We start from the raw sequence: 57671 nt of genomic DNA on the forward strand, positions 1-57671 counted from the left end.
AGCGGAAGCTGGTGCGGGGCGGCGCTGGGGGCGGAGAGGCTGTCGAGGGGTTCCGGCGGGGAGGGAGCCGACGCGGGGAGCGCACCGGAACGCGCGTCAGGCGCCCGAACAGCATGGGGCCCGGCCGTCGACGCAGGTAGGCGACAGCAGGTGAAACCTTGGCTCCGGAGCGGGAAACGAACGGTGCGGCCGACACGCCGGTGTCCGTAACGGACGATGCGGACGAACCGGTTCACGTTGCCTTCGACTGTCCGGCCGGTGATAGTGATCTTCGATTGACGCGGTCCGACGCCGCGTCAGCTGACGAGAGAACCGAGGAACATGGCGAAGACCAGCCTTCTGCGCCCCCTCGCGGTGGCCGCCGCCGCTGCCGTCCTGGTGGCGACCGGCGCCGCGCACGCCGTGGCCGCAGACCGGGGCCCCGCCGACGCGCCCGCCTCCGACATCCCCGGCGTGCTCGCCGCCCTCCAGGCCACCACCGGCGCCGGCGCCCCGGGCGCCTTCGCGGTGATCCGCGACCACGGCGGCAAGGAGAGCACCCGCTCGGTGTCGGTCGGCCAGGCGAACCTGGACGGGACCCCGATGAACTCCTCGTGGAGGTTCCGGGTCGGCAGCAACAGCAAGATGTTCACCGCCGTTCTCGTGATGCAGCTGGCGGAGGAAGGCCGGATCGACCTCGACAAGCCGCTGCGCGACTACCTGCCCGAGGGCACCCTCCCGGAGGGCTGGACCATGACCGGCCGTCAGGTGATGGAGCACCGGGCAGGCATCTACGACCACACCAACGACCTGCTGGAGCAGGCCGGCGAGGAGACCACCAGCGCGTTCGAGGCGCGCATCCGCACCAAGGAGTACGACCCGCGCGAGCTGGTGGCGATGTCGGTCAAGCACGGCGTGCAGTACACCCCCGACAGCCGCTACTCCTACTCCAACACCGACTTCGTGCTGATGGGCCTGGCGGTCGAGCACCTCACCGGGCAGCCGTACGCCGAGGTGCTGAACGAGCGGATCATCCAGCCGCTCGGCCTGCGCAAGACCTCCTTCGTGGTGCCCGACCAGCGGATCCGGGGCGCCCACGTCACCGGCTACCTCACCAACGACGACCGCAGCAAGCCGCTGCTGGACTCCACCGAGCAGACCGGCTCCTGGGTGTGGAGCGCCGGCGCCGTCATCTCGGACGCCGAGGACCTCGACCGCTTCCTGACCGCGCTGCTGGCCGGTGGCCGGGGCGGACTGGTCTCGGACGACTCGCTGCACGGGATGACCGCCGCCCTGCCGACGCCCACCGCGAAGATCTCCTACGGCCTGGGGCTGCGCCGCATCTCGCTGTCCTGCGGGGACGTGTACGGCCACGGCGGCATCGTGCAGGGGTTCCAGACCCAGTCCTTCGTGACCCAGGACGGGCGGCGCAGCGTGGTGGTCTTCGCCAACGCCTCCAACAACGGGGCGGTGACGCAGGGGCTGATGAACACGCTGGAGCCGGCCTTCTGCGGCAAGAAGCCCGCGGTCGCACCGCGGACGGCCTTCGCGCCGAGCGCCGACCTCCCGGACGCCGACCTCCCCGGCGCCGGTGCTCCGGGCACCGCCCCGGTGGCGCAGCTGCCCGTGGTGGAGGACACCCGGATCTGACCGCCCGGGCGCCCGTTCCCTCCGGCTGCGGCGAGGGAACGGGCGCCGGTGGTCAGTGCCGGGGCGGCGCCGGCCGGGGGCCGTCCGCGCTCAGGTCGGTGAGCGCCTCGGTGAGCAGTTCCCTGGCCTCCTCGGCGCGTCCCTGCTCGATCAGCGCGGTGCCGAGCTCGGTCAGCGTCTTGGTCATGCTGTCCGGCCGGCCGACCGCCTCGTAGTGCACCAGGGCCTGCCGGTAGGCCTTCTCGGCGGCCGGCCAACGCTTCAACGCCGCGCGGTCCAGGCCCAGTTCGTGCGCAGTCATGGCCGCCAGCAGGTTCATCAGCGGCGAGGACCAGCGCTCCACCAGCTCCAGCGCACCGGCCAGCGCCCGCCTGCGGAAGTCCACGGCCTCCTCGGCCCGGCCGGACTCCCGCAGGCAGTTGGCGGCGCCGCGCAGGGTGACCAGCCGGCCGATCATCGCCGAGCGGCTGTCGAGCTCGGCGAAGGCGTCCGCCGCCCGGTGGAAGGCGTCGGTCGCCTCACGGTGCCGCCGTAGGTAGCGCAGGCCGGAGGCGAGATAGGTGAGCGCCCAGCCCTGCTGCTCGCGGTCACCCGACTCCTGGGCCAACTCCAGTCCCTCGGCGGCCAGTTCGATACCGCGCTGGTAGCGGTGCAGACAGGTGACGTACGTCCAGGCCAGGTAGTTGACGTGCACCGGCTCGGCCCGCCGGTCGCCGAGCGCGCGGGCGGCGTCCACCGAGAGGTGGAACACCTCCGCCCAGATGCCCCAGCTGAGCAGCCGGTCGGAGAACCAGTGCATGGCCTCGGCGGTGTCGATCACCTCCCGGTACCGGCCGGCCTGCTGCGCCTGGTACATCGCGGCCAGCCACTCCGCGTGCTCGTCCTCCAGCCAGCGGGCCGCCTCCGTCAGGTGCGCGGAGCCGGTCGTCCCGGCTCCGTCCTCGGTGTGCTCCGGGTCGAAGCGCAGCCCGTAGCCGGCGGCCCGGTCGAGGATCCAGCGCCCGGCCCGGGTGCGGGCCTCGGCCAGCTCCTCGGCCGTCTCGTCGACGGCCAGCCGCTCGCCCGCGTAGAGCCGCACCAGGTCGTGCAGGCGGTAGCGGTCCGGGGTGGCCGGCTGCACGAGTCCGGCGTCGACCAGCTGTTCCAGGATCAGCTCGGTGCGCGCCGCCGACCGGCCGGCGTAGGCGGCGGCGACCACCGCCGTGAAGTCCGGGCCGGCGGTCAACGCGCAGCGCCGGAGGACCAGCCGGGACTCGGCGGGCAGGCGGCGGTAGGACAGCTCGAAGGCCGGCCGGACCGCCAGGTCGCCGGTCTCCAGCAGGTCCAGGCGGTTCTCCTCGACGGCCAGCTGGCGCGCCAGGTGGGCGACCGGCTGCTGCGGCCGGGCGACCAGCCGCTGCCCGGCGATCCGCAGCGCCAGCGGCAGGTAGCCGCAGAGCCGGGCCAGTTCGGCGGTCGCGTCGGGCGCCGCCTCGATCCGCTCCCGGCCGGCGATCCGGGCCAGCAGGCCGGCCGCCTCGGCCGGGGCGAGCACGTCCAGGCCGAGGCGGTGCACCGACTCCAGGCCGGGCAGCGCGTTGCGGCTGGTCACGATGGTCACGGCCGGTCCGGCGCCGGGCAGCAGCGGGCGCACCTGGCTCTCGTCGGCCGCGTCGTCCAGCACCAGGACCAGCCGCCGCTCCCGCACCAGGGCCCGGTAGAGGCCGGCCCGCTCCTCCGCCCCGGCGGGCACCGCCGCGTCCTCGACCCCCAGGGCGCGCAGCACCTGACCGAGGGCGTCGCGGGCGGACAGCGGCTGCCCGGACATGCCGCCGAGGTCGAGGGAGAGCTGGCCGTCCGGGAAGCGTCCGGCCAGGGCGTGGGCGGCGTGCAGGGCGAAGGCCGTCTTGCCGAGGCCGGGCTGACCGCTGACCAGCACCACCCGGGGGTGGGCGGGCCGGTCGTCCGAGGCGAGGCCGACGAGGGCGGCGAGGGCGCCCTCGCGGGCGGTGAAGTCGGCGATGTCACGGGGCAGGGCGAGGGCGCTCTGGCGCACGCTGCCGGGCGACGCGCGGCGGACCGGCTCGCGGGGCGCGGCCTGGGCCGGGACGCCGATCGCCGCCCCACCGGGCCGGACACCGCGCGGGCGCCCGGACTGCGCGGCCCGGTCCAACGCCTGCGCCTGCCCGCCGTCCAGCCCCAGGGCGACGGCCAGGGCCTGCACGGTGCGCCGCTGCGGCCCGCGGGTGCGGCCGCGCTCCATGTCCCCGAGGGCGCGCAGGCTGACCCCGGCGGTCGCGGCCAGCTCCTCCTGGGTCAGCCCGGCCGCCACCCGGTGCCCGGCCAGCAGGCGGCTGAACTCGCCCACGTCGGTGCCCGTCCCGTCGACCCCAGCCACCATGCGCCGCCACCCTCACTCACTCGGTCCTGCCGGTTCCGCACGTCCGCACGGCCCCACGTCGCCAATTCCGCCTGGCCCCGCGCCCGACGGTCGCCGCCAGGCAGAAGTACGGCCCGGCGGCGGAACGCCTCGCACCCGATCGTTCGTCGGCGCTGCATGCCTGGCCGGGCACCCTGCGCGGGTGCCGGACGGCCCGGTGCGAGGGCGGCTCCACCCGCCGGAACTGCCGGTAGTTCCGCCTGTGGTTCCGCTCTCTGGACAACGGCTCGACGGCGGGGCGCGGTTCACACCGGCTTCTCCCGGCCCCGGCCCGGCGGCGCAGCGCCGGTCGGCGGCTCGCGGTGGGCCGGCAGCGCAGCGCCGGCCCGACGGCTCGTGGTGGGCAGACGGTCAGGCCACCTGCCGAGCCCGCCGTCAGCAGCTGCCCGCCGTCGGCGTCCCGGCGCGGCGCCGGGCCTCGGCCCCCTCCGCGGTGCGGCCCAGTTCGTCCAGCAGGTCCGCGAGCAGGCCGTACGAGCGCGCCTCCAGCGCGGGATCGTCCACGGTACGGCCGAGGGCGACGGCGAGCCGGGCCGAGGAGAGCGCGGCGTCGCGACGGCCGAGGGCGTGCAGGGCGCGGGCACGGCTGTGGGTGGCGAGGACGGCCGAGGCGCCGCCCGAGCGGGCGGTGGCCTCCCGGACGGCCTCGTCGGCGTGGGCGAGGGCCGGGCCCGGGGCGCCGGCCAGGACCAGGGCGTCGGCGAGGCCGGTGAGCGAGGGGACCAGCAGGTGGCCGGTGGCGGGTGTACGGGCGGCGGACACCAGGTCCGTGAGCATGGGCAGCGCCCGCTCGTAGCGGCCCGCCCGCAGCAGCGCGCCGGCCACCCGGCTGCGGCAGTGGTGGCGCAGCGCCGGGTCGCCGGCCCGGCCGGCCGCAGCGACGGCGAGGTCCAGCTGCTCGGCGGCCGTGCGGTGGGCGGCGCGGACGATGTGCAGGACGGCGAGGTCGGTGCCGAGCCGGGCGACGGCCGACTCGTCCCCGTCGGCGTGCGCGGCGCTCAGCCCGGCCTCGACGACGGCCCGCCAGTGCCGCGGTTCGTGCCCGGTGGCCTCGTACAACAGCGAGATCCGGTGGGCGAGTTGCCAGGAGCCGGTGGTCCGCCCGTACTGCTCGGCGCTGACCACGACGGCGCGCAGGGCGCTCTCCTCGCGGCGGAACCAGGCCGCTGCCCGCGCGCCGGCGCCGGCCGTCGTACTCCCGGTCGCCGTACTCCCGGTCGCCGTGCATCCGGCCGCCGTGCTCCCCGCCGTCCAGCCTGCGGTGACGTCCAGGTAGTGGGCGATCAGCCGGTCGAGCGCCACGAACCGTTCGTCGCAGGTGAGTTCGGCAGCCTGTCGGGCGGCGTGGCGGCGCACCAGCTCGCGCCGGGCGTAGCGGCCGGGGGTCGTCTCCTCCAGCAGGTGGACGGCGTCCAACCCGGCCAGCAGGGTGTGAGTGGTGGCGGGCGGGAGGTCGGCAAGGGCGGCGGCGGTGTCGGTGTCGATCACCGCGCCGGGGTGCAGGCCGAGCAGGGTGAACAGCCGGGCGGCGTCGGGCGGCAGGGTCCGGTACGTCCGGTCCAGGGCGGTGGTGAGGCCGATCGGGCCGCGCGCGGTGAGGGCGCCGGTACCCGAGAGGGCGGCCAACCCGGTTTCCTCGTCAGCGAGTTCACGGGCGAGGTCGCCCGGGGACCAGTCGGGTCGGGCGGCCAGCCGCGCGGCGGCCAGGCGCAGTGCGAGCGGCAGGCGGTCGCAGCAGTCGGCGAGTTCGGCGAGTTCGGCGACGGTGTCCGGGTCGTCCCCGGTCCGGTCGGGTCCGAGTGTGCGGGCGAGCAGTGCGGCGGCGTCCTCGCGGGTGAGTGGGCCCAGCGGGAGCGGAAGGCCGCCCTCGCGGACGAGCAGCCGGCGCAGGCGGCTACGGCTGGTGACGACGGCGACAGGGGCCGGCGGCTCCCCGCTGTCGGGCCCCGGCTGCCCGCTCCCGGGGTCCGTCGGCGGTGGCGGGTCGGGCAGCAGCGGGGCGAGCTGCTCGTAGCAGGCGGCGTCGTCCAGCAGGATCGCCATCCGCCGGCCCGCGACCAACTCGCGGTACCGGCGGGAGCGTTCGGCGGTCGAGGCGGGGAGGGCGGCCGGGGCGACACCGAGGGCCGTGAGGAACTCGCCGAGGACGTCGGCGGGTTCGCGCGGCCCGTCCGGGTCGAAGCCGCGCAGCTCGGCGCGCAGGACGCCGTCCGGGAAGTGCCCGGCGCCGTGCCGCGCCACCCACTGCTGGACCAGGGCGGTCTTGCCGACCCCGGCCGGGCCGGTGACCAAGAGCAGGCGGCCCGCCCGGGCGGCGGGCAAGGCCCCGTCCAGCCGGGCGAGTTCGACGCTCCGACCGACGAAGCGGCGGTCGGCCGGGGCCGGTCGGGCTCCGAACGGCTCACCGGCGCGGCGCAGTTCCGGTCCGGGCGGGCCGGAGAGCCGGGCCAGCGCGCGCTCGTACAGCTCACGGGCCTCCGCGCGCCGACCGTCCTGCTCCAGGCACTGGATCAGCCGGGCGGTCAGCGTCTGCCGGGACGGGTGGGCGTCGGCCGCCTCGGCCAGTTCGGCGGCCGACTCGCCGCCGCGGCCCGCCCGCAGGCGCCCCTCGGCCAGTCGCTCCAGGGCGCGCAGCCGCAGGTCGGTGAGGTGCGGGAGGGCCCGCTCGCGCAGCCGGACGGAGCCGCAGTCGGCGAGCGCCGGGCCGCGCCACAGGTCCAGGGCGGCGCGCAGCAGCGGCAGCGCGGGGTCCTTCGGGGCCGGATCCCCCGGGGTGTCGGGCCCGGGCAGCAGCACACCGGCCTCCTCGCAGAGGCGCGCGAAGCGCAGCGCGTCGACCCGCTCGGGATCACCGGCCAGCAGGTACCCGGAGCCCCGGGTGTCCAGCACCAGCGCCGGGTCGTCCAGCAGTTGGCGCAGCGCCGCGACGTGCCCCTGCAGCGCGGCCCGCGCGGTGGGCGGCGCCGCGCCGTCCCAGACCAGCTCGATCAGCTCCTCGGTGGCCACCGTCTGGTTCAGCCGTACGGCGAGCGCGCTCAGCAGCGCCCGCCGTTTGGGGGCCGAGGGCGTCACCGTCGCCCCGTCCTCCCGCCGCACGACCAGCGGCCCGAGCAGATCGATGTGCACGTGCCCCTCCCCTCCCCCACCTGCGGACTCCGGTCCGAGCATAGGCCCGACGCCTGCCCCGGCCGTTCATGTTCCCGTGGACCGGTCCACCCCGGCGGGCGGGACCCGGTGCTCCGACCAGGCGGGCCCGCCGAACGACTCCGGGCCCGGCGCCCTCCCACCCCCGGGCCGGTGCGTGCCCCCCGGGGGGCACGCCCCTCGACGACCGACGCAACCGGCTCCGGCCCCGACCGCGTCAACCGGGGGCAGGGGCGACGACCTGCCGCGGACCGGACCGGTTCGCGCACTACACTGCTCCACCCCGGGGCCACCCCGGGTGTGGTGAGCGGCGAGCGTGGGGGTACCAGGTGCGGATTCGGCTGCTCGGCCCGGTGGAGTTGCGGGCCGGAGCGGACGGCTTCGCCACGTTGGCCGGGGCGCAGCGCCGGGCGGTCCTCGCGCTGTTGGCGCTGGGGCTCGGGCGCGTCGTCACCGTGGACCGGTTCTGCGAGGCGCTGTGGGGTGAGCGGCCGCCGGCCAGCGCCCGGGCGGCAGTGCAGGGGCACGTCGCCGCGCTGCGCAAGGTGCTCGCCGGCACGCCGTTCGAGCTGCACACCCGGGCGTCCGGCTACCTGCTGACCGGGCCGGCCGACGAGGTGGACGCGCTGCGCTTCGAGGCGCTGACCGCCCGGGCCGCCGAGCACGCCGATGCCACCGACAGCACGGGCCCCGCAGGCAGCGTCGACACGGCGGGCCGCGCCGGCGTCGCCGAGGCGATCGCCCTGCTGGAGGAGGCGCTGCGGCTGTGGCGCGGTGAGGCGCTGGCCGACCTGCCCGACACCCCGCTGCGCACCGCCGCCGTGGACCACCTGAAGCAGTCCCGAACGGCCGCCCTGCTGCGCTGGGCCTCGCTGCGGCTGCGCCAGGGCACCGGTGCGGCGGCGGTGCCGGTGCTGGAGCAGAACGTCCGGACGAACGAACTGCGCGAGGAGCTGGTGGCGCTGCTGATGCGCTGCCTGCGCCAGGCCGGACGGCCCGCGGACGCGCTGACCGCCTACCACCAGGCCCGGCTGCGGCTCGACCGCGAGTTGGGGATCCGGCCGGGCCCGGCCCTGCAGGCGGCCCTCGCCGAGGTGCTGGCCGACGACGGGGCGGCCCCGGCGCCCCTGCCGACGACGGCTGTCGCCGCCCGCGTCCCGGAGCAACTCCCCCGCCGAATGGTGGACTTCGTCGGACGGCAGGCCGAGCTCGACCGGCTCGACCAGGTCTGCGCCCCGGACCGCGCCGCGGACGGCCCGGTCCTGGTGGTCGGCCCCGCCGGCGTCGGAAAGAGCGCGCTGGTCACCGCCTGGGCCCACCGGGCCGCCGACCGCTTCCCCGACGGCCGGCTGTACGCCGACCTGCGCGGGCTCGCCCCGGCCGGCCCGGCGTGCCCCGACGCCGTCCTCGCCGACTTCCTGCACGCGCTCGGCGTCCCCGCCGACGCCCTGCCCACCGAGCGCGCCGGACGGGCCGCGCTCTTCCGCGAACGCACCAGGGGCCGACGACTGTTGGTGGTCCTGGACGACGCCGCCGACCCGGACCAAGTCGCCGACCTGCTGCCCGAGGGGACCGGCTGCGCCGCCGTCGTCACCAGCCGGGGACCGCTGGAGGACCTGGTCGCCCTCGACGGGGCCGCCCTGCTGCGCCTGGCCGCACTGCCCGAGGACGACGCCCTGCACCTCCTGGAACTCGCTCTGACGCCCGAACGGGTGCGCGCCGAACCGGAGGCCGCCGCCCGTCTCGTCCGCCGCTGCGACCGGCTGCCGCTCGCCCTGCGGATCGCCGCCGCCCGCCTGGCCGCCCAGCCCGACTGGACGGTCGCCGAGCTGGCCACCGAACTCGACGACGAGCAGCGCCGGCTGGCCGTCCTGGATGCCGGCGACGGCCTCGGCATCGGCCCGCACCTCTATCTGACGTATCGTCAACTCTCCTCATCCGCAGCAGAACTGCTCACCGCCCTGGCCGTCCACCCGGGCGGCGAGGTGGACACCCTGGCGAGCGCCGCCCTGCTCCGCACCGACCCCGCCACCGCCCACCGGGCGCTCGGCGAACTGGCCGCCCGTCACCTGCTCACCGGCACCGCCCCCGGCCGCTACGGCCGCACCGACCTGGTCCGCCTGTACAGCGCCGAACGGCTCCTCGAACTGCCCGAGGCACGTCGACGCCTGCTCCGGGAACGCCTCGCGGACTACTACCTCGCCGCCCTCCGGCGCTGCGGCCTCCTCCTCGACCCCGGCCAGGAGGACGACGAGCCGCCCGCCCACCCGCCGCAGGCCCTCCCGCCCGTCGGCGACATCCGGACCGCGCTCGACTGGTTCCGCACCGAGGAGCCCGCCGTCCGCGGGCTGGTCGACGCCACCGCCGTCGCCGACCCCGCACGCGCCTGGCGGCTCGCCCTGACCAGCGGCTCGCTCTACTACGGCGCCAGCCGCTTCTCCGACTGGCTGGCCCGCGCCGTCGTGGGCCAGGAGGCGGCCGAACGGTGCGGCGACCCGGTCGCGGTCGCGCTGCTGCACAACTGCCGGGCGCAGGCCCTCGTCTCGCTCGAACGGCGGCACGAGTCGGCCGAGGCGGCCCGGAAGGCGGTGGCCGCCACCGACTCCACCGACGGGCCGCGGGCCGCGTCCGCCCGCGTCCGGTCGCTCGCCACCCTCGCGCTGGTCACCGCCATGCTCGGCAACGCCGCCGAGGCCGAACGGCTGGCCGCCTCCGCCACTTCCCTCGCCCTCGCCTCGGGCAACCGCCGACGGCTCGTCGACGCCAAGGTCCACCAGGGCTGGGTGAGCCTGGCGACCGGCGACCGGGACGGCGCGCAGCGGCACTCCCGGGAGGCCCGCGAGCTGCTGCCGCCGACCCCCGTCACCGAGGTCCACCTCTGGTCGCTGCTGACCGAGGCGCAGGCCCTCCCGCCGACCGTCCGCGACGAGGCCGCCGACCTCGCCTGGCACCGGCTGCTCGCCGCCTGCGAGGAGGCCGGCCTGCTCTACCTGCACGCGCTCGCCGAACAGTCCTACGCCGCCCACCTGTTGGCCCGCGGCCGGCAGCCGGAGGTTCGCGGCCGAATGCGCACCGCGCTCGACCGCTTCCGCTCCCACGACCGGCAGGCGGGCTACCGGAGCGAGTTCACCGCCGCTCTGGAGGAGCTCAACCTCCGCTCGGCGGACTGGTCACCGGGGCGCTGAGGCGCCCACCGGTCACCGGTCCGCCGAGGAAGCCGAGGTAGCCGCCGTAGCCGAGGTTGCCGAGCGCCGCCGGGGCACCGGACACCCTGGCGTCACCGGGCCGCCGAGGCGGCCCCGCTCTCCGCGGCCGCCGACGACGGGCGCCCGGTCGGGGCGTACCCGTGCTCCGCCGCCAGGACCGGGCGCAGCGCCCGGATCGCGTAGAAGTTGCGCGACTTGACCGTGCCCGGCGGCACCCCCAGCCGGGCCGACGCCTCCAGTACCGACCGGTCCTTCAGGTGGAGCTCGACCAGCACCTCGCGGTGGTGCTTCTGCACCCGGCGAAGCGCCAGCGCGATGTCCCGCGCGGCCACGACCTGCTCGTACGGGTCCTCGGCGAGCGGGCGGTCCTCCAGCGGCTCGCCGATCACCTCCTTGGCGCGGGCGGCGGCCATCCGGTAGTGGTCGATCGCGATCCGCCGGGCCACCGTGAACAGCCAGGGCCGGCTCTGCTCCGGCCCCTTGCTCAGCGCCTCCGGGTGCTGCCAGGCCCGCAGCATGGTCTCCTGCAGGATGTCCTCGGCCTTGCCGCGGTCCCCACCCGTGGCCCGCAGCAGCGCCCGCAGCAGGTAGCTGCCGTGCAGCCGGTGGATCTCGGCGAGCATCTCCGGGTCGAGGGTCGGACGGTCCTGGCGGTCTTGGCGGGCCTGGTCTGTGGCAGCCGCCGCCGCGTCCGACGGTCCCTCGGAGGACTCGGTGACGGGCATGGGCTGAGCAACGAACGGCTTCGACACGCGCTACCTCTCAGGTCGGGCAGGGGGCACGGCACGGGAGGGCACCGCTGGCGCCGACCGGACATCCCCGGCGGCGACTCGACAGCACACTGCCGGACCCCGCCAAGTCCTCGCCAACGATCCGCCAACGCCCTGCCCACGGCACCCGGCCCGCCCGCCGGTGCCGCGTGGGACGGGAGCCGGACCGCCGTCGGAGCCGCGCCGGACCGCCGTCGGAGCGCGCGTCCGTCAGACGAGGCCGCCGATCCGCTCGGTCGGGATGTCCGGTGGCAGCAGGCGGCTGAGCTCGTCCAGGTCCACCACGTCCACGCGGGAGAGCCGGCCGGCCTGCCGGGTGATCATCGCTTCCAGCACCTGCCGGGCGAACCGGCCGTTGCCGAAGGAGCGGTCGCGCGGGACGCCCCGGAACAGCGTGCCGAGAGCCGTGAGGGTCTCCGGGGTGCAGCCGTAGCCGGCCGCCTCGGCCTGCAGCCGGACGATGGTGACGAGTTCGTCGTCCGTGTAGTGGTCGAAGGTGATCTCGCGGGAGAACCGGGAGCCCAGGCCGGGGTTGGAGGCGAGGAAGCCGCGCATCTCCTCCTGGTAGCCGGCCGCGATCACCACGACCTCGTCGCGGTGGTCCTCCATCAGCTTCACAAGGGTGTCGACGGCCTCCTGGCCGAAGTCGCCGGCGGCGCCGTGGCGGGGTGTCAGAGTGTGGGCCTCGTCGATGAACAGCACGCCGCCGCGGGCGCGTTCGAAGATGTCCCGGGTGAGCTGCGCGGTGTGGCCGATGTAGCGGCCGACGAGGTCGGCGCGGGCGGCCTCCACGAGCCGGCCGCCGGGCAGGACACCGAGTTCGGCGAGGAGTTCGCCGTACAGCCGGGCGACGGTGGTCTTGCCGGTGCCGGGCGGGCCGGAGAAGACCAGGTGGTGGCCGATGGTGGCGGCGGGCAGCCCGGCGTCGGTGCGGCGGCGGGTCTGCCGGGTGAGGTTGACCAGGTCCTCGACCTGCTCCTTGGCGGCGGCGAGGCCGACCATGGCGCGCAGCCGGTCGAGCAGGCCGGGCTCCCCGATCCCGGCCGCGGCGGCCCGCCCGCCGACGTCGGCGGGCAGCAGGCGGGTGAGTGCGGCGTCGTCGACGTGCTCCAGTCCGGCGAGCCGGGACGCCTGCCGGTCGACCATCTCCTCGAACACCCTGCGGGCCGCCCGGCCGTTGCCGAAGGCGGCGCCCCTGGGCATCCGCTCGAAGCGGACGGCGAGCGCCGCGCGGGTGCCCTCGACGAGTTCGTAGCCGTGGGCGGCGGCGGCGTGCTCGACGATCGTGGTGAGCTCGTCGGCGCTGTAGTTGCGGAATTCGACGGTGCGGCTGAACCGGGAGGCCAGGCCGGGGTTGGAGGCGAGGAACCCGCGGATGCCGGCCTCGTACCCGGCGACGATCACCACCAGGTCCTCGCGGTGGTCCTCCATCAGTTTGACCAGGGTGTCGACGGCCTCTCGGCCGAAGTCCGGGCCGGAGCCGGAGCCGGAGCCGGAGCCGGACGACAGGGTGTACGCCTCGTCGACGAACAGCACGCCGCCGAGGGCCGCCCTGACCACCTCGGTGGTCTTCAGGGCGGTCCCGCCGATGACCGGGGCGACCAGGTCGGCGCGGGCGACCTCGACCAGGTGGCCGCTGCGCAGCACGCCGAGTTCGGCGAGGATGGCGCCGTAGAGCCGGGCGACGGTGGTCTTGCCGGTGCCGGGCGGCCCGGCGAAGACCAGGTGCCGGCTCATCGGGAGGGCAGGCAGCCCGGCCTGTTCACGGCGCCGGGTCAGCTTGTTGAGGTTGACCAGGGTGGCGACCTGCTCCTTGACGCCTTCCAACCCGACCAGGGCCTGCAGGACGGCCTGCGCCCCCTGCGCGCTCCGCGCCGACTGCGCTCCCTGCGGACCCTGCGGCGACTGCGCTCCCTGCGCTTCCCGCGGGCCCGGGTCGGCGGGGACGGGCCGCCTGGTCCCGTCGACGGCCTCGGTCCGTCCCCCGGCGGCGCCGGCGGCCCCAGCGGCCTCGGCGACCCCGGCGGCACCCGGCGCGACGCCGGCGACCGCCACCGGACCGACGGCGTCGGGCGAGCGGTTGTCCCGGCTGTCGAGGTTCTCGATCGCGAGCCGGCCGGTCGGCTCGGTCTGCCGCAGGCCCGCGCCCTGGTTCCCGGCGGCCAGGCAGGCGGTGAGCCGGACGGGCTCCGCGGAGTCGGAGCGCAGCCCGTCCACGGTGTTGCCGGTGAGCCGGCAGGACGTCAGCGTGGCGCGGGCGCCGACCGCCAGGTGCAGCCCGTGGCGGCGGTTGGTCCGCAGCACGGTGCCGGTGGCGGTCAGTTCGCCGCCGCGTTCGACGCTCGCGCCGTCGAAGGCGTTCTCGGCGGTCTCGACGTCGCGCAGGGTGGCGACGCCGTCGGCGCCGACCGAGATGCCGCAGGACCCGCTGCCGTGCACCCGGCCGCCGTCGAGGTGGGTGTCGGCGCCGTCGGCGATGCGGACGCCGTGCTTGCCGGAGTCGAGCACGAGGGCGTCCTCGATCCGGCCCCGCCCGTCGCGCAGCACCTCGATCCCGTGGCCGCCCGCGGCGGTGACGGCGGTGCGGCGCAGCAGCGGGTCGGCGCCGTCCCGCACCACGATGCCGGTGCCGGCCGCGTCGCGGACCTCCAGCCGGTCGAACTCGGCGGCGCTCTCCCCGGTGAGTTCGACGCCGTCGGCCTCGGCGTTGCGCACCACCGCCCGGACCAGGACCGGGCAGGCCGACTCGCCGACGTGGATGCCGACCCCGGCGGGGGCGCTGACCTCGCAGTCCTCGAAGGTGCCCCGGGAGCGGCCCGCGATGTGCAGGCCGTGGCCCTGGGGCCGTACGGCGCGGCAGCGGCGCAGCAGCGGGTCGGTGCCGTCGGCGAGCACGTAGCCGTGGCCGCGGACGGCGGTGACGGTGCAGTCCTCCAGCACGACCCGGGCGGTGGAGCCGACGAACACGCCCAGGGCGCTGTCGCGGATCCCGGTGCGCAGCAGGCGGGTGGTGCTCCGCTCCTCCAGGGCCACGGCGGGCCGGTCGGTGGCGGAGATCTCGCAGTCCTCGACCACGCCGCGGGACTCGCCGTTGGCGCACACGCCGTTGCCCCGGGCGTCGCGCAGCACGCAGCGCCGTACGGTCGGGTCGGCCCGCTCGCCGATCACCAGGGCGGAGGTGCCCAGGTGTTCGATGACGCTGTCCTCGATGACGCTGGCGCCGGTGGACGTCTCGACGAGCCCGGCGCCGGCCGGGTTGACCACGCGGCAGTCGCGCATGGCGAGTTCGCCCTGCTCGCGGGTGAGCACGGCGGTCCAGGCGTTGCCGGCCACCTCGCAGTCCTGCAGGGAGAGTCGGCCGCGTGGGACGTCCACGGCGGGCAGCTCGTCGTCCTGCCCCTGCAGTACCAGTCCGGTCAACCGGACGGCGTCGGTGAGCACATGGACCACCGAGCCGCGCCGCGGGCTGATCCGCACACTGCCCCGGGCGCCCTCGGCGGTGATGGCGACCGCCTTGGTGAGCACCAGGTTCTCGTCGTACCGGCCGGGGCGTACCGAGATCACCGCGCCGCTGCGGGCGGCCTGGAGGGCTTCGCCGATCGTGCGGTAGGAGCCGGGCTCCCGCCGCTCCGCGCAGACCGTCAGCACCGGGCGCGACATGCCTGGGGTTCCCTTCGTCGTCGGGCGTGGTGGTCCTTCGCCGGTCGGCTGCCCGGCCGGACGGGTCGGCCGGGGTCGGGGGCGGCCCGGCCGGGGCGCCGGCTGCGGGACGGGCGGGTGCCGCGGACCGCGCCGGGCGTGGTGGGCCCCGGTCCGGGGACGCACCGGCCGCGCCTCCTCTCCGGTGCTACGGCCGACCGGGCCGGGCAGGTTCACGGGGGGGTGTCCGCGCGGCCCGGCACCCGGGCCGCTGACGGCCGCCCTCGCTCCTCTCCGCCCGTCAGGCGCTCTCGGACGACACCCAGTGCTCTCGGCGGCAACCGTCCGCACACCACCGGTCCTAGCGTGTGTCTCCCGGCGCAGCCCGCGTGCCGCGCCGGGAGACATCGGTACGAAGAGCACGAAGTGCACGAAGAGAGAAGGACCCCATGCCGTTCATCACCGTCGGCCAGGAGAACTCCGCCCCCGTCGACCTCTACTACGAGGACCACGGCACCGGTCAGCCCGTCGTGCTGATCCACGGGTTCCCGCTGGACGGGCGCTCCTGGGAGCGGCAGAGCGCCGCGCTGCTCGACGCCGGCTACCGGGTGATCACCTACGACCGCCGCGGCTTCGGCCAGTCCTCGCACCCGACCGCCGGCTATGACTACGACACCTTCGCCGCCGACCTGAACACCGTGCTGGAGACCCTGGACCTGCGGGACGCCGTGCTGGTCGGCTTCTCGATGGGCACCGGCGAGGTCGCCCGCTACGTGTCCTCGTACGGCTCGGAGCGGGTCGCCAAGGTCGCCTTCCTGGCCTCCCTGGAGCCGTTCCTGCTCAAGACCGACGACAACCCGGACGGCGCCGCCCCGCAGGAGTTCTTCGACGGCATCGTCGCCGCGGTGAAGGCCGACCGGTTCGCCTTCTACACCGGTTTCTTCAACGACTTCTACAACCTGGACGAGAACCTCGGCACCCGGATCAGCGAGGAGGCCGTCCGCAACAGCTGGAACACCGCGGCTTCCGGCGGCTCCTTCGCCGCCTCGGCCGCACCGACCACCTGGTACACCGACTTCCGCGCCGACATCCCCCGCATCGACGTGCCCGCCCTGATCCTGCACGGCACCGGCGACCGCACCCTGCCCGTCGACAACACCGCCCGCGTCTTCCACCGGGCCCTGCCCTCCGCCGAGTACGTGGAGATCGAGGGTGCGCCGCACGGCCTGCTGTGGACCCACGCCGAGGAGGTGAACGCGGCGCTGCTGGCCTTCCTCGCGAAGTGACCGACGTGTCGTGACCCAGGGGCGGCCCGTCCGCCCCGGCACCGAGCCCCGGGCCTCCCCCCGTCCCACCGGACGGGGGGAGGCCCGGGGCTCTTCCGTCGTCCCCACGACCCCGCTCCACCCGGCCCGGACCGGCTCCCGCCCGGCCAGTTCGCTGGCGGACCGGAGACGGTGCACTGAGCGCCAACTACCGCCCCCACCTGCGACTTAACGTTCTTTCAGGCGCTCGGAGCGGAGCCGGGCCGGTCAGTCCCGGCCCCGCTCGGACGCCCCTCCGCCGCCCGATCCGGGGCGGTGGTCCGAACCGTCACAGGAGGCTGGAGCGGTGCCTGCAATGCCGGTCGGCGGGCTGGTCCCCCGCGCCGTCGAGAACGCTGCCGACGTCGTCGTCCGCAACGCGAAGATCCACACCGGGGACGCCCGCCGCCCACAGGCCGGGGCCCTCGCCATCCGCGACGGCCTGATCACGGCCGTGGGGGACGACGCGGACGTCGCCCCGCTCATCGGGCCTGCCACCACCGTGGTGGACGCCCTCGGCCGGCGGGTGGTGCCCGGCCTCAACGACTCGCACCTGCACGTGATCCGGGGCGGTCTCAACTACGTCCTGGAGCTGCGCTGGGACGGCGTGACCTCGCTGCGCGAGGGCCTGGCGATGCTGCGGGAGCAGGCCGCCCGCACCCCCGAGGGGCAGTGGGTGCGGGTCGTCGGCGGCTGGTCGGCGGAGCAGTTCGCCGAGCGGCGGCTGCCGACGCCCGCCGAACTGAACGAGGCCGCGCCGGACACCCCGGTGTTCGTGCTCCACCTCTACCAGTCGGCGATCCTCAACCGCGCCGCGCTGAAGGCCGTCGGCTACACCCGGGACACCCCCGACCCGAAGGGCGGCCAGATCGTCCGGGGCCGGGGCGGGGAGCCCAACGGCATGCTGCTGGCCGCGCCCAGCGCGCTGATCCTCTACTCGACCCTCGCCAAGGCGCCGACCCTGGCCCCCGAGGAGCGCAAGTCGTCCACCCGGCACTTCCTGCGCGAGCTGAACCGCTTCGGGCTGACCTCCGCGATCGACGCCGCCGGCGGGTTCCAGAACTTCCCCGAGAACTACGCCACGGTGACCGAGCTCGCCCGGGAGGGCCTGCTCTCCCTGCGCATCGCCTACCACCTGTTCCCGCAGACCCCGGGCCAGGAGCTCGACGACCTCGCCCGCTGGATCGAGACGGTCCGCCCCGGGGACGGCGACGAGTGGCTGCGGCTGAACGGCGCCGGCGAGAACCTCACCTGGGCCGCCGCCGACTTCGAGAACTTCGCCGAGCCGCGTCCGGAACTCGGCGGCTACGAGGGCGAGTTCGAGAAGGCCGTCCGGATGCTCACGGAGCACGGCTGGGGCTTCCGGCTGCACGCGACGTACGACGAGACGATCCGGCGGGACCTCGCGGTGTTCGAAAAGCTCGCCGCCGAAGGGCTCTTCCCGGCCGGGAACCGGTGGCTCTTCGACCACGCGGAGACCGTCTCCCGGGACAGCCTCGACCGGATCGCGGCGCTCGGCGGCTCGCTGTCGGTGCAGAACCGGCTCTCCTTCCAGGGCGAGGTGTTCACCCGCCGGTACGGCGTCGGCGCCGCCGCCGAGGCGCCGCCGATCCGCGCGATGCTGGACCGCGGGCTGACCGTGGCCGCCGGTACCGACGCCACCCGGGTGTCCTCGTACAACCCGTGGGTCGCGCTGCACTGGCTGGTCTCCGGCCGGACGGTCGGCGGGTCGGCGATCCGGCCGCCGCAGAACCGGGTGGACCGGGCCACCGCGCTCGCGATGTACACCACGGCGGGCGCCGCGCTCACCGGCGAGCAGGACGTCAAGGGCGTGCTGCGGACGGGCTGTTACGGCGACCTCGCGGTGCTGTCCGACGACTTCTTCACGGTGCCCGAGCACGAGATCCCGCACATCGAGTCCCTGCTGACCGTGGTCGGCGGCCGGATCGTGCACGCCGCGGCGGAGTACGAGGGCCTGGACGAGGAGCTGCCGGCGGTCAGCCCGGCGTGGAGCCCGGTCGCCCGCTTCGGCGGCTACCGCTCCCACCGGAGCCAGGGCACCGGCGCCCGCCAGGCCGAGCTGCTCGGCGAGGTCGTCGCCGAGTCCGAGCTGCACCGCAGTTGGCGCGTCGGGCGCGGCCTGGCGACGGAGCAGGCCCAGCCGTTCGACCCCTGCTTCCTCCTCTGACGCGCCCGACCCGACGCCCCACCCGGCGCCCCACCGGCCGAACCGCCGGACCGCCTGCCGAGCCGCCCACCGGACCCCCGGGCGGCCCGGCAGGGCGCCCACCGCACCACCCACCCGACTTCCTCCGCGGATCACCGCGCGACGGATCCACCGAAAGAACCCGAAGGGAACCCTCATGGTCGACATCACCCAGGTCAGCGCCACCCCCAGCCCGGACCTGCTGACCCCCGACAACGCCGTGGTCCTGTTCGTCGACCACCAGCCGCAGATGTTCTTCGGCACCGGCAGCGGCGACCGCACCGCCATCATCAACGCCACCGTCGGCCTCGCCAAGGCCGCCAAGGCCTTCGACGTCCCGGCCGTGCTGACCACCGTCGCCGCCGAGTCCTTCTCCGGCCCGCTGCTGCCGCAGCTGGCGGCGGTCTTCCCGAAGGCCGAGGTCCTCGACCGCACCTCGATGAACGCCTGGGAGGACGAGGCGGTCGTCGAGGCCGTCAAGGCCACCGGTCGCGGCAAGGTCGTCATCGCCGGTCTGTGGACCGAGGTCTGCCTGGTCCTGCCCGTGCTGTCCATGATCGACCAGGGCTACGAGGTCTACGTCGTCACCGACGCCTCCGGCGGCGTCTCCCCGCAGGCCCACGAGCACGCCATCCAGCGGATGACGCAGGCCGGCGCGGTGCCGGTCACCTGGGTCCAGGTGCTGCTGGAGCTCCAGCGCGACTGGGCGCGCCAGGAGACCTACGGCGCCGTCATGGAGATCGTCAAGGAGCACGCCGGTGCGTACGGCCTCGGGGTCGTCTACGCGCAGGCCGTCATCGGCGAGCACGCCGCCGGCTGAGTCGGCGCACACCGACTCGGCACCAGCAACAGCGACCAGGGACAGGAACAGGAACGATGGACACCGGACTGCTGATCCTCCGTGTGGTGGTGGGCCTGCTCGTCGCCGCACACGGCGTACAGAAGGTGAGTTTCCGGCTGGGCGGCAACGGCCTCGCGGGCGGGACGGAGGAGTTCCGGCACGACGGCTTCCGCGGCGGGACGCTCACCGCGCTCGCGGCGGGCGCCGGGCAGGTCGGTTCGGGCCTGTTCCTGGCCCTGGGCGCGCTCACCCCGCTCGCGGCCATGGTCGCGATGGGGGTGATGACGGTGGCACTGACCGTCAAGCTGCCGCACGGGCTCTGGGTGCAGAACGACGGCTACGAGTACCCGCTGGTGCTGGTCGTCGTCTCGGGGGCGCTCGCCCTCACCGGCCCGGGCCGGTGGTCCGCGGACCACGCCGTCGGCCTGACCGACTGGCCGCTCTGGCTGTCGGTCGCGGCGCTGGTGCTCGGCCCGGCGAGCGGCCTGCTCACCCGGGCGGTCCTGCACCGCGCGCCCGCGCCGCAGGAGGAGGCGGCCGGTGCGCACCCTGCTGGCTGACGCCAGACGGACGCTGGTCCCGCCGCGTGCGGACCGGCACGGCCCGCTGCCGCCGCTGATGCTCCTGCTGACGGTGGCCACGGGCCTGGTGGACGCGGTGAGCTACCTCGGCCTCGGCCACGTGTTCGTGGCGAACATGACCGGCAACGTGGTCTTCCTGGGGTTCGCCCTGGCAGGGGCCCCGGGGCTGTCGGCCGCGGCCTCGCTCGTCTCGCTGGCGTCGTTCCTGGCCGGCGCACTCGTCGGCGGACGGCTCGGCAGCCGGACGCCGGCCCACCGCGGGCGCCTGCTGACCCTGGCGGCCGGCGCCCAGACCGTCCTGACGGCCGCGGCGGCCGCCACCGCCGCGGCCGGCGGGGCCGACCGCGCCCTGATCGTCCTGCTGGGGCTGGGCATGGGCCTGCAGAACGCGGCGGCCCGGCGGCTCGGCGTGCCCGACCTGACCACCACCGTGCTGACCCTCACCCTGACCGGCCTGGCCGCCGACTCCACGGCGGCCGGGGGCGCGGCACCGCGCCCGGGGCGACGGATCCTCTCCGCCCTGGCGATGCTGCTCGGCGGCCTCGCGGGCGCGGCACTCGTCCTGCACGGGCGGACCGCCGCCGCCCTGGCCCTGGCCGCCCTGCTGCTCCTGGCCACGGCGGTGACCGCCCACCGGATCTCGGCCCCGGACGCGCACTGGGCCCCGCCGGTCGCCTGATCCGCGCTCCTCCGCCCACTCCATCGACATCACCACCCGCACGCGCCCGGCGCCCGCTCAGCGGGCGCCGGGCGCCTCGACGACCGGGAGATCCCCGATGAACCGACGCTTCCTGCGACGCGTGGTCCCGCTGGTGACGGCGATCGCCGCGCTGACCGCGATCCCCACCGCCTCGGTGGCCCAGACCACCCAGGCCACCCAGACCGCACAGGCCACACAGACCGGCCAGACCGGCCCGACGACCACGCACCGGCAGTTCGCCGTCGGCCCGCAGTACGACTCCACCCACGTCTACGTCGAACCGGGCACCGAGCAGGCGTTCGTCGCCGGCTGGGTGGCCACCTTCGGCGGGACGACGCTCGGGCCGAACGCCACCCAGGTGACGCCCACGCCGAGCCGCACGCTGTCCGAGCTGGTGCTCTCCCCGGTCGGCACCCTGTCGGTGTTCGACTACACCACGCCCGTCCCGTCCCCGTTCGGCACCGAGCGCACCGGCTGGCTGGTGACCGACCTCGACCAGGCGGTCCGCGCCGCCCGGGCCGACGGCGCGGCCGTGACGGTCGCGCCGTTCGCCGACCCGATCGGGCGCGACGCCGTCGTGCAGTTCCCCGGCGGGATCAGCGCCCAGCTCTACGTGCACACCACCCCGCCGTCCTACCCCGCCCTGGCGAGCGTGCCGGAGAACCGGCTCTACCTCTCCCCCGACGCGGTCGGCGGCTTCCTGCGCAGCTCCCTCGCCTTCACGCAGGGTCGGATCGTCTCCGACGACCGGCGGGCCGACGGCGCCGCGATCGGCCTGCCCGGCACGACCTACCGGCTGCTGAAGCTCACCTCCGGCTTCGGCACCACCACCGTCGCCGTGACGGACGGCCACCTGCCGTACCCCTACGGCCGGGAGCTCACCGGCTACGGCGTGCCGGACCTCGGCGCGACCCTGGAACGGGCGAAGGCCGCCGGCGCGTCGGTGCTGTCCGGTCCGGTCACGGCGGGCGGGCGGGACAGCGCGATGGTGCGCTTCCCCGGCGGCTACGTCGCGGAGGTCCACACGGCCCGGTGAGCGACGGCCGGCGGACGCGTCACCGGTGACCCGTGACCCGGAACCGATGGCCGACGACCGATGGCCGACGACCGGTGACCGGTGACCGGTGACCGGTGACCGACGACCGGCCGCCCTGGTCGACCCTCAGGCGGGCCGCCGGGCGCACCCACCGCGCCCGGCGGCCCGCCGTTTCGGGCGCGGCCCGTCGACTCAGACCGCGATGCCGTACCCGGACGCGCGGGCGCCCTGCGCGGCGTCGGTGACGGCGCCCGACCCGGCGTAGGCCTGCCACTCGCGCGGGGAGATCCCGTACACGGCCCGGAACGCCCGGCTGAAGTGACTGGCGCTCACGAAGCCCCAGCGGCCCGCCACCGCCGCCACGGTGGCCCGGCCCGCCGTCCGGCGGGCGAGGTCACGTCGGCACATGTCCAGCCGCTGGCGCTGGATCCAGCGGGCCACCGTCACCCCCTCGAAGCGGAAGAGCTTGTGCAGGTACCGCACCGACACGTGGTGGGCGGCCGCGATCCGCTCCGGGGAGAGGCCCGGGTCCCCGAGGTGGCGCAGGATGTGGTCCTTCACCCGGGCCAGGGTGGCCAGGGCCGCGTCGGGTGCCTCCGCCAGGGACAGGCCGCGGCGCTCGTGGGCGAGCACGGCGAGCAGGTCGAGCGCCGTGGTGGCGAGCCAGGACGCCGGCTGCGGCTCCATCGAACCGGCCGACCGTGAGAGGCACTCCAGGTACGCGGCCACCAGCCGGGCGGTGCCGTCGGTGCTGTCGAAGACCGTCGTGGTCAGCACCCGCAGGTCCTCCTCCGAGACGCCCACGGCCGAGCGCGGCCAGTGCAGGGCCGTGAAGGCGAAGGCGTCCGGCAGCTCCTTGGCGAACGGCCGTCCGGCGTCGGTGACCGCGAAGGTGCCGGGCCGCAGCACGACCCGGTGGCCGTCCTGTTCCAGGCGGGCGGTGCCGCGGTGCTGGAGCGCCAGGGTGAGGTGGTCCTCCCCGCCGCGGGCGATCAACCCGGCGCTGCGCTCGACCCGCTGCGGACCGGCCTCCACCAGGGAGAGCTGCACGTCGCCCACGCAGTGGCTGGTGATCGTGGCGGGTGCGGGCGCGCGGTCGAGCAGGGCCACGTCGAGCGGGATGAAGGTGCGGGAGACGGCCTCGTGCCAGTATTCGGCGCGGTCGGCGGACGGTACTGCGGTGGTGTCGAGAACGACGGGCATCAGTGCTCCTCGGAGGGGGTCTCTCGGTGGGGGGTCTCTTCGGTGGCGACGGCCGGGACGCGGGGCTCACCAGGAACGGCTGTGCAGGGCCATGTGCACGGTGTCGACGACCTGGATCAGCGCGGCCCGGGCGGTGCCGGTGGGGCAGTGCCCGGCGAGCAGCAGGAAGCCGTGCACCACGCCCTGGTAGCGGGTGGCCACCACCGGGACGCCCGCCGCGCGGAGCCGGGCCGCGTAGGCCTCGCCCTCGTCGCGCAGCACGTCGGCCTCGGCGGTGACCACGAGTGCCGGGGGGAGCCCGGCGAGCCGGTCCAGCGGGGCGCGCAGTGGCGCGGCGGTCGGCTCGGCCCGCCGCCGCGGGTCGGGCAGGTAGTCGTCCCAGAACCGGCGCATGTGGTCGCGGTGCAGGAAGTAGCCCGTCGCGTACCGGTGGTAGGACGGGGTGTCGAAGTCGGCGTCGGTCACGGGGTACAGCAGCACCTGGTGGAGCAGCGGGACGTCGCCGTGCTGCCGGGCCAGCAGGGTCAGCGCCGCCACCAGGTTGGCGCCCGCGGACTCGCCGACGGCGGCGATGCGGCGCCCGTCCAGCCCGATCCCGTCGCCGTGCTCGTGGATCCACCGGGCGACCGCGAGGCACTGCTCGACGGCCACCGGGTAGCGGGCCGCGGGTGCCCGGGCGTAGTCCACGTACACCACGGCGGCGTCGGTGCCCAGGGCGAACTCCCGGACCAGCCGGGCGTAGCAGGCCGCGTCGCCGAGCGACCAGCCGAGACCGGGCAGGAAGAGCACGACGGGGCTCGGCCCGACGGTGCCGGCGGGTCTGGTCACCTGGACGTTCACCCGCCCGGTCGGTCCGCAGGGCAGGGCGAGCCACTCCGTCGAGGTGCCGTGGGGGTCGTCCGGGTCCGGTTCCCCGTCCGGGCTCCAGTCGAGCACGTCGTACGGCCCGCCGTACGGCCCGCCGCCCGGTACGCCCGTCAGGCCCGTCAGGCCCGCCGGCCCGACCGGCCCGTCCGGGGTGAGGAAGGCGAGGTCCGGCAGCGGTTCCGTCGCGGAGCGGGCGGCCCGGCCGTCCAGGAACTCCTGGAGCGCCCGGTCGAGCACCGGGCGCCGGTCGGGCAGGGGGGTGGGGTCGGACAACGTCTTCGCTCCTGGCTTCGTTCAGTGGGGCCGCACGGCATCGCGTGCGCCGCGGCGGGTGCCCGGGTGCGTCGGGCGGGCGGCCCGGCGCACCTCCCCGGGGCGCGGCGGCGCCGCTCGACCGTACTGCCGGGGCGGCGGCCGCGGTGGGACCGGGTGTGGCGGCCGGCCGGCGGCTCGTCAACCGGCGGCGCCGCCCGGTACGTCCCGCAGCTCGCGCCACTCCCGGGGGGAGACGCCGTACGCGGCGCGGAAGCTCCGGCTGAAGTGCGCCGGATTGACGAAGCCCCAGCGCTGGGCCACCGCCGAGACCGTGGGCGCGGTCCGGCCCCTTCGGGCGAGCTCGCGGGCGCACGCCTCCAGTCGGCGCTGCTGGATGAGCCGGCTCACCGTGACCCCCTCGCCCTCGAAGATCCGGTGCAGGTAGCGCACCGAGATGTGGTGGGCGTGCGCGATCCGCTCGGGCGCCAGCTCCGGCTCGGCCAGGTGCTGCTCGATGTACTCCCGCACCCGGCGGACCAGGTGCGCGTTCGGGGTGTCCGCCTCGCCGGCCGGCCGGCCGTCGGCCAGCTGGGCGACGAGGGTGCTCAGCAGGTCGGCGACGCTGCCGGCCAGCCGGTCGCCGACCGTGGCCGGGTAGGAGTGCGCGGAGGCGGCGAGGACGCCGAGGAACGGCAGGAGCACCGGTCCGCAGCCCTCCGTGGGGCCGAGGGCCGTCGCCGCCGCCTGGCGCAGGTCCCGCTCCGGCACGCCCAGCAGCCGGCGCGGCAGGTGGAACAGGTGGGTGCGGAAGCGTTCCGGGTAGTCGACGGCGTACGGGCGCGCCGTGTCGTACACCACGAGCCCGCCCGGCGACACCTCCGCCCGGCGCCCGTCCTGTTCCAGGACGGCCCGGCCCTCCTCCTGCACGCCCACCCCGATCTGCGGCTCGCCGCCCGGGGCCCGCTCGATCAGCGCCGCCGTGCGCGAGAACCGGGCGGCGTCCGCCTCCAGCGTGGAGACCCGCACGTAGCCGAGCCGGTGGGAGACCAGCAGCCCGTCGAACGGCCGCGGGGTGAGCGGGCGCACCTCGACCGGGACGACCGTCCGCGACACCGCCCCGTTCCAGTACGCCGCCTTGTCCTCGTCCGCGACCGAAGCAGTCGTCACCCGCACGCCCATCTGACACCGCCCCTTCCGCCGAATCCTCGCGATCCCAGCCTGGGGCGCGTGGGCGGCGGACGGTTAGGTCATCTGACTGCTCTTTCCGGCAGTACCCCGCGGGGCCCGCCCCGGCACCGGGGAAGGCGCCGGGACGGGACCGGACGGGCGGACGTCGGCGCAGCTCAGATGCCGTCGAACGCGCCGCCGGGTGCGCTGCCGGGCGCGGTGTCGAGCGCGTGGGCGAGCGCGGCCCGCGAGGTGATCCCGAGCTTCGGGAAGATCTTGTAGAGGTGGGCCGCGACGGTACGGGGTGACAGCTGGAGCCGGCGGCCGATCTCCTTGTTGGTCAGACCGGTCGCCGCGAGCCGGGCTATCCGCAGCTCCTGGCCGGTGAGGCCGGACGGCTCCGCGGTCGACGCGCCGGGCGGCGGCGCCACCGGGTCGCCGGCGGCACGCAGCTCCTCCTCGCAGCGCTGCGCCCAGGGCCCCGCCTGGAGGCGGCGGAACACGTGGTGGGCGGCGCGCAGCGGCTCCCGGGCGCCGGGCCGGTGCCGGCGGCGCAGCCACGAGCCGTGGGCGAGCCGCAGCCGCGCGAGGTCGAACACCCACCGCTCCGCGCCGGGGACGGCGTACGCGGCGCGGTAGGCGGCGTCGGCCTCGTCGTCCTCGGCGGCCACGGCGGCGGCGGCCGAGCACAGGAAGGCGTGGCGGTCGGAGATCTCCGCGGAGCGGGCCGCCCGTCCGGCCTCCAGGTGGGCCCGGGCCTCCTCGTGCCGGCCGGTGTGCACGGCGGCGGTGACCAGGTCGAGGACCAGCGCGTGGTGCCAGGGCGGGCCGCCGGGCAGCCGCCCGGGCGGGGTGATCTCGCAGAAGTGCGCGTACGCCTCCTCGTGGCGGCCGTGGGCGAGCGCGGCCAGTCCGCGCAGGTGGGTCAGGCGGTCGAGGACGTAGCGCATCCGGGCCCGGGTGGCGGTGGGCCGGATGCTCCGTTCGACCTCCCGGAGTCCGGCCTCGTCGCCGCGGCCGGCCAGGTAGTGGGCGTAGTACTGGCGGAACATCAACGCGTTGGTGTGGTAGCCGAGTTCGTCGGCGATCTCGGCCTCGCCCAGGCAGACGGCGGCCTGGTCCCAGTGGCCGAACAGGTAGTCCTGGTGGCACTTGGCCTTGGCGATCGAGCCCTGGGTGGCGTAGCCGTGCAGCCCGGTGAAGCGCTGCCACAGGTCGGCCTCGGGGCAGTCGAGCGCCGAGGCGGTCCACAGCAGCAGCCAGGCCGCGCCGGCCTCCTGTTCCTGCGTCATCCCCTCGGCGACGGCCCGCAGGGTGGCGGTGGTGTCCGGACCCGGGTCGGTCCAGGCCCGCAGGCACAGCCGGCCCGCCTCCGAGACCTCGCCGCGGTGTCGTTCCAGGGCCCGCCAGGCCCAGGGATCGTCCGTGTAGGTGGCGGCCAGGAGCAGCTTGAAGTAGACCTGTTCGGTCAGGCCGCCGAAGGTGTCGGCGCCGGGTGCGGTGAGCGCGTCCAGGGCGGCGGGCAGCAGGGCGGCGGCGGACTCGAAGTCCACGTGGTGGCTCTGGTCGGCGTAGACCACCGCGTAGGCGAACAGCGGGGCGGCGTCCGGCGGCACGCTGCTGCTCTTCAACTCCTCGACCAGGGCGGCGGTGTGGCGCAGTTGTCCGCCGCGGGCCGACATCACCGCGGCCCAGGTGAGTCTGCGGACACGGTCGCAGGAGCTGGGGCTGAGCACGGCGGCGCGTTCGAGCAGCAGCGCGCCCTCCGCGTCGCCGCCGCGTCGGGCGAGGTCGCTGCCGGCCTCCTGCAGGCGGTGCGCGAGGCCTTCGTCGGGCAGCAGCGCGGCGGCCGCCTCGTGGACCAGCCGCCGGGGGTCGTCCGGTGCGAGGGCTTCGGACAGGGCGCGGTGGGCCTCGCGGCGCGCGGTGTCGGAGGCCGCGGCGACGACGGCGGTCCGCACCAGGGGGTGGCGGAACACCAGCTGCCCGGCCGGGTCGAGCCGGGCCAGGCCGCTCGCCTCGATCCCGTCCAGGATCTCCCCCGCGTCGCCGGCCGCGGCGGCACGCAGCCAGCCGCCGCTGCTGAAGTCCGGGCCGGTGGCGAGGGCGCCGAGCAGCAGGAAGCGACCGACCTCCGGGGTCAGTGTGCCCAGCCGGTCGGCGAAGATCCGTTCCAGCCTCCGCCCGAGCGGCAGGCGTTCGGGCAGTGGGGCGGTCCCCCGCTGCTGGGCGGCCTCCAGCTGGCGCGGCAGCTCCACCAGGGCCAGCGGGTTGCCGGCCGCCTCCGCCAGGACGCGGTCGCGGGCGGCGGCCGCGAGTTCGGGGTGGCAGGTGCCCAGCAGCAGGGCCGCGTCCGTCCGGGGCAGGGCGCGGACCTCGACGGTCTCGGCCGACCAGGTCTGGGCGGCCGGGCCGTCCGTCCGGGTGGCGCCGACGATTACGACGGGCAGGTCGGCGGAGCGCCGGTGGAGGAAGGCGAAGACGGTCGCGCTCGACGAGTCGATCCAGTGCAGGTCGTCCAGGAGCAGCAGCACGGGGGCGGTCCGGACCGCCTCCTCCAGCAGTGCCAGGGCGGCGGCGCCGACGGCGAAGCCGCTCGGGGTCCCGGAGCGGATGCCGAGCGCGCTCTCCAGGGCCTCCCGCTGGTGGGCGGAGAGCGCGCCGGAGCGCTGGAGCAGTGACCGGAAGGCCTGGTGGAGGGCGCCGAAGGCGAGGTCCGTCTCGGCTTCCGCGCCGACGGCCCGCAGGACGGTGAAGCCGCGCTCGCGCGCGGCGTGCTCCACCCAGGACAGCAGGGTGGACTTGCCGACGCCGGGGTCGCCGCGCAGCAGCACGGTGCACCCGCTGGCACCGTCCTCGGCCTGCACCAGGGCGGCGGTGAGGAGCTCCGTCTCCCGCTGCCGCCCGACCACGGTCGGTCCGCGGCTGTCGTGCACCACTCTTCTGTTCCCCTCGTGTCGGTCCCCCCGCCACCGGGAACCCAAGGTTAACGCCCGTCAGGACCAGCCTTCACCACGCTGGGTGTGGCCCCGACCACATGCGGCGACGCGCTCGCGGAGGCGGGTGGCGGCCCGGCCGGCGACCCGCTGGGTGGCAGAAGGTGTCCAGCCAACTCAAGGCGTTCGTCCGCCGTACAGCGGGCAGTCATGAGTGGTCCGCCGGGTGGTACCCCGCAGCCGCTGTCCTTGGGGTGCCGTCCTCCGCCCCCGTCCTACGAGGTCTCCCACCCATGGCAGAGCTGAACCGCCGTCGCTTCCTTCAACTCGCGGGCGCCACCGCCGCGTTCTCCACGCTGTCGCAGAGCATCGCGCGCGCTGCGGCGATCGCCCCGCAGGGCGCCACCGGCACCCTCCAGGACGTCGAGCACATCGTCGTCCTGATGCAGGAGAATCGTTCCTTCGACCACTACTTCGGCGCGATGAAGGGGGTCCGCGGCTTCGGCGACCCCCGCCCGGTGACCCTCCCGAGCGGCAAGTCGGTGTGGCACCAGACGGACAGCGGCAAGAAGGAGATCCTGCCGTTCCGCCCCCAGGTGAACGACCTGGGCATGCAGTTCGTCCAGGACCTCAACCACGACTGGGCCGGCGGCCACAAGGCCTTCAACAACGGCAGGTACGACCAGTGGGTCCCCGCCAAGACGGCCACCACCATGGCCTACCTGACCCGCCAGGACATCCCGTTCCACTACGCCCTCGCCGACTCCTTCACCCTGTGTGACGCCTACCACTGCTCGTTCATCGGCTCCACCGACCCGAACCGCTACTACATGTGGACCGGCTACACCGGGAACGACGGCACCGGCGGCGGCCCGGTCCTCGGCAACCAGGAGGCGGGGTACGGCTGGACGACCTACCCCGAGCGGCTGGAGAAGGCCGGGGTCTCCTGGAAGGTCTACCAGGACGTCGGCGACGGCCTCGACGCGGCCGGCTCCTGGGGCTGGATCGGCGACGCCTACCGCGGCAACTACGGCGACAACTCGCTGCTCTACTTCAACACCTACCGCAACGCCAAGCCCGGCGACCCGCTGTACGACAAGGCCCGCACCGGTACGAACGCCAAGGCCGGCGACGGCCTCTTCGACCACCTGCGCCGAGACGTCCAGGCCGGCACGCTCCCGCAGATCTCCTGGATCGCCGCCCCCGAGGCGTTCACCGAGCACCCCAACTGGCCCGCGAACTACGGCGCCTGGTACGTCTCCCAGGTGCTGGACGCGCTCACCTCCGACCCCGACGTGTGGGCCCGCACCGCGCTGTTCATCACCTACGACGAGAACGACGGCTTCTTCGACCACGTGGTGCCGCCGTTCCCGCCCTCCTCCGCCTCCCAGGGCCTGTCCACGGTGTCGACGACGGCGGACTACTTCGGCGGGAACATCGGCAACGCGGCCGGCCCGTACGGCCTCGGCCAGCGGGTGCCGATGCTGGTGGTCTCGCCCTGGAGCACCGGCGGCTTCACCTGCTCGGAGACCTTCGACCACACCTCGATCATCCGCTTCATGGAGCGCCGCTTCGGCGTGCTGGAGCCCAACATCTCGCCCTGGCGGCGCGCCATCTGCGGCGACCTCACCTCCGCCTTCGACTTCACCGCCTCGAACACCGCCCCGGCCGCACTTCCCTCCACCGCCGGCTACCTCCCGCCGGACCGCAACCGGCACCCCGACTACGTGCCCACCCCGCCCGCCACCGGCACCATGCCGAAGCAGGAGGCGGGCACCAAGCCGACCCGCCCGCTGAAGTACGCCCCGTACGTGGACGGCGCGGCCGACACCGGCACCGGCAAGTACCGCCTGACCTTCAGCGGCGGCGCGGCGGCCGGCGCCCAGTTCCTGGTGACCTCGGCCAACCGCACCGACGGCCCGTGGACGTACACCGCCGAGGCCGGCAAGTCGATCGCGGACGCCTGGAACACCACCTACTCCAAGGGCGTCACCGACCTGACCGTGCACGGCCCCAACGGCTTCCTGCGCCGCTTCCGCAACCCCGGCAAGACCGCCGGGCCCGAGGTCACCGCGCGCCACAACCCGACCACCGGCAGCCTCGACCTCACCCTCACCAACGCGGGCACCGCCGACGCCGTGCTCACCGTCGCCAACGCCTACGGCGGCCTCCCGCAGACCGTCACGGTCCGCCGGGGCGCCACGGTCTCGTACACCGTCGACCTGCGCACCTGCCGCAACTGGTACGACGTGACGGTCACCTCCGCCGCGACCACCGACTTCGTCCGCCGCCTGGCCGGCCACGTCGAGACCGGCGCGCCGGGCCTGTCGGACCCGGGCCTGCTCACCTACTGACCCGGCCGCCCCCGCACCGGCCCGACCCCGCCGCCACCGACGCCGGCGGCCCGCCCCGGGCACCTCACCCGCCCGGGGCGGGCCGCCCGGCCCGGTGGCGGCGGCCATTCGGCGCAGCGCGCCCCCGCGCGGCGCGGGCCCGGCCCGGCGGCGTGCCTATCGTGGGCGGATGACCGACCGTCGGACCGCCCGGCCGGCCCCCAGCCGCTTCGGCTACCTCATGGCCGCCGCCGCCTTCGCCGTCTGCATGACCGGCACCACCCTGCCCACCCCGCTCTACGGGCTCTACCAGGAGGAGATCGGCTTCTCCGAGCTGACGGTGACGGTCGTGTTCGCCGTCTACGCCTTCGGCGTCATCGGCGTCCTGCTGCTCATCGGCAACGTCTCCGACACCGTCGGGCGCCGCCCCGTCCTGCTCTGCGGGCTGGGGTTCGCCGCCGGCAGCGCCGTCGTCTTCCTGGGCGCGGACAGCGTGCCGCTGCTGCTCCTGGGCCGACTGCTGTCCGGCTTCTCGGCGGGCCTGTTCACCGGCACCGGCACCGCGTACGTGCTGGAGCTCGCCCCGCCCGGGCGGCAGGCCCGCGCGGGCTTCGTCGCGACCGCCGCCAACATGGGCGGCCTGGGCTTCGGGCCGCTGCTGTCCGGCTTCCTCGCCGAGTACGCGCCGCGGCCGCTGATCCTGCCGTTCGTCGTACACCTGGTGCTGCTCGCGGTGTCCTTCGCGCTGACCCTGCGCCTGCCGGAGACCGTCGCCGGGGCCCGCCCGCTGCGCACCGCGCGGCCCGACCGGCCGTCGCTGCCGCCGGAGGTCCGCCGGGTGTTCGTCCCGGCCGGGGTCGCCGCGTTCGCGGGCTTCTCCCTGCTGGGCGTCTTCACCTCGGTCAGCCCCGCGTTCCTCACCACCGACCTGGGCGTCGACAACCACGCGGTCGTCGGCCTGATCGTCTCCACCGCCTTCTTCGCCTCCACCCTGGGCCAGCTCCTGGTGCCCCGCCTGGGCACCGCCCGGGCGATCCCGCTGGGCTGCCTGGTGCTCATCGCCGGGCTGGCCCTGCTGGCCGCCTCGCTCGCCTGGACCACTCTCGCGCCGCTGGTGCTCAGCGCCCTGGTCGGCGGCGCGGGGCAGGGCATGGGCCTGCGCGGCGCCGTGGGCGAGATCGCCGCGGCGAGCCCGGCCGAGCACCGCGGCGGCGCCCTGTCGGCGCTCTTCGTGGTCGCCTACTTCGGCATCTCGATCCCGGTCATCGGGGTGGGCCTGCTCAGCGAGCCGGTCGGCCTGGCCGACGCCGGCCTGGTCTTCGCCGCCTGCATGGCCGTCCTGGCCGCCGCGTCCGGCGCCTACCTGCTGCGCCAGGCGAGTGCCGGGACCTGACCCCGTGTCCGGCCGACCGGTGCTTGCCGCCCGGAACCGGGACCGATAGACACGGTTCCGACACTGTGCGTGACACCCGGAGGTCTCCGCCATGAGCGTGACGAGTCGGTACAGGGACGCCTGGGAGGGCTTCTGGCGCGACGCGCCCGAGGAGCCGGGCGCGGTGATCTGGGACGCCGAACCGGCCGTCACCGCGGAACGCCACCTCGCGCTGTTCGGCCCCCGGCTCGCCGACCCCGAGCTGCCCGTCGTCGACCTGGGCTGCGGCAACGGCACCCAGACGCGCTTCCTCGCCGACCGCTTCGAGCGCGTCCTCGGGGTCGACCTGTCCGTCGCCGCCCTCGACCACGCCCGGCGCCGGGACCCGGACCGGCGAGCCGAGTTCGCCCAGCTGGACGCCACCGACGCCGACGCCGTCCGGGCGCTCCACGACCGCCTCGGCGACGCCAACGTCTATCTGCGCGGCGTGATCCACCAGAGCGAGCCGGCCGACCGCCGACCGGTCGCCGAGGCCGTCGCCACGCTGGTCGGTGAGCGCGGCCGGGCCTTCCTGGTGGAGCTCTCCGAGTCCGCCAAACAGGTCCTGGCCGCGCTCGCCCACGACCCCGCCGGGCCGCCGCCGAAGCTGCGCCCGGTCTTCGCGCACGGCCTCGCCCCCGCCGAGGTCGCCGACGCGGCCCTCACCGAGCTGCTGCACGCGGCCGGCCTCACCGTCCTCGCCTCCGGCGACCTGCCGCTGACCACCACGGAGTCCGCCCCCGACGGCCGACGGATCGAACTCCCGGCCCGGTGGCTCGTCGTGGGTGCCCGGCCGGCCCGCCCCTGATCGACGGGCGGACCGGCCGTCACACCGGGCGCGCGGCCGCCAGTTCCTCCTCCCGGCGCGGGGCGCCACCACAGGACGACGGAAGACCCTTTCTCATCGCGGTAGTTGACTATCAGTCAAACAGTTCGAGTAGTGTCGAAGCCGGCGTTGCCCGTGCGACCCGGGAGACCACCATGGGAGCTTCCACGGACTCGGATTCGTCCGTGCCCCCGGTCCGGGCCGAGGCCCAGGCCCCGGTCCCGTCCGGGAGGGGCGGGCCGCTGCGTCGGAACCGTCCGCTGCTGCTCCTGGTCCTGGAGCAGCTGACGAGCTCGGTGGGGCGCCAGGTCACCGCCCTGGCGCTCCCGTTGCTGGCCATCGTCCACCTGGGCGCCGGTCCGCTGGGCGCCTCCGCGCTGCTCGCGATGGCCTACCTGCCCGGTGTGCTGCTGAGTCCGCTGATCGGCGTCGCCGTCGACCGGGCCCGGTTGCGGCGCCTGCTGGTGGCGGTGGCCTGGCTGCAGGTCCCCGCCGTCGGCAGCGTCCCGCTCGCGGCCGCGCTGGACGGGCTGACCTGGCCGCACCTCTTCGCCGCGGCGGCCGTCTCCGGCGCCCTGGGCTCCACCCAGGGCGTCGCCGCGCAGTCCGGTCTGCCCCGCGTGGTGCCCGCGGACGACCTGCTGCCGGCCAACTCCTGGCTCACCGGGGCCCGCACCGTCGGCCTCGTCGGTGGACCGGCGCTGGGCGGCATCCTGATCGGCCTCGTCGACCCGGCCCCGGCGCTGCTGGTGGAGTGCGCCACCTACGCCGTCGGCGGCGCGCTGTTCCTCGCGCTGCCCGCCTCGCTGAACCGGCCGCCGCAGGACGCGGGCCGGGGCGCGCGCTCCCGGATCGCCGCCCTGCGGGAGGGCCTGGCGGTGATCCGGCGGGAGATCCTGCTGCGCCGGCAGGCCCTGGCCGCGGCCGGGCTCAACCTGGGCGGCGGCGCCGGGAGCGGCCTGTTCGTCCTGTACGTCGACCGGGAGTTGGGGCTGCCCCCGTGGCAGCTCGGCACGGTCTACGCCGCGTACGCCGTCGGCATGGGCACCGGTGTGCTCGTCGCGACCGCCGTCACCCGGGCGCTGGGCATGGACCGGGCCGTCCGGGTGTGCGCCCTGGGTGCGGGGGCGGCCCTCTTCCTCATCCCGGCGGCCTCCCTCGGGCCGGCGTTCCCGGTGCTGGTCCTGTACCAGCTGCTGTTCGGCCTGCTGGCCACCGTCTGGTCGATCGCCATGACCACCAGCCGCCAACTCCTCACCCCCGCGCACCTGCTGGGCCGCGTCAACGCCTTCCTCCAGGCGGTGCTGACCGCCACCCTGCCGCTGGGCGCCGTCGCCGGGGGCTGGCTCGCCGCCCGGGTCGGCATCGTCCCGGTGCTGACCGGCGCGGCGACGGTCGCCCTCGCGGGCTCCGGCAGCCTGTGGCTCCCGCGCGGTCCGGCGGTGCGGTCGCCGTAGCGGGCGGTGCGTACCTCCCGCCGCGTCGACCCGGCGGCCGCCCGTCGGCTCCGGTGCGTCACGGGTTGCCGAGGGCGGCCTCCTCGCGGTCGAGGTCGTGCTGGAGACGGCGGCGGGTGGTGTCGCTGATGCGGTGCTCGTCGTAGAGGCGGTGCAGTTCGGTGCTCTGGACCGCGATGACCTCGTGGCGCAGCCGGCGGTAGGCGGCGTCGGCGGTGGTGCCGTCGGGGGTCTCGGCGCTGCGGTCGAGGCGGGCGGCGAGGCCGCGGCGCACCCGGTCGAGCGCGGTGTCGGGCACGGCTTCCAGTTCGGTGAGGTTCTCGACGTGGTCGAGGGCGGCGCGGTTGAGGGCGTCGCGGGCGTCGTCCTCCTCGCGGGCGGTGTGCTCGGGTTCGAGGGCGAGGCCGGAGCGGTTGACGACGGCGGCGAGGGTCAGGCCCTGGACGACGAGGGTGAACACGACGACGGCGGTGGTGAGCACCAGGACCAGGGGGCGTCCGGCGAGCTTGGTGGCGTCGTCGGTGACCAGGGGGATGGACAGGGCGGCGGCCAGGGGCATGACGCCGCGGGTGCCGGCCCAGGTGACCACCCCGGCGACCCGCCAGGAGAGCCGGCCGCCTCCGTGGCCGGGCTTGACGGCGCGGGTCAGTGGCAGGGTGGAGAGGACCCGCACCGCGATCAGTACGGCGGCCAGCGCGAGTGCCTGCAGTGGCCACCAGCCGGTGCCCGGCGGGAGGTCCCGCACCAGGGTGGGCAGTTCCAGGCCGACGATCGAGAAGACGACGCTCTCCAGCAGGAACACCACGACCGCGTACACGGCGGTCAGCTGGAGGCGGCTGTGGGCGTCGGTGAGCCGGTGGCCGGACCGCCCCAGCAGCACGCCGGCCACCACGACCGAGGTGACGCCGGAGGTGTGCGCGGACTCCGCGAGCACGTACGCGGCGTACGGGGTGACCAGGGCGATGACCGTCTCCAGCACCGGGTCGGTGGTGCGGCGGCGCACCAGCCACACCAGGCCCGCGGCGGCGGCGCCGACCACGCTGCCGCCCCCGGCGAGCAGCAGGAACTCCCCGCCCGCGGCGGGCAGGCTCACCGCAGCGCCGACGGCCACCGCGATGCCCACGGCCACCTTGAACAGCACCAGCGAGGTGGCGTCGTTGAACAGGCTCTCGGCCTGCACCAGCACCTGGAGGCGCCCCGGGAGCGCGAGGCGTCGGCCGAGGGCGGTGACGGCCACCGGGTCGGTGCTGGAGAGGACGGCGCCGAGGACGAAGGCCATCGCGGGCGGCAGTCCGGCGACGGCGACGGCGGTGAAGCCGACGGCGGCGGCGGAGGCGAAGACGAGCCCGAAGGAGAGGATCGTCACCGGCCGCCAGACCGTGCGCAGGTCGCGCAGCGACAGCTCCTCGGCGGAGGCGTACAGCAGCGGGGGCAGGACCACCGTGCCGATCACCTGGGGCGGGACGTGCAGGGCGGGGATGCCGGGTATCAGCGCCACCGCGATGCCCGCCAGGACCAGCAGCGAGGGCGCGGGAACGCGCAGCCGCCGGGCGAAGGTGGCCACGGCCGTGGCCAGGACCACCAGGACGAGAACGATCGCCACACTGTGCATCGGTGGAAAGGACCCCATCGCAAGAACCGGGGTCGCCGCCGCCGATCGCCGCAGTCATCCCCCGCGCCGACCAGGCTTCCCGGCACACCTGTGGCCATCTTATCGGAGCATTAGCGGGACACGGCAGGGCGGAATCCCCGGACACTTCCCCGGTTCCGAACGGACGGCAACCCGTCAAGGAACCGGGAAGGACGTGTCAAGGTCGCCGCCGGAAAACCTCCGCCCCGGCGCGTCGTCGGGCCCGACCGGCTAGCCTGGACCGCTTCCGAGCCCGACACCCGTCCGAGGAGCACAGCGCCGTGTCCGACAGCTTCGCGCACCTGCACGTCCACACCGAGTACTCGATGCTGGACGGTGCGGCGAAGAACGGGAAGCTGTTCGCCGAAGCGCAGAGACAGGGCATGCCCGCCATCGCGATGAGCGACCACGGCAACATGTTCGGGGCGTACGAGTTCTTCCACGCGGCCGCCAAGACCGACGTGAAACCGATCATCGGCATCGAGGCGTACGTCGCACCGGCCTCCCGCTTCCTGAAGAAGCAGGTGTTCTGGTCGCCCGGCGGCCAGCGCCCGACCGGCGCCGACGGCGAGGGCGGCAAGGACGTCTCCGGCGGCGGCCGCTACACCCACATGACCATGTGGGCACAGAACGCCACCGGTCTGCGGAACCTCTTCAAGCTCTCCTCGCTCGCGTCGATGGAGGGCTACTACATGAAGCCCCGGATGGACCGCGAGCTGATCGCCGCCAACGCCACCGGCATCATCGCCACCACCGGCTGCCCCTCCGGCGAGGTCCAGACCCGGCTGCGGCTCGGCCAGTACGACGAGGCCGTCAAGGCGGCCGGCGCCTACCAGGACATCTTCGGCAAGGAGAACTACTTCCTGGAGCTGATGGACCACGGCCTCGACATCGAGCTCCAGGTCCGCGAGGACCTGCTGCGGCTGGCGAAGCAGCTGAACATCCCGCTGCTGGCCACCAACGACTCGCACTACGTGACCGCCGACCAGGCCGACGCCCACGACAGCCTGCTCTGCGTCGGCGTGGGCAAGAACAAGGACGACCCGAACCGCTTCAAGTTCCAGGGCACCGGCTACTACGTCAAGACCGCCGAGGAGATGCGCGAGCTCTTCCGCGAGCTGCCGGAGGCCTGCGACAACACCCTCGCCATCGCCGAGCGGATCGAGTCGTACGAGGAGGTCTTCACCTACGTCGACCGGATGCCCCAGTTCGACGTGCCCGAGGGCGAAACCCAGGCCTCCTACCTGCGCAAGAAGATCGAGGTCGGGCTGCAGCACCGCTACGGCGACAGCCCCAGCCAGGAGGTGCTGGACCGGATCGAGCTGGAGATGGGCGTGATCACCCCGATGGGGTTCGACGCCTACTTCCTCGTGGTCGCCGACATCTGCCAGTACGCCCGGGACAACGGCATCCCGGTCGGCCCGGGCCGTGGTTCGGCGGCCGGCTCGATGGTCTCCTACCTGACCCGGATCACCGAGTTGGACCCGCTGGAGCACGACCTGCTCTTCGAGCGCTTCCTCAACCCCGAGCGCATCAACCCCCCGGACGTCGACATCGACTTCGACGACCGCCAGCGCGACCAGATGGTCCGCTACGTCACCGAGAAGTACGGCTCCGCGTACACCGCCCAGGTGAACACCTTCGGCACCATCAAGGCCAAGGCGGCCGTGAAGGACGCCAACCGCATCCTCGGCTACCCGTTCGCGATGGGCGACCGGATCACCAAGGCGATGCCGCCGGACGTCATGGGCAAGGGCGTGCCGCTGGCCGACCTCTTCAACGAGAAGCACGCCCGGTACAACGAGGGCACCGAGATCCGGGCGCTGTACCAGAACGAGTCCGACGTCAAGAAGATCATCGACACCGGCCTCGGTATCGAGGGCCTGATCCGCGGCACCGGCGTGCACGCCGCGGCCGTCATCCTCTCCTCCACCCCGCTGCTCGACCTGATCCCGCTGCACAAGCGGGACAAGGACGGCGTGATCATCACCGGCTTCGACTACCCGTCGTGCGAAGCCATGGGCCTGATCAAGATGGACTTCCTGGGTCTGCGCAACCTGGGCATCATCGACCACTGCATCAAGATCGTGAAGGCCAACCGGGGCGTCGACGTCGACATCGAGAAGATCCCGATCGACGACCCCACCACCTACCAACTGCTCGCCCGCGGCGACACCCTGGGCGTGTTCCAGCTCGACGGCGGCCCCATGCGCGCCCTGCTCAAGCTGATGAAGCCCACCGAGTTCGCCGACATCTCCGCCGTCTCCGCGCTGTACCGCCCCGGCCCGATGGGCATGAACTCGCACACCAACTACGCGCTGCGCAAGAACGCCCAGCAGGAGATCATCCCGATCCACCCCGAGCTGGAGGAACCGCTCAAGGACGTCCTCGGCCCCACCTACGGCCTGATCGTCTACCAGGAGCAGGTGCAGCGAGCCGCCCAGGTGCTGGCCGGCTACTCGCTCGGACAGGCAGACCTGCTGCGCCGCGCGATGGGCAAGAAGAAGAAGGAGGTGCTGGAGAAGGAGTTCGTGCCCTTCCACGCGGGCTGCAAGGAGCGCGGCTACTCCGACGAGGCGATCCAGGCGGTGTGGGACGTCCTGGTCCCGTTCGCCGGCTACGCGTTCAACAAGTCGCACTCCGCCGCGTACGGCCTGGTCTCGTACCAGACCGCCTACCTCAAGGCCAACTACCCGGCCGAGTACATGGCGGCGCTGCTCACCTCGGTCGCCGACGACAAGGACAAGATGGCCGTCTACCTGGCCGAGTGCCGGCAGATGGGCATCAAGATCCTCTCCCCCGACGTCAACGAGTCGGTGGTCGACTTCACCGCCGTCGGCAGCGACGTCCGCTTCGGCCTGAAGGCGGTGCGCAACGTCGGCGTGCCGGTGATCGAGTCCCTGGTCGGCACCCGGGACGAGGAGGGCAAGTACACCTCCTTCGCCGACTTCCTGGACAAGGTCGAGCTGGTGGTCTGCAACAAGCGCACCATCGACTCGCTGGTCAAGGCCGGCGCCTTCGACTCGCTCGGCCACACCCGGCTCTCGCTCAGCAGCGTGCACGAAAGCGCCATCGACGCCGTCACCGGGGTGAAGAAGCAGCAGGCCATCGGACAGGACGACCTGTTCGGCGCCCTGGACACCGGGGACGGCGCGCCCACCATCGGACTGGACTTCCAGCTCACCGACAACGAGTGGCCCCGCCGCCAACTCCTCGCCCTGGAACGCGAGATGCTCGGCCTGTACGTCTCCAGCCATCCGCTGGACGGCGCCGAGCACATCCTCTCCCAGAACCGCGACACCTCGATCGCCGAACTCCTCGGCTCCGGCCGCTCCGAGGGCGAGGTCCGGCTCTCCGGGCTGATCACCGGCGTCGACCGGCGGATCAACAAGGCGGGCAACGCCTGGGCGATCATCACCCTGTCCGACCGCGACGGCTCGGTCGAGGTGCTGTTCTTCCCCGCGACGTACAACCTGATGGCCGAGCAGATGATCGAGGACAACGTCATCTCGGTCCGCGGGCGGCTCAACGAGCGCGACGGCTCGCTGAGCATCTTCGGCCAGGAGATCACCACCCTGGACGTCTCCTCCGCCGAACTCGGCACCAAGCCGCCGGTGCAGATCACCGTCCCGGCCTCCCGGATCACCCCCGAGGTGGTCGCCGAGCTCAAGCTCGCCCTCCAGGCCCACCCCGGCGACGTGCCGATCCGGCTGCTCACCACCAACTGGGACAAGAACACCCTGTACGAGCTGGGCTTCCGGGTGAACCCCGACAACGGGCTCGCCTCGGACGTCAAGACCCTGCTCGGCAACCGCGCCTGGGCCGGCGCGGCCGTCCGGGCCTGAGCCGCGAACGGCCGTTCCCGGCAAGGGGAACGGCCGTTCGGGAGAAGCGGGGACGCGGCGCCGGCGTCAGCCGCGGCCGAGGACCCGGTCCACGGTGATCTCGATGACCACCCGGTCCGGGTTCACCCGCGGCTGGCGGTAGCGCTCGGCGTAGCGCCGCTCCGCGTCCGCGACCTGCTCGGGCTCGTCGCGGACGACGGCGACGCCCTCCAGGGTCGCCCAGCGCGCCCGGTCCACCTGGCAGACCGCGACCCGCAGACCCTGCGGCCCGGCCGCCGCGACGTTCAGCGCCTTGCGGCTGGTGCGGCTGGTGATCACCCGGGCGGTCGCCGTCCCCGGCTCGAACGTGACGCCGACCGGCACCACGTGCGGCGTGCCGTCCGGGCGGGTGGTGGTCAGGGTGGAGATGTGCCGCTCGCGCCAGAAGGCGAGCATGGCGTCGTCGAGGTCGCGCGGGTCATGGGCCATGATCGCGATCGTACGGCCCCCGGGGAACGACCAAGCCCCCGGGGGCCGTTCGGGCAGTGCCTCAGTGCCCCGGGGGCCGTACGGGCAACGCCTCAGCCGTACGGGCAGTGCCTCAGTGCCCGCGCGCGATCCACTCCGGCAGGGCCGGGGCCTCGGCACCGATGGTGGTCGGGTCGCCGTGGCCGGTACGCACCACCGTGTCGGCCGGGAGCGTCAGCAGGCGCTCGCGGATCGAGTCGATGATGGTCGGGAAGTGCGAGAACGACCGGCCGGTCGCACCCGGGCCGCCCTGGAAGAGGGTGTCACCGGTGAAGACGGTGCCCAGGTCGGGTGCGTACAGGCAGACCGAGCCGGGGGCGTGGCCCGGGGTGTGCAGGACGGTCAGCTCGGTGCCGGCCACCTCGATCCGCTGCCCGTCGGCCAGCTCGCCGTCCGGGAGGCGGTCGGGGTGGGTGAGCTTCCACAGCGGCAGGTCGTCCGGGTGCAGCAGGATCGGCGCGCCGGTCCGGGCCGCGAGGGCCGGGGCCGCGTCGATGTGGTCGTTGTGCGCGTGCGTGCAGACGATCGCCCGCAGCCGGCGCCCGCCGAGCGCCGCCTCGATGGCCCCGGCGTCGTGCGCGGCGTCGATCACCACCGCCTCCTCGTCGTCGCCGACGATCCAGACGTTGTTCTCCACCTCCCAGCTGCCGCCGTCCAGCTCGAAGGTCCCGGCGGTCACCAGCCGGTCGACACGGGCGGCGGAGGTCACAGGATCACCACCGAGCGGAGCACGTCGCCCTGGTGCATGCGCTCGAACGCCTGCTCCACCGCGTCGAGTTCGATCGTCTCGGTGACGAAGGCGCGCAGGTCCAGGCGGCCCTGGAGGTAGAGGTCGATGAGCATCGGGAAGTCCCGCGAGGGCAGGCAGTCCCCGTACCAGGAGGACTTCAGGGCGCCGCCGCGGCCGAAGACGTCGAGCAGCGGGAGCTCCAGCCGCATCTCCGGGGTCGGCACGCCGACCAGGACGACGGTGCCGGCCAGGTCGCGGGCGTAGAAGGCCTGCCGGTAGGTCTCGGGCCGGCCGACCGCCTCGACGACCACGTCCGCGCCGTTGCCGCCGGTCAGCTCGCGGATCGCCTCGACCGGGTCGGTGGTGGTGGAGTTGATGGTGTGGGTGGCGCCGAGCGTACGGGCGGTCGCCAGCTTGCGGTCGTCGATGTCGACCGCGATGATCTTCGACGCCCCCGCCAGCCGGGAGCCCATCACGGCGGCCCCGCCGACACCGCCGCAGCCGATGACGGCGACGGAGTCACCGCGCCCGACGTTGCCGGTGTTGATCGCGGCGCCGATGCCCGCCATCACGCCGCAGCCCAGCAGGCCGGCGACGGCCGGCTCGGCCGCCGCGTCGACCTTGGTGCACTGGCCGGCCGCGACCAGGGTCTTCTCGGCGAACGCGCCGATGCCCAGCGCCGGGGACAGCTCGGTGCCGTCCAGCAGCGTCATCTTCTGCTTGGCGTTGTGGGTGTCGAAGCAGTACTGCGGGCGTCCGCGCCGACAGGCACGGCACTGGCCGCACACCGCACGCCAGTTGAGGACCACGAAGTCGCCGGGCGCGACCTCGGTGACGCCCTCGCCGACCGACTCCACGATGCCCGCGGCCTCGTGGCCCAGCAGGAACGGGAACTCGTCGTTGATGCCGCCCTCCCGGTAGTGGAGGTCGGTGTGGCAGACACCGCAAGCCTGGATCCGGACCACCGCCTCGCCCGGACCGGGGTCCGGGACCACGATCGTGGTCACCTCCACGGGCGCGCCCTTGGCGCGCGCGATCACTGCCTTGACCTGCTGGGCCATCCGATCTCCACCTCCGACGGCCGGTGCGGCTCTGCACCGGTGCGACCTGCGACGACACGACTGCAGTAGGACTGCAGAAGCACTGCCCACGAAGCGTAGCGCCCACTCCGCCGGCCACCGCGGGAGCGGGTCGGCGATCCGGAGTGATCCGGCTCACCGCACACGCCGACGGCATGTCCCTGACGTTCCGGCAGCTCACGGCGGCTCACCCGGCACATGCCGCGGGACTACCCACGGACGGCCCGGCGCGGCCCCGGGACGGGGGCGCACGGACGGCGCTGAGCGCTCGTCAGCGCGCCTCGAACTGCCCGGAAAGCACCGGTGTTGGCTGGAACTGCCGCAGACGGGCGCCCCGCGGCCCACGTACGGTCGTAGCTGAGACGGTCCACGCGACCACGCTCAGCACATCCGCCCCACCTGACGGTGAGCCACCGCGCACCGTCCGTGCGCGGCGCGTACCGACCGTACGCCCCCGCACATTTCGCGCCACCCCGCAGCAGATGCCCGACCCAGCCCCGGCACGTGTCGAGCCGCCCGCCGGCCGCACCACCCGTCCCCGCACCATCCTCCGATCCACCCCCCGCCGGGCCGCGCCGAGCGGCCCACCGCCCTGGAGTCTGGAGTACGGATGTCCACCGAGAACAGTGCGACCGGTGCCGGGCCCGGCACCGCCCCGCTCCCGCCGCTGCACTGCCTGCGCCACCTGGAGCCCGGCCCGCCGCGGCTCGCCGCACTGCCCACCGGCACGCCGGTCTGGCTGGTCAGCCGGCACGCCGACGTGCGGCAGGTGCTGACGGACCCGCGCCTGGGCCGCGCCCCGCTCTACGCGCCGGACGCGCCGCCGGTCACGGTCACGCCCAACATCCTGGACGACCCGCAGAGCATGCTCAACATCGACGGCAATGAGCACCAGCGGCTGCGCCGCACCGTGCAGCGGGCCTTCACCCCGCGCGCGATAGCCCGCTGGAAGCCGTGGGTGGCCTCGGTCGTGGAGTCGCTCATCGACGAGCTGATCGACCAGGGCTCCCCCACCGACATCGTCGCCGCCTACACCCGGCCGCTGCCGGTCGCGGTGATCAGCCGGCTGATGGGCCTGGACAACCTGGACAGCAAGCGGCTCGCCCACTGGAGCGACCACGCGCTCTCCACCACCGCCTACCCGGCCGAGGCGATCGTCACCGCGATGAACGAGTTCGCCGCCTTCGGCGCGGGGGTCATCGCCGAACGCCGTGCCGAACCCGGCGACGACCTGGTCAGCAGCCTGCTGGCGGCCGCCGCCGAGGACGGCTCGATCACCGAGGGTCAGCTGGTCGCGCTGGTCATCGGCCTGGTCGTGGCCGGCCACGAGACCACCATGACCAGCCTCGGCAACGCCCTGGTCTACCTGCTCCACGACGGCCGCGAGGCCTGGCAGCAGCTCGCCTCCGACGAGGCCAGCGCCGCCGCCGCGACCGAGCAGCTGCTGCGCGCCGTCCCGCTCGGTGACGCCCACGAGCACATGCCCGGACTGATGCGCCGCACCGTCGAGGACGTGGAGATCGGCGGGGTGACCATCCCGGCCGGCAGCGTGGTCGCCGCCGACACCGCCGCCGCCAACCAGGACCCGGAGGTCTTCACCGGGGACCTGCGCACCGAGCTGTTCTCCCCACTGGCCGCACCCATGCTCACCTTCGGGGCCGGGCCGCACCACTGCCTGGGCGCCTGGCTGGCCCGGATGGAGCTGGAACTCGCCCTGCACCGGCTCGCCCGCCGACTGCCCGCCCTGCGGATGGCCGACGCGGTCGAGCGGATCGACTGGCGGCGCGGCCTGCTCACCCGCAGCCCGAACTCCCTGCAGGTGACCTGGTGACGCGCGGGGCGGACACCGAGCCGGTGGTCGTCCGGGTCGACCGGGACCGCTGTATCGGCTCCGGGATGTGCGCCCTCAGCGCACCCGAATCGCTGGCCCTCGGCGCGGACGGCTTGGCCGCGCCGCTGGCCGAATACGCCGACGGTGGAGCAGAGTTGACGGACGAGCTGACCGAGGCGGTGGACCTCTGCCCGGTCGAGGCGCTCACCCTCCACTCGGCCCGCGGCGGCTACCGGATCGACCCGGCGGACTGACACCCCCTCCCCGGTGGTGCCCGCTGCCGCGCCCGCCCGGGCGCGTGCGCGGCGGGCACCACCGGGAGCCGAGCCGCGAGGTGCCCGGATCGATGAGCCGGGCTCATCGATCGATGAGATCATCGATCTTGTTCGGCCCTTCCGCGGACTGGTGAGCTGGCTCCATGACAGACGCGGAAACCGTTGCCACCGCCGAGACCCCTACCACCCCCGACACCCCGGACTCCCCCGACACCCCCGCGCCACCGGCCGGTCCCGGCCCGGCCCACCGCTGGTCCCCGGTCGTCGCCGTGGCCCTCGCCACCTTCACCGTGGTCGCCTCGGAGATGATGCCGGTCGGCCTGCTGACCCCCATGTCCCACAGCCTCGGCGTCTCCGACGGGGTCACCGGCCTCTCCCTCACCATCACCGGCCTCATCGCGGCCGTCCTCGCCCCCTTCGCCCCGGCGCTGATCGGGCTGCGGGACCGCCGGACCGTCCTGGTCGTCTTCATGCTGCTGCTCGGCGTCGCCGACGCGCTGACCGCCCTCGCGCCGAACTTCGCCGTCCTGGCCGTCGGCCGTGTCCTGCTCGGCACGGCGATGGGCATCGTGTGGGGCCTTGCCGCGAGCATCGGCCCGCGCCTGGCGGACGGCCCGCGGATCGCCCTCGCCATGACGCTGATCTTCTCCGGCGTCTCGATCGCCTCCGTCCTCGGTGTCCCGCTGGGCACCTACCTCGCCGCACTGCTCGACTGGCGCGCCGCGTTCTGGGCGCTCGCCCTGCTCGGCGCCGCCTCCGCCGCCGTCCTCGCCGCCACCCTGCCCGCGCTGCCGGGCCACGAGCGCGGACGGCCGGGGGGACCGGCCGGCGCCCTGCGCAACCGGGGCGTCGCCGCCGGGATCGCGATCACCGCCCTCGTCGTGCTCGGCCACTTCACCGGCTACACCTACGTCCGTCCGGTCCTCGAAGCCGACGCGGGCCTGAGCAGCGGCGCCATCGCCGCGTGCCTGCTGGTGTACGGACTGGCCGGCGTCGCCGGGAACTTCACCCTCGGCCCGCTGTCCGGGCGCCGCCCGAGGACCGCCGTCGCGCTCGCGCTCTCCGGTGTCGCCCTGGCCGCCGTCCTGCTGCCGTACGCCACCGGCGGCGTCGGCCCGGTGCTGCCGGCCCTGGTCGTCTGGGGCGCCGCGTACGGCGGGGTGTCGGTCTCCACCCAGACCTGGGTGCGCACCGCCGACCCGGCCGCCGTCGAGGCCTCGGCCGCCGTCTGGGCGGGCGTGTTCAACGCGAGCATCGCGCTCGGCTCGTTCGCCGGCGGGCTGGTCGTCGACCGGGCCGGGAACCACGCCGTCCTGTTCACCGCCGGAGCCCTGGCGGCCGCCGGTCTGCTCCTCACCGCCGTCTCCCGATCGGGCGCCCGCCGACCGGGATGAGCCCGGCGCCCGCGGCTCCCGGGTGGCCTCGGCCGCCACCGCTTCGGTCCCCGCCGCCGTCAGTCGACGTGTGCGGCCAGCAGCTCGACGAAACCGGCCGCCAGCGGGTGCGCCCGCCGCTCGTGCTGCACCACCTCCAGGGTGGTCGGCACCAGCTCGGGCACCGGCAGGAAGCGGATGTCCGGCCGCTGCACGTACGCGGTGCTGCGCTCGCACAACAGCAGCCCCCGCTGGGTGCCGGCCACCATCGACAGGCCCTCCTGGATGGTGGCCGCGCCCGCCGCGTAGGCCAGCTCCCGACCGCCGGGCGTCCGCCGGGGTGCGTTCGCCTCGCGCCAGTACGCGGGAGCCGGACCGCGCGGCTCGATCAGCGGCAGCGCGGCCAACTCGTCGACGGTCAGCCCGGCTTGCCCGGACTGCCCGGACTGCCCGACCGGGCGCTGCGCGGCGGAGACGGCCAGGCACACCGGCTGCCGGGAGAACTCCAGCAGCACCTCCAGCCCGGGCTCCCGGCAGGGGGCGAGCACGATGGCCAGGTCGATCTCACCCCGGGCGAGGTGCGAGAACGGGTCCGCCCAGGGCAGTTCGACCAGCCGGGCCGTGCCTTCCGGCAGGGTCGCGATCGCCCGGGTGACCGGCTCGTACACGGCGCACTGGAAGCCCAGGCGCAGCGGCCGAGCCGTCGCCGCCGCGGCCCGGGCGGCGGCGTAGCCGTCCCGGAGCCGGTCGAAGGCGGGCACCACCTGCTCGGCCAGGGCCCGTCCCAGCTCGGTGGACTCGACGCGGCGGCTGGTCCGTCGGAACAGCGGGGCGCCGACCCGGCTCTCCAGACGCTTGATCAGCTGGGAGACCCGGCCCTGGGAGACTCCCAGGCGCTCCGCCGTTCGGCCGAAGTGCAACTGGTGGACGAGGACGGAGAAGCACTCCAGCTCCTGCAGCGGCAGCTCGGGGAGCACGGGGGCCCCGGAGGACCCGGGGCTTCCCGGGCCGGGCGTCGGTCGTTCCACCCCGGCAGTCTACGTGCGCCCGCCCGCCCCGCCGCAGGCCGCGGCGGCGCGCAGCTCGGCCGGCCTCGCCCATCGGGGCGGGCGGATGCGAACGGTTTTCCGGCCGCCCCGGCCGGAGCGCCGCAGCCTGGGCCCGGTCGCGTTCCGCCTCCGCCCGGGCCTGCGCGCGGTCACTCGCGAAGACGAGCCGCTCGGCCGCATCGTCCAGGGCGTCCGCGATCGCCTCCCACCAGTCGGCGAAGCGGCCCGGCGGCGCCGGCGGGCCTGCGGGACCGGACCGAGCGGTGGTTCCTGAGTGCCTGTGTGAGCGCGGGGTCGAGCGCCGGGGGCTTCTCGCACGGGGTGTCGCCGTCACTGGAGGCTATCGCCGCCGGGCAGTCGTGGCACAGCGGGAATCGCCGCGACCGCCGCCGGGGGCGAGGGCGAGCAGGTCCTGCTGCAGCCCTCGCGCTGACGGCGCCGCGTCAGTCGATCACCACGCCCGTACCCGAGACCCGCACCCGTGCGTCCTCCGCCCGCAGTTCGACCCGCAGCACACCGGGGCGGCCCAGGTCCTCGCCCTGGTGCAGCGTCAGCACCGTCGGTGCCGCGACCGCGCCCAGCTCCCGCAGGTACGCGCCGAAGGCGGCTGCGGCGGCACCGGTGGCCGGGTCCTCGACCACGCCGCCGACGGGGAAGGGGTCGCGGACGTGGAAGACCTCGGGGGCCTCCCGCCAGACCAGCTGGAGGGTGGTCAGGTCACGGGCCCGCATGTAGGCCGCCAGGCCGTCGAAGTCGTAGTCGAGGCGGGCCAGCCGGTCGCGGGTGCCGGCGGCGAGCACAAGGTGCCGGGCGCCGGCGTAGGCGATCCGCGGCGGCAGGGCCGGGTCGAGGTCGGTGGCGGACCAGCCGAGCAGGGCGAGCGCCTCCTCGACGTCGGCCGCGGCGACCTCCTCGACCTTCGGCTCGACGCTGGTGAGCGTGGCCCGCAGCAGCCCGTCGGCGCCGCGCTCGACCGCCACCGGGACGTCGCCGGCCGCCGTCGCGAAGACGTACCGCCCGGGGCCGGTGCGCTCGGCGAGCGCGACGGCGGAGGCGACCGTCGCGTGCCCGCAGAACGGGACCTCGGCCAGCGGGCTGAAGTACCGTACGCGGTACGACCCTTCGTCCGGTCCGGCGGTCAGGAAGGCGGTCTCGGAGTACCCGACCTCGGCGGCGATGGCGAGCATCCGCCGGTCGGTCAGCCCGGTGGCGTCGAGCACCACGCCCGCCGGGTTGCCGCCCTCGGGGCGGGTGGCGAAGGCGGCGTAGCGGAGGATCTCGGGCGAGGGGACGGCGGAGGCGGCAGCGTCATCGGTCATGCCCGGACGAACGAGTTCCGCCCGGCCGCTGTTCCCGTCCGCCCGGCCGCGTTCCCGTCCGCCCGGCCGCTGTTCCCGTCCGCCCGCCCGGTCACCGCAGCAGCGCCTCCAGGAAGTCCGAACCGAGCCGGGCGCTGCCCGCCAGGTCGAGCTGGTAGAGCATGTACCGCCCGCGCCGTTGCGTCGTCAGCAGCCCGGCCTTCCGCAGCACCGCCAGGTGGCGGGACACCTCGGGCGCGCTGAGCTGCCAGGCGGACGCCAGTTCGCCGGTGGTGTGCGGCCCGCGGGCGATGGTGCGGGCCAGTCGCAGCCGGACGGGGTGGGCCAGTGCCTCCAGGCGCTGCTGGACGAGGGCGAGCGAGACCGGTTCGGGCAGGCCGGCCTCGGCGACGGGGTACTGGAGGACGGGCCGCCAGCCGGGCGCGTGGACGACCAGGAGGTGGGGGCGGCCGAAGGCGGTGGGGATGAAGGTGACGCCCCCCTTGTCGACGGCGTTGGTGGTGCTGTCCTGCAGCTTGTCGATGACGATCCGCCGCCGCCCGCCGCCCTGGTCGAGGCTGACGGACGGTGAGACGGCGGCGAGCGTCTCACCGAGGCCCCGGCGGGCCAGCAGGTCGGTCTTGCGCCGGGCGTCGGCGGCGAGGTCGGGCAGGACGCGCTGCCAGGCGTCGGCGAAGAACGCGGACACGCAGTCCTCCAGCATCCGCCGCACCAGCGCCCGCACGGCGGGCGGGTCGGAGAGCAGCCGGTCGGCGAAGGCGGCCTGCCGGGGGCCGCGGGCGAGGGCGAGTTCGCGGGCCCGCTCGTTGGCGGCGGGGTCGGTCAGCGGGGAGGTCGTCCGGAGGTTGAGCCGCGAGGAGCCGCAGGTGGTGATGAGGGCGCCGGCCACGAACAGTTCGTCGTCGATCCGGTCGACGGCGTCGAGTTCCTCGGCGAGGGTCGCGCCGGGCAGGCCGGGGACGAGGAAGTCGGCGCGTGAGGAGCGCCAGAGGAAGTCGGCCTCCAGCAGCCGCTCGGCCAGCTCCGGCGGGATCGCGGCGGTGGTGCTGCTCGCCCAGCCGCTCAGCGCCGGGTGGTGCGCCGGCTCGGCGAGGACGTGCAGCATGGCGTTCAGCTCGGCCAGCGGGGAGGGCGTGAAGAGCAGGCGCTCGTCGGACAACCCGGTGATGTCAATGGTCACACTCACGCGACAGATCCTGTCACCCGATCAGGCGCGGCCTGCCGCCGATTGACGGGAACCGTCAATTCACGTGCCAGGCGGCCCGGCCAGGGCGGACGGTACCGGCCATGAGCCTGATCCAGGAGAAGTCCGTCCATGACCACGCCGCCGCCCGCACCGGCGAGCCGCCCGCACCGCCGGTCGGCACCGGCCGCGGCGGCCCGTCCGCGCTGCTGAGCCTGCTGACCGCGGCCGGCGGGCCGCGGTACGCCGTCGCACTGGCGGTGGACGCGGTGGGCGGCGGCATGCTGCGGCCGTTCCTGCTGCTGTACGGGGTCGGCATGCTGCACCTGGGCGCGGGGGCGGTCGGGTTGGCGCTGTCCGCCGGGATGGTCGCGGGCCTGCTGGTGGTGCCGCTGACCGGCCGTTGGATCGACCGCGGCGCCCGGACCTTCCCCGCGGCCGTCACCCTGCTGCTGCGGGCGGCGGGTGCGCTGGTGCTGCTGATCGCGGACGGTCTGCCGCTGTTCACGGCCGCGGCGGTGCTGTTCGGGGTGGGCAGCCAGTCCTGGCCGACCACGCACGCCGCGGTGGTGAGCACCCTGACCGAGGGCCGGCTGCGGGACGCGGCGCTCGCCGCCGGGCGGTCGGTGCGCAACGCGGGACTGGGCCTGGGCGCGTTGCTGGCCACCGTGGCGGTGAGCGGCGGGGCGGGCGCGATCCGGCTGCTAGCCGGGGTGACGGGTGCGGCCTGCCTGGTCGCCGCCGCGCTGGTGGGCTCGCTGCGGGTGCGGGCCGACCGGGAGGCGCCGCGGAAGGCCGCGCAGGCCGACGCCGGGGAGCTGCGCGCGCCGCTGCACCGGATCAGCCTGCTGAGCCTGGCCAACCTGCCGTACGCGTTCTGCTTCGACGTGCTGGAGGTGGCGCTGCCGGCGCTGCTGGTGCTGCAGCTGCACGCCTCTCCGGCCTGGTCCTCGGGCCTGTTCGTGGGCAACACGGTGCTGGTGATCGCCCTGCAGCTGGCGCTGGTGCTGCGGCTGGCGGACCGTCCGCGGCGGGCGGTGCTGGCGGCCTCGGGCGCCCTGCTGGCGGTCTCGTACCTGGGGTTCTGGGCGGCCGGGGCGCTGGGCGGCACGCCGGGGGCGGCGGCCATCGCGGTGGTCTCGGTGCTGTACACGCTCGGCGAGATCCTCTACACCGGCTCGGGTACGGCGCTGGTCGCGGCCGTCGCCCCGCCGCACCTGCTCGGGCGGGCGCTGGCCCGCTGGGAGCTGTCGATGGGCGTGGGCCGGGCTGCGGCGCCGGCCGTGGTGACGGCGCTGCTGGCCGTCGGTCCGGGCGCGCTGTGGCTGCCGCTGGCCGCCGCCACCGCGCTGGGGGCGCTGGCGGTGCTGCGGCTGGGCCCGGCGCAGTAGCCCCGACCCGGTGGGATGATCGGATTCATGGCCCTGACCCCGTACCAGCAGCACCTGCGCGACCGGATCCTGGCCGCCGCGGTGACCGCACCGCCGGAGCCGTGGCGGCCGGTCGGCCGGGGGACGATCCCGGTCGGCGGGCTGCTCGGCATCGGCTTCACCGTCCACCCGGAGAGCGGGCACGACCTGGTGCTGGCCGTGTCACACGGCGGGCACGGCCTGTTCGACGCCGTGACGGGCCTCAAGCTGGCGCGCGACCACGAGCCGGCCGAGGACCCGGACGGCCCGGACCTCTGCTGCCCCGGGCTCGGCCAGGTCACCGACGTGCGGATCCCGGTGGCCGGGACGTGGGGCGGCGGCCTGCACACCGGCGCCGAGGGCGGCTGGCACGTCGAGATCGCCGCCCCGGAGTGGCCGCACCACCGGGTGCTGCTCGCGACCGGCCGCGGGCCCTGGCAGGGCGAGCACGGCGAGAGCTGGTGGCAGGTCTTCGACTCCAGCTGGTCCACCCTGCGCGCCGCCGGCTTCTCGCCCACCGGCCGGACCCTCGCGGTGGCCACCAGCAGCGACCTCACCCTCTGGACCCGCGCCTGAGGTCCCGCCCTCCGGAGCCGGGTGCCCTGCCGCCCCGGCCCCCGCCGGAGGCGGGCGCCTGCCGGATGCCCGGTCCCGCCCGGTGCGGCCGCCCTCCGGATGCGCCCGGGACGCCCAGCGCCGATGCTGGCGACGAGGCGTGCCAGGCCCGAGGAAGGACACCGAACCCCATGAGTGCGCTCGACTTCGAGATCGTCGACAGCCCCGACAGCTCGCTCAACAAGACCTCCGTCCTGGTCACCGGCCCGCGGGACGCCATGCTGGTGGACGCCGGGTTCACCCGCTCCGACGGCCGCCGCCTGGTCGAACGGATCGAGGCCAGCGGCAAGCGGCTGACCACCGTGTTCGTCAGCCACGGCGACCCGGACTTCTACTTCGGGGCCCAGGAGGTCCAGGACGCCTTCCCGCAGGCCCGGTTCCTGGCCACCGCCTCGACCGTCGAGCACATCCAGGAGACGTACGAGGGCAAGCTGCGCGCCTGGTCCCACCTGGGCCCCGAGCTGGCCACCCGGCTGGTGCGGCCCGAGGTGCTGCACGGGGACGAACTCGTCTTCGAGGGCTACCGGTTCGAGGTGCGCGGCGCCGACTTCCACCTGCCGGACCGGCACTACCTCTGGCAGCACCACCACCGCGCCGTGCTCGGCGGGGTGCTGCTCTTCGAGGGTCTGCACGTGTGGACGGCCGACACCCCGACCGCTGCCCAACGGGCCGCCTGGATCGACCTGTTGGACGGCATCGAGGCGCTCCACCCGACCTGGGTGGCGGCCGGCCACCGGGTCGCCGACGCCCCCACCGACCTGAACGCCCTCGACCACACCCGCGCCTACCTGCGCGCCTTCGAGACCGAGATCGACCGGGCCGCGGACGCCACCGCCGCGAAGGAGGCGCTGGAGCGCCGCTTCCCGGAGCTGGGGCTGCGGATCGCGGTGGACATCGGCACCAAGGTCGTCATGGGCGAGATGGCCTGGGGGTGAGCGCACGATGATCGAGATCCCCAGGGACGTGGCCGGCTTCGCCGAGTCCTCCGCGCCCGCCGACGTGGTCCGCCGCCAGTACCTGGCCTCCGCCCGGGGCGACCTGGCCGCGCTGCGCGCCACCCTCGCCGAGGACGTCGAGTGGACTGAGATGGCCGGCTTCCCACTGGCCGGCACGTACCGCACCCCCAAGACCGTCACCGCGAACGTGATGGAGCGGCTGGCCGCCGAGTGGCACGACTGGACGGCGCACGACGACACCTACGTGGTGGACGGGGAGGAGGTGGTGGTCCTGGCCCGCTACACGGCCGTCCACAAGACCACCGGAAAACCGCTCGCGGTCCGGGTCGCCCACCACTTCACCGTGCGCGGCGGCCGGATCGTCCGCTTCGAGCAGTTCACCGACACCGCGCTGGTCAGGGACGCGATGACGCCGTAGCGCCGCCCGCTCCCCCCGGACCCGCCGTTCACCCGTACGGGCGAGCGTGGCGCGACGCGCCCGGCGCGGTCTCGACACACCACCCGGACGGCGGCAGGCTGACCCCGTTTCCACGGCCGGACAACGAGGAGTCGAGCATGGCGGGCACGGACATCGGCACCACCGGAGCGGGCGACGGGCAGGACCGCCCGATCGTGATCGTCGGCGCGTCCCTGGGCGGCGCGAAGGCGGCCGAGGCGCTGCGCGAGGCCGGGTACGAGGGCGGCGTCGTCCTGATCGGCGAGGAGCACGAGCGCCCGTACGAGCGGCCGCCGCTGTCCAAGGGCTACCTGCTGGGCAAGACGCCCCGGGAGAAGATCTACGTCCACCCGCCGCAGTGGTACGCCGAGCACGACATCACGCTGCGCCTGGGCACGGCGGTCGCCTCGATCGACCCGGCCGGGCACACCGTGACGCTCACCGACGACGGCCGGGTGGAGTACGCCAAGCTGCTGCTGACCACCGGCTCGGTGCCGCGCCGGCTGCCGGTGCCGGGCGCGGACCAGGACGGCGTGCTCTACCTGCGCCGGGTCGACGACAGCGACCGGATCAAGGCGGCGCTGCGGCCGGGCGCCCGGATCGTGGTGATCGGCGCGGGCTGGATCGGCCTGGAGGTGGCGGCCGCGGCCCGCGAGTCGGGGGCCGAGGTGACGGTGCTGGAGGCACTCGAACTCCCGCTGCTGCGGGTGCTCGGCCGGGAGGTCGCCCAGGTCTTCGCCGACCTGCACCGGGACCACGGCGTGGACCTGCGCCTGGGCGTCAAGGTGGCCGAACTGACCGGTGACGGCGCCACGGTGAGCGGGGTGAAGCTCGCCGACGGCACGACCGTCGCGGCCGACGCGGTCGTGGTCGGCATCGGCATCGCCCCCGCCGCCGGACTCGCCGAGGCGGCCGGCCTGGAGGTCGACAACGGCATCAAGACCGACCGGCACCTGCGCACCTCCGACCCGGACGTCTACGCGGCCGGCGACGTCGCCAACGCCTACCACCCGCTGTTCGACAAGCACATCCGGGTCGAGCACTGGGCCAACGCCCTCAACCAGCCGCAGACCGCCGCCCGCGCCCTGCTCGGGCAGCCGGACGCGGTCTACGACCGGATCCCGTACTTCTTCACGGACCAGTACGACCTCGGCATGGAGTACGTCGGTTACGTCGAGCCCGACGGCTACGACCAGGTGGTGTTCCGCGGCGACCCGGCCACCCGCGAGTTCATCGCGTTCTGGCTGTCCGGCGGCCGGGTGCTCGCGGGGATGAACGTCAACGTCTGGGACGTCACCGACCCGATCCGCGAACTGGTCCGCTCGGGACGGGTGGTGGACGCCAAGGCGCTGGCCGACCCGAACGTTCCGCTCGGCGAGGTGTAGCCGTCGGGCGTCACGGTCAGCCGTGACGGCCGGCCGTGCCAGGTGCCCGTCGCGGTCAGCCGTCGCGGTCAGGCCTCGCGGTCAGCCGTCGCGGTCAGGCCTCGCGGTCAGCCCACCGGGACGCCGGGGTTCACCAGGCCCCGGCCCCCGGTGACGGTGTTGCCCGCGCCGATCGTCACCGGGCACGTCGCGGCGTCGTGGTTCGTCACGTCGATCGCGTACCGGTCCGCTCCGGTGGCCCCGGTGAGGTCGGAGCGGTTGCCTCGGAAGACCGTGCCGCAGCCCCAGCCCGGCTGGACGCTGTGGGTCTGGTAGCCGTCGTCGGTGGTGCGCCTGCCGGTGTTGTTCTCGATGACGTAGCCGTTGCCCTTCACGTCGACCCAGGAGTCGTCGTAGTTGCGGCCGGTGAGTCCGTCGCCGTCGAAGGAGTTGCCGGAGACCAGGCCGCCGGTGGTGCCCTCCTTGAGGTCGACGTTCTCGGCGCCGATGTTCGGGCCGAAGGTGTTGCCGGTGATCTGCACGTGGTCGCTGCGGTCGGAGAGGGTGCCGGCGGTGCCGACGTACACGCCCTCGCCGAGGCCGTCGCGGTTCAGGCCGGTGTCGTGGATGCGGGAGTTGCGCAGCGTGCCGTAGCTGCTGGAGTTGCGGAAGTGCACGCCCTCCATGGTGGTGTGGTGGACCGTCACGCCGTCGATCACCACGTGGCTCGCGGCGTCCGCCATGATGCCCTTCTGGGCGCCGGTGACGGTCAGGCCCTGGACGGTCCAGTAGCTCGCGCCGTCGAGGTGGAGGCCGTAGCCGCCGCCGGTGGGGGTGGTGAGCACGGCCTTGGCGGAGCCGGTGAGGGTGATCCGGGCGGCGGCGGTGCCGGGCACGGTCGCCTTGAAGCTGCCGGAGTAGGTGCCGTCGGCGAGCTGGATGGTCCGCCCGGGCACGGCGGCGGCGAGCGCGGCCTGGAGCTGCTTGGCGGTACCGACCCTGACGACGGTCGCGGCCGGGGCGGCCGTCGCACCGGGGGCGGTGCCGACGGCGAGGGCGGTGAGGGTGGCGAGGGCGGCGCCGAGGGCGAGGGGGGACGTCGGCTTCATGAACGGTGCTCCTTGCGGGACGGGCGGTGACAGGAACATGCCGCCGATCACACTGGACTGGACCATTCCGAAGCGTCAAGAGTGCCGCCGTCGGGCGATACTGGGCTTCGGGGGAACCTCGGACGGCTTCGGGAACGCATCGGGCGGGGGCAGGGAGGCACGGTGGGCGGGACGGCCGGATTCGCCGTGGTGGTGTTCGGTGCGCTGGGCGGCGTCGTCGCCTACCTCGCCGGGGTGGTCGGGCTGCGCGAGCAGCGCCGGCTGCGCCGGGTCGGCGTCCCGGCGTCGGCCCTGGTGCGCGCCCGCGCCCGCGGGCCGGAGGACCGCGCACTGCCGCCGCGACCGCTGCTGCAGTTCGAGACGACCGACGGCCAGGTGATCGAGATCTTCTCCCCCGTCCCCTCCACCGCCCGCCACCCGCTGCCGGACGGCCGCTACGTGCCCGTCCGCTACGACCCGGCCGACCCCCGGCAGGTGCTGGTCGACGGGCGGGAGCGGACGGGGCTGGAGTACGGGTTCCTCGCGCTGGGGGTGCTGGCCGTACTGGGCTCGATCACCCTCGCCGCCACCGCGCTCTAGGCGGCCGGCGCGGCCCCGCGGCGTCCGCGCTCCCGGCCCTTCCTGGCCACCGAGGGCTGGTGGATCACCGGCCGGGCCCTCTTCGCCAACGGCGGCTACACGACGCGCTGACCCTGCGGCCGACGATCGGGCCCGCCCTGCCCCTCGGCCGGGCGGGCCCGGTCGCCGTCGCTGCCGTCGCTGCCGCCGTAGCCGTCCTCCCGGGCGGCGCCCCCGCGCAGGGCGTCGACCAGCCGCCGGGCCCGGGTGTCCTCGTCGAGCAGCGCCCGCACCAGCGGGCCGGGGGCCGCGCCGGCCAGGTAGGCCTCGACGGAGCGCGGATCGGCCGGGAGGGCGACCGTCCCGGCGGTGAGGGCGGCATGGGCCCGGGCGTAGTCCAGCCCGACCCAGGCGAGCAGCTCGCCACCGGTGTCGTCCACGTCCGGCTGAGGCCGGTGGCGCAGGACTTCGTGGACGGCGAGGAGGGCGAGCAGGACGTGCTCGGTGCCGGGCGTCCGGCGGCCGAGGCGCAGCGCCTGTTCGTCCGTCTCCAGCCGGATCCAGTCCGCGGACGGCGCCGCCGGGCCGGCCGCACCGGGCTTCAACAGCCTTTTCCAGAGCGGGAGTCGGTGCGACCGGCGGCCGAGCAGGGCGTCCCGGGTGGGGTGCAGCAGCGGGTCCAGCGCGTCGGGCGTGCCGTCCGGGGCCGCGACCTCCGGGGCTGGCGGTGCCGGAGGAGCCGGAGGAGCGGCCTTCGGCCCGGGGTGCGGCGCGTCCAGCCGGTCCCGGACGGCCTGCGGCGCCACGCCCGCCGCGCGCAGCAGTTCGGCGGCGCGGGTGCGGTCGTCGGCCAGCAGGGCGCGCAGGACGTGCTCGGCGGTGAGCCGCCGCTCGCCGCTGTGCCGCACCGCCGTCACCGCGGCGGACAGCGCGCGGGCGGCGGCGCCGGTCAGGACGAGGTCCGGGGCCTGGGTCGAGCCGAGGACCTCCCGGGCCGGCACGCCGGCGTCGGCCTCGTCGTCCGTGGCCCAGCCCTCGCCGCGCTCGCCGTCGCCGTCACGCTCGTGCTCGTGCTCGTGGTCTTGGGCGCCGTGGCGGTCGCGGTCGCGGTCGCGGTCGCGCAACAGGGCGCGCAGCTCGCTCTCAGTGGCCCCGGCGGCGGCGAGGGCCGCACCGGCCGGGCCGCTCGACCCCACCACCGCGGTCAACAGGTGCTCCGTACCGAGCCGGCCGCCCCTCGTGCCGAGCGTGTGCCAGTCCGCTTCCAGCGTGGTCTCCATCAGGCCCTCCCCGCACAGGTGGCTTTGCCCACACCATACGCTTGCTTTGCCTTCTCTTTGTAGTCGGCCGTTCGTCAGGACGGCATCAGGACCCAGCGAGCGGAAGCATCGGCGACGCAGCGTTGTTGGAAGCGGAGAACCCGCGCCGGCGAAAGGGGTGAGCACCGTGGCCGACACGCTCCCCGGGCCCGAGCACGTACCCGACGGCGGTGCGCCCGGCCCGGACGACGGCACGGCGGAGGCGCTGGACGCCTACTCGCGGATCGTCACCACGGTGGCGGCCGCGGTGACTCCGCGCGTCGCCGCGCTCCAGGTGCCCCGGCGCGGCCGGGGCGGCTGGTTCAGCACCGCGCTCGGCTCGGCGGTGGTCTTCACCGACGACGGCTTCCTGCTGACCAACGCTCACGTCGTCGGCCACGCCGACGCCGGGACGCTGGCCTTCGCCGACGGCACCACCTCCCCCTTCCACACCATCGGCGCCGACCCGCTCTCCGACCTGGCCGTCCTGCGCGCCGACGGCCCGACCCCCACGCCCGTGCGGCTCGGCGAGGCCACCGCCCTGCGGGTCGGGCAGCTCGTCGTCGCCGTCGGCAACCCGCTCGGACTGGCCGGGACGGTCACGGCGGGCGTGGTCAGCGCCCTCGGCCGCTCGCTCCCGGCCCGCTCCGGCAGCGCCGTACGCGTCATCGACAACGTCATCCAGACCGACGCCGCCCTCAACCCCGGCAACTCCGGCGGGGCACTGACCACCGCGAACGGCAAGGTCGTGGGCATCACCACGGCGGTGGCCGGCAACGGGCTGGGCCTGGCCGTCCCGATCGACGCCACCAGCCGGCAGATCATCGCCACCCTGCTCACCGACGGCCGGATCCGCCGCGCCTACCTGGGCCTCGCCGGCGTGCCCACCCCGCTGCCGCCCACCCTGCGCAGCCGCACCGGGCAGCAAGCCGGCCTGCGGATCGTCGAGGTGGTCCCCGGTGCCCCCGCCGACAGCGCCGGACTGCACGAGGGCGACCTGCTGCTCACCGCCGGCGGCGAACCGATGACCAGCGCCCGCACCCTGCAGCACCTGATGCTGGCCGACGCGATCGGCCGCCCCCTGGCCCTGACGGTGCTGCGCGGCACGGCCCTGGTCGACGTGATCGCCGTCCCGACCGAACTGCCCTCGGACGACTAGCCCTGGGACGATCAGC

At 75.0% G+C, this 57671-nt stretch carries 40 protein-coding genes and 1 pseudogene (1 of these 41 running past the window's edge); 23 read left to right on the forward strand and 18 right to left on the reverse strand.

Features of this window, described 5'->3' with window-relative positions; translation table 11 throughout:
* Positions 1-321: 321 nt before the first annotated feature.
* Positions 322-1629 (forward strand): serine hydrolase domain-containing protein, encoded by a 1308-nt coding sequence (locus tag ABTY56_RS25390; protein ID WP_350631472.1) that lies wholly within the window; start codon positions 322-324, stop codon positions 1627-1629.
* Positions 1630-1681: 52 nt separating this feature from the next.
* Here ABTY56_RS25390 and ABTY56_RS25395 read toward each other — a convergent pair whose 3' ends face one another.
* Together ABTY56_RS25395 and ABTY56_RS25400 are read right to left on the reverse strand one after the other, a co-directional pair.
* Complete coding sequence (locus ABTY56_RS25395; protein ID WP_350631473.1) at positions 1682-4009, reverse strand: ATP-binding protein; 2328 nt, start codon at positions 4007-4009, stop codon at positions 1682-1684.
* 414 nt (positions 4010-4423) lie between these two features.
* On the reverse strand, positions 4424-7174 hold the full coding sequence (locus ABTY56_RS25400) for an AfsR/SARP family transcriptional regulator (protein WP_350631474.1): 2751 nt from the start codon (positions 7172-7174) through the stop codon (positions 4424-4426).
* 347 nt (positions 7175-7521) lie between these two features.
* Between ABTY56_RS25400 and ABTY56_RS25405 the strand changes: the two genes are divergently transcribed.
* A complete protein-coding gene (locus ABTY56_RS25405; RefSeq protein WP_350631475.1) occupies positions 7522-10377 on the forward strand; it encodes an AfsR/SARP family transcriptional regulator in 2856 nt (951 codons plus the stop codon).
* 92 nt (positions 10378-10469) lie between these two features.
* Here the strand turns inward: ABTY56_RS25405 and ABTY56_RS25410 are convergent, their stop codons facing one another.
* Positions 10470-11123: a sigma-70 family RNA polymerase sigma factor gene (locus tag ABTY56_RS25410; RefSeq protein WP_350631476.1), complete on the reverse strand. Its 654-nt coding sequence runs from the start codon at positions 11121-11123 to the stop codon at positions 10470-10472.
* A 255-nt stretch (positions 11124-11378) separates the two neighbouring features.
* Complete coding sequence (locus tag ABTY56_RS25415; protein WP_350631477.1) at positions 11379-14828, reverse strand: right-handed parallel beta-helix repeat-containing protein; 3450 nt, start codon at positions 14826-14828, stop codon at positions 11379-11381.
* A 428-nt stretch (positions 14829-15256) separates the two neighbouring features.
* Here ABTY56_RS25415 and ABTY56_RS25420 point away from each other — a divergent pair, with 428 nt between their 5' ends.
* From ABTY56_RS25420 to ABTY56_RS25445, 6 genes are all read left to right on the forward strand, one after another.
* Positions 15257-16093: an alpha/beta fold hydrolase gene (locus ABTY56_RS25420; protein ID WP_350631478.1), complete on the forward strand. Its 837-nt coding sequence runs from the start codon at positions 15257-15259 to the stop codon at positions 16091-16093.
* Positions 16094-16427: 334 nt separating this feature from the next.
* Positions 16428-18299 carry an amidohydrolase gene (locus ABTY56_RS25425; RefSeq protein WP_350631526.1) on the forward strand — a complete coding sequence of 624 codons (1872 nt, stop codon included), beginning with the start codon at positions 16428-16430 and terminating at the stop codon, positions 18297-18299.
* A gap of 175 nt (positions 18300-18474) precedes the next feature.
* The gene (locus ABTY56_RS25430; RefSeq protein WP_350631479.1) at positions 18475-19137 is read left to right on the forward strand and encodes a hydrolase; all 663 of its coding nucleotides are present in this window, start codon (positions 18475-18477) and stop codon (positions 19135-19137) included.
* 56 nt (positions 19138-19193) lie between these two features.
* Complete coding sequence (locus ABTY56_RS25435) at positions 19194-19718, forward strand: DoxX family protein (RefSeq protein ID WP_350631480.1); 525 nt, start codon at positions 19194-19196, stop codon at positions 19716-19718.
* Positions 19699-20418, forward strand: coding sequence for a YoaK family protein (locus ABTY56_RS25440; protein ID WP_350631481.1), 720 nt, complete (start codon positions 19699-19701; stop codon positions 20416-20418). Before ABTY56_RS25435 ends, ABTY56_RS25440 begins: the two co-directional genes overlap by 20 nt.
* Before the next feature lie 97 nt (positions 20419-20515).
* Positions 20516-21475, forward strand: coding sequence for a VOC family protein (locus ABTY56_RS25445; protein WP_350631482.1), 960 nt, complete (start codon positions 20516-20518; stop codon positions 21473-21475).
* A gap of 192 nt (positions 21476-21667) precedes the next feature.
* Here ABTY56_RS25445 and ABTY56_RS25450 read toward each other — a convergent pair whose 3' ends face one another.
* The 4 genes from ABTY56_RS25450 to ABTY56_RS25465 all read right to left on the reverse strand — a co-directional run bounded on the left by ABTY56_RS25450 (position 21668) and on the right by ABTY56_RS25465 (position 27906).
* Positions 21668-22678 (reverse strand): AraC-like ligand-binding domain-containing protein, encoded by a 1011-nt coding sequence (locus ABTY56_RS25450; protein ID WP_350631483.1) that lies wholly within the window; start codon positions 22676-22678, stop codon positions 21668-21670.
* Positions 22679-22744: 66 nt separating this feature from the next.
* Positions 22745-23818, reverse strand: coding sequence for an alpha/beta hydrolase (locus ABTY56_RS25455; protein ID WP_350631484.1), 1074 nt, complete (start codon positions 23816-23818; stop codon positions 22745-22747).
* A 180-nt stretch (positions 23819-23998) separates the two neighbouring features.
* The gene (locus tag ABTY56_RS25460) at positions 23999-24979 is read right to left on the reverse strand and encodes an AraC-like ligand-binding domain-containing protein (RefSeq protein WP_502893181.1); all 981 of its coding nucleotides are present in this window, start codon (positions 24977-24979) and stop codon (positions 23999-24001) included.
* 164 nt (positions 24980-25143) lie between these two features.
* Positions 25144-27906, reverse strand: a complete 2763-nt coding sequence (locus tag ABTY56_RS25465; RefSeq protein WP_350631486.1) for a BREX system ATP-binding domain-containing protein — start codon at positions 27904-27906, stop codon at positions 25144-25146.
* A 290-nt stretch (positions 27907-28196) separates the two neighbouring features.
* On the opposite strand from ABTY56_RS25465, the gene ABTY56_RS25470 reads away from it, so the two are divergent.
* From ABTY56_RS25470 to ABTY56_RS25485, 4 genes are all read left to right on the forward strand, one after another.
* Entirely contained in the window at positions 28197-30257 is a 2061-nt protein-coding gene (locus ABTY56_RS25470; RefSeq protein ID WP_350631487.1) for a phosphocholine-specific phospholipase C, read from the forward strand.
* A 169-nt stretch (positions 30258-30426) separates the two neighbouring features.
* Positions 30427-31629 carry an MFS transporter gene (locus ABTY56_RS25475; RefSeq protein ID WP_350631488.1) on the forward strand — a complete coding sequence of 401 codons (1203 nt, stop codon included), beginning with the start codon at positions 30427-30429 and terminating at the stop codon, positions 31627-31629.
* Positions 31630-31720: 91 nt separating this feature from the next.
* Positions 31721-32455, forward strand: coding sequence for a class I SAM-dependent methyltransferase (locus ABTY56_RS25480; RefSeq protein ID WP_350631489.1), 735 nt, complete (start codon positions 31721-31723; stop codon positions 32453-32455).
* A 173-nt stretch (positions 32456-32628) separates the two neighbouring features.
* Entirely contained in the window at positions 32629-33930 is a 1302-nt protein-coding gene (locus ABTY56_RS25485; RefSeq protein WP_350631490.1) for an MFS transporter, read from the forward strand.
* 58 nt (positions 33931-33988) lie between these two features.
* On the opposite strand, the gene ABTY56_RS25490 is transcribed toward ABTY56_RS25485, so the two are convergent.
* On the reverse strand, positions 33989-35542 hold the full coding sequence (locus ABTY56_RS25490) for a Na+/H+ antiporter (protein WP_350631491.1): 1554 nt from the start codon (positions 35540-35542) through the stop codon (positions 33989-33991).
* A gap of 299 nt (positions 35543-35841) precedes the next feature.
* On the opposite strand from ABTY56_RS25490, the gene dnaE reads away from it, so the two are divergent.
* Positions 35842-39405 carry a DNA polymerase III subunit alpha gene (gene dnaE, locus ABTY56_RS25495; RefSeq protein WP_350631492.1) on the forward strand — a complete coding sequence of 1188 codons (3564 nt, stop codon included), beginning with the start codon at positions 35842-35844 and terminating at the stop codon, positions 39403-39405.
* Positions 39406-39471: 66 nt separating this feature from the next.
* Here the strand turns inward: dnaE and ABTY56_RS25500 are convergent, their stop codons facing one another.
* The 3 genes from ABTY56_RS25500 to ABTY56_RS25510 all read right to left on the reverse strand — a co-directional run bounded on the left by ABTY56_RS25500 (position 39472) and on the right by ABTY56_RS25510 (position 41703).
* Entirely contained in the window at positions 39472-39873 is a 402-nt protein-coding gene (locus ABTY56_RS25500) for a pyridoxamine 5'-phosphate oxidase family protein (RefSeq protein ID WP_350631493.1), read from the reverse strand.
* Between the two features lie 112 nt (positions 39874-39985).
* On the reverse strand, positions 39986-40621 hold the full coding sequence (locus ABTY56_RS25505; protein WP_350631494.1) for an MBL fold metallo-hydrolase: 636 nt from the start codon (positions 40619-40621) through the stop codon (positions 39986-39988).
* Entirely contained in the window at positions 40618-41703 is a 1086-nt protein-coding gene (locus ABTY56_RS25510) for an S-(hydroxymethyl)mycothiol dehydrogenase (protein WP_350631495.1), read from the reverse strand. Before ABTY56_RS25510 ends, ABTY56_RS25505 begins: the two co-directional genes overlap by 4 nt.
* A gap of 628 nt (positions 41704-42331) precedes the next feature.
* Between ABTY56_RS25510 and ABTY56_RS25515 the strand changes: the two genes are divergently transcribed.
* From ABTY56_RS25515 to ABTY56_RS25525, 3 genes are all read left to right on the forward strand, one after another.
* Positions 42332-43552 carry a cytochrome P450 gene (locus tag ABTY56_RS25515; protein WP_350631496.1) on the forward strand — a complete coding sequence of 407 codons (1221 nt, stop codon included), beginning with the start codon at positions 42332-42334 and terminating at the stop codon, positions 43550-43552.
* Positions 43549-43806, forward strand: a complete 258-nt coding sequence (locus ABTY56_RS25520) for a ferredoxin (protein ID WP_350631497.1) — start codon at positions 43549-43551, stop codon at positions 43804-43806. Before ABTY56_RS25515 ends, ABTY56_RS25520 begins: the two co-directional genes overlap by 4 nt.
* Positions 43807-43970: 164 nt before the next feature.
* A complete protein-coding gene (locus tag ABTY56_RS25525; RefSeq protein ID WP_350631498.1) occupies positions 43971-45221 on the forward strand; it encodes an MFS transporter in 1251 nt (416 codons plus the stop codon).
* A gap of 59 nt (positions 45222-45280) precedes the next feature.
* Here the strand turns inward: ABTY56_RS25525 and ABTY56_RS25530 are convergent, their stop codons facing one another.
* The 3 genes from ABTY56_RS25530 to ABTY56_RS25540 form a co-directional block, all read right to left on the reverse strand.
* Entirely contained in the window at positions 45281-46228 is a 948-nt protein-coding gene (locus ABTY56_RS25530; RefSeq protein ID WP_350631499.1) for a LysR family transcriptional regulator, read from the reverse strand.
* Positions 46229-46692: 464 nt separating this feature from the next.
* A complete protein-coding gene (locus tag ABTY56_RS25535) occupies positions 46693-47568 on the reverse strand; it encodes a PhzF family phenazine biosynthesis protein (RefSeq protein WP_350631500.1) in 876 nt (291 codons plus the stop codon).
* A 91-nt stretch (positions 47569-47659) separates the two neighbouring features.
* Positions 47660-48754 carry a DUF5937 family protein gene (locus ABTY56_RS25540; protein WP_350631501.1) on the reverse strand — a complete coding sequence of 365 codons (1095 nt, stop codon included), beginning with the start codon at positions 48752-48754 and terminating at the stop codon, positions 47660-47662.
* Between the two features lie 101 nt (positions 48755-48855).
* Here ABTY56_RS25540 and ABTY56_RS25545 point away from each other — a divergent pair, with 101 nt between their 5' ends.
* From ABTY56_RS25545 to ABTY56_RS25565, 5 genes are all read left to right on the forward strand, one after another.
* Positions 48856-50142, forward strand: a complete 1287-nt coding sequence (locus ABTY56_RS25545) for an MFS transporter (RefSeq protein WP_350631502.1) — start codon at positions 48856-48858, stop codon at positions 50140-50142.
* 27 nt (positions 50143-50169) lie between these two features.
* Positions 50170-50736 carry a hypothetical protein gene (locus tag ABTY56_RS25550; RefSeq protein ID WP_350631503.1) on the forward strand — a complete coding sequence of 189 codons (567 nt, stop codon included), beginning with the start codon at positions 50170-50172 and terminating at the stop codon, positions 50734-50736.
* A gap of 170 nt (positions 50737-50906) precedes the next feature.
* On the forward strand, positions 50907-51710 hold the full coding sequence (locus tag ABTY56_RS25555; RefSeq protein WP_350631505.1) for an MBL fold metallo-hydrolase: 804 nt from the start codon (positions 50907-50909) through the stop codon (positions 51708-51710).
* Positions 51711-51717: 7 nt separating this feature from the next.
* Positions 51718-52149: a nuclear transport factor 2 family protein gene (locus ABTY56_RS25560; RefSeq protein WP_350631506.1), complete on the forward strand. Its 432-nt coding sequence runs from the start codon at positions 51718-51720 to the stop codon at positions 52147-52149.
* 137 nt (positions 52150-52286) lie between these two features.
* Complete coding sequence (locus ABTY56_RS25565) at positions 52287-53552, forward strand: NAD(P)/FAD-dependent oxidoreductase (protein ID WP_350631507.1); 1266 nt, start codon at positions 52287-52289, stop codon at positions 53550-53552.
* 107 nt (positions 53553-53659) lie between these two features.
* Here ABTY56_RS25565 and ABTY56_RS25570 read toward each other — a convergent pair whose 3' ends face one another.
* Entirely contained in the window at positions 53660-54640 is a 981-nt protein-coding gene (locus ABTY56_RS25570; protein ID WP_350631508.1) for a right-handed parallel beta-helix repeat-containing protein, read from the reverse strand.
* A 162-nt stretch (positions 54641-54802) separates the two neighbouring features.
* Between ABTY56_RS25570 and ABTY56_RS25575 the strand changes: the two genes are divergently transcribed.
* Entirely contained in the window at positions 54803-55219 is a 417-nt protein-coding gene (locus tag ABTY56_RS25575; RefSeq protein WP_350631509.1) for a DUF3592 domain-containing protein, read from the forward strand.
* A gap of 95 nt (positions 55220-55314) precedes the next feature.
* On the opposite strand, the gene ABTY56_RS25580 is transcribed toward ABTY56_RS25575, so the two are convergent.
* Complete coding sequence (locus tag ABTY56_RS25580) at positions 55315-56478, reverse strand: Clp protease N-terminal domain-containing protein (protein WP_350631510.1); 1164 nt, start codon at positions 56476-56478, stop codon at positions 55315-55317.
* 166 nt (positions 56479-56644) lie between these two features.
* On the opposite strand from ABTY56_RS25580, the gene ABTY56_RS25585 reads away from it, so the two are divergent.
* On the forward strand, positions 56645-57655 hold the full coding sequence (locus ABTY56_RS25585; RefSeq protein WP_350631511.1) for a S1C family serine protease: 1011 nt from the start codon (positions 56645-56647) through the stop codon (positions 57653-57655).
* Between the two features lie 11 nt (positions 57656-57666).
* Here the strand turns inward: ABTY56_RS25585 and ABTY56_RS25590 are convergent.
* A pseudogene (locus ABTY56_RS25590) lies at positions 57667-57671 on the reverse strand (hypothetical protein) (its annotated part continues 244 nt past the right edge of the window); the annotation flags it as partial.

The organism is Kitasatospora sp. NPDC097691 (genome assembly GCF_040302665.1).
Lineage (GTDB): Bacteria > Actinomycetota > Actinomycetes > Streptomycetales > Streptomycetaceae > Kitasatospora.

Bases quoted from the DNA above. Each gene is read 5' to 3' on its own strand.
- ABTY56_RS25390 (WP_350631472.1), top strand. From the start codon at position 322: ATGGCGAAGACCAGCCTTCTGCGCCCCCTCGCGGTGGCCGCCGCCGCT.
- ABTY56_RS25395 (WP_350631473.1), bottom strand. From the start codon at position 4,009: ATGGTGGCTGGGGTCGACGGGACGGGCACCGACGTGGGCGAGTTCAGC.
- ABTY56_RS25410 (WP_350631476.1), bottom strand. From the start codon at position 11,123: ATGCCCGTCACCGAGTCCTCCGAGGGACCGTCGGACGCGGCGGCGGCT.
- ABTY56_RS25415 (WP_350631477.1), bottom strand. From the start codon at position 14,828: ATGTCGCGCCCGGTGCTGACGGTCTGCGCGGAGCGGCGGGAGCCCGGC.
- ABTY56_RS25420 (WP_350631478.1), top strand. From the start codon at position 15,257: ATGCCGTTCATCACCGTCGGCCAGGAGAACTCCGCCCCCGTCGACCTC.
- ABTY56_RS25425 (WP_350631526.1), top strand. From the start codon at position 16,428: ATGCCGGTCGGCGGGCTGGTCCCCCGCGCCGTCGAGAACGCTGCCGAC.
- ABTY56_RS25430 (WP_350631479.1), top strand. From the start codon at position 18,475: ATGGTCGACATCACCCAGGTCAGCGCCACCCCCAGCCCGGACCTGCTG.
- ABTY56_RS25435 (WP_350631480.1), top strand. From the start codon at position 19,194: ATGGACACCGGACTGCTGATCCTCCGTGTGGTGGTGGGCCTGCTCGTC.
- ABTY56_RS25445 (WP_350631482.1), top strand. From the start codon at position 20,516: ATGAACCGACGCTTCCTGCGACGCGTGGTCCCGCTGGTGACGGCGATC.
- ABTY56_RS25450 (WP_350631483.1), bottom strand. From the start codon at position 22,678: ATGCCCGTCGTTCTCGACACCACCGCAGTACCGTCCGCCGACCGCGCC.
- ABTY56_RS25460 (WP_502893181.1), bottom strand. From the start codon at position 24,979: ATGGGCGTGCGGGTGACGACTGCTTCGGTCGCGGACGAGGACAAGGCG.
- ABTY56_RS25470 (WP_350631487.1), top strand. From the start codon at position 28,197: ATGGCAGAGCTGAACCGCCGTCGCTTCCTTCAACTCGCGGGCGCCACC.
- ABTY56_RS25475 (WP_350631488.1), top strand. From the start codon at position 30,427: ATGACCGACCGTCGGACCGCCCGGCCGGCCCCCAGCCGCTTCGGCTAC.
- ABTY56_RS25480 (WP_350631489.1), top strand. From the start codon at position 31,721: ATGAGCGTGACGAGTCGGTACAGGGACGCCTGGGAGGGCTTCTGGCGC.
- ABTY56_RS25485 (WP_350631490.1), top strand. From the start codon at position 32,629: ATGGGAGCTTCCACGGACTCGGATTCGTCCGTGCCCCCGGTCCGGGCC.
- ABTY56_RS25490 (WP_350631491.1), bottom strand. From the start codon at position 35,542: ATGCACAGTGTGGCGATCGTTCTCGTCCTGGTGGTCCTGGCCACGGCC.
- ABTY56_RS25500 (WP_350631493.1), bottom strand. From the start codon at position 39,873: ATGGCCCATGACCCGCGCGACCTCGACGACGCCATGCTCGCCTTCTGG.
- ABTY56_RS25510 (WP_350631495.1), bottom strand. From the start codon at position 41,703: ATGGCCCAGCAGGTCAAGGCAGTGATCGCGCGCGCCAAGGGCGCGCCC.
- ABTY56_RS25515 (WP_350631496.1), top strand. From the start codon at position 42,332: ATGTCCACCGAGAACAGTGCGACCGGTGCCGGGCCCGGCACCGCCCCG.
- ABTY56_RS25525 (WP_350631498.1), top strand. From the start codon at position 43,971: ATGACAGACGCGGAAACCGTTGCCACCGCCGAGACCCCTACCACCCCC.
- ABTY56_RS25535 (WP_350631500.1), bottom strand. From the start codon at position 47,568: ATGACCGATGACGCTGCCGCCTCCGCCGTCCCCTCGCCCGAGATCCTC.
- ABTY56_RS25545 (WP_350631502.1), top strand. From the start codon at position 48,856: ATGAGCCTGATCCAGGAGAAGTCCGTCCATGACCACGCCGCCGCCCGC.
- ABTY56_RS25550 (WP_350631503.1), top strand. From the start codon at position 50,170: ATGGCCCTGACCCCGTACCAGCAGCACCTGCGCGACCGGATCCTGGCC.
- ABTY56_RS25555 (WP_350631505.1), top strand. From the start codon at position 50,907: ATGAGTGCGCTCGACTTCGAGATCGTCGACAGCCCCGACAGCTCGCTC.
- ABTY56_RS25560 (WP_350631506.1), top strand. From the start codon at position 51,718: ATGATCGAGATCCCCAGGGACGTGGCCGGCTTCGCCGAGTCCTCCGCG.
- ABTY56_RS25565 (WP_350631507.1), top strand. From the start codon at position 52,287: ATGGCGGGCACGGACATCGGCACCACCGGAGCGGGCGACGGGCAGGAC.
- ABTY56_RS25570 (WP_350631508.1), bottom strand. From the start codon at position 54,640: ATGAAGCCGACGTCCCCCCTCGCCCTCGGCGCCGCCCTCGCCACCCTC.
- ABTY56_RS25580 (WP_350631510.1), bottom strand. From the start codon at position 56,478: ATGGAGACCACGCTGGAAGCGGACTGGCACACGCTCGGCACGAGGGGC.